The following is a 53,946-nucleotide window of genomic DNA, read 5'->3' on the forward strand; positions in this document are numbered from 1 at the left end:
GAGCGTCTCAGGTTTAAGCGATAATCCCATCATCACGTTGCCTGCCATGGCAGCATGATCAATCCGGCTTAGCCGGAGGTCGCTGTGGCTATCCCAGCGAACCTACACCACGCTGTGGGACACGATCCATCTGGAACGGCAAGGCCGCGAACACCCGTCTGTGGATCGTAGATGAGTGGATACCCCTTCGCCGCGCAACCTTGCTGACCGGAGAAGGCGGGTCAGGCAAATCTCTTGTGTCGCAGCAGCTCGCAACGTGCGTGGCGCTGGGCTTACCCTTCATGGGTATAGAAACGCGTCGGATGAAGGCGCTGTACATCACTTGCGAGGATGACCTCGGCGAGCTGCATCGTCGCCAGGAAGGGATTTGCAGCGCCGTTTGCGCAAGCATGTCGGAGCTGGACGGCAATCTATTCTTTTTGTCGCGATGCGGTGACCTCAATAATTCGCTGTTGCACTTCGCGAATGACGGAGTGGAGCAGTCGCAATTCTATCACGACATCGCGAACTTCGTATGGACCAATCAAATTGGCTTTCTGGTGCTAGATAACATCGCGCATCTGTTCGAAGGCAATGAGAACATTCGTAATCACGTCGCCATTTTCTGCAACGCGATGGAGGCACTAGCGAAAGAGGCCGGTGCGACTGTTCTGTTCCTTGGGCATCCTGCCAAGGCCGCTGGATCGCAATTCAGTGGCTCAACGGCCTGGGAAAATCAGGTGCGTTCCCGCCTCTACCTGTCCCGCCCTGATGGCGACGAAGGAGCATACGACGATGACGCGCGTGTCTTGACCAGAGCGAAGTCGAACTATGCGAAGACCGGCGATGCCATCAAATTCAGGTGGAAGGATTGGGCCTTTGTCGAAGCGATAGACTCAGGCGCAAGCTGGTATGAGCAAGTTGGCAACACCGGCAAGGCGACGGGCGAGAACAATCTCTTCCTCGCCTGCCTCGCCAAAGCCACCAAGGAGCGCCGCGCGCTAAGTCACAGCCCCCATGCGGGCAACTATGCTCCTAAGGTCATGGAAGGGATGCCCAGCGCCAAAGGGCTGAAAAAGGAAGCCCTGCGCATGGCAATGGAGCGACTGCTCCACCTGGGCGAGATCATGGCCGATCAGCCCCTTTGGGCGGGACAGGACCGCAAGTGGATGAAGGGGATCGCAGTGGCAAATCAGGACTGCGGGACGGTTGCGGGACGGTTCCCGAACCATCCCGCAAATCAGGGTCAAGTCATTGAAAACACTTGCGGGACGGTTGTGCGGGACGGTTTGCGGGACGGTTCAGACGATGTGCGGGACGGTTCCAGCCAAGTCTTTGATTTTGCTTGCGGGACGGTTGCGGGACGGTTGCGGGAAGGTTCCGGGGCTTCGGGTGTGCAGGGGAGCCCCCCTATAGGGGGGCTTCCCCTGCCCCCCAATCCCGAAGCGGATGACATCATCTGGGACAGTGCCGAGGAGGAGGACCAGTGATGGGCAACACCACTCCGGCACGGGTGCGGGCGCTGGCAAGGGAGGTGGGCAGGCTGCATCCCGACTGGCGCAACCCTGAACGCTACTTCGAGCGGCGGGACGAATTGAGGCGCGAGCTTCACCAACTGGCAAACGCGATGGAGCATCGTCATGGCTGATTGGCCCTACAACACCACAATGTGGAAGCGCCTGCGCGAGGCTCACCTGTCGCTGCACCCCATGTGTGAGGGATGCGAGGCAATGGGGCGCATGGCGATGGCGAACACGGTGGACCATCGGGTGCCGATCAAGGCGGGAGGCGATCCGTTCCCGTCCCATGATGGACTGGCAAGCTACTGCCCCGGATGCCACAGCGCCAAGACGGCGCGTGGTATCGAAGCGGGAGCGGTGCGGACGAAGAAGCCACGGCGCGGATGCAATCCCGATGGATCGCCGCTGGACACAGCTCATCCGTGGCATGAAAAATCTCTCAGGGCTGAAGAGTCCAGACCGATCTCGCTCCTCTCTTTAGAGTTAGTTTCCAAACAGTTAGACGAGGATTTCGGCTGATGGGACGGCGTGGACCCGGCGCATCGCGGATGAAGGCGGCCGCCGCGTCGGCGCCGGTGGACCAGTCGGGCAGCTATGGGCTGTTTGCCGAGTGGGAGCCGCCCAAGCCTGAACCGCACCCGTGGGAGGATCAAGGATATTCCCGCGCCGAGCGGGTGATTGCCTTTGTCGAGTCGCTGCCGATCACCAAAGGCTTTGGCGCTGGCGAGCGCGTCCAGCTCCTGCCTTTCCAGATCGAATGGATCATGGCGATCTACGGCACGGATGCGGACGATCGCCGCCGCGTTCGCACGGGGCTGTTGAGCGTGGCGCGTGGGCAGGGCAAGACGGTGCTGGCCGCGATGCTGTGCCTGGCGCACCTGGTCGGTCCGGAGGCCGAGCCGCGCGGCGAGTGCTACAGCGCCGCCGCTACGCGCGACCAGTCGGCGCTGATCTTCGCTGAGATGGAAGCCATCATTCTGCAAACCCCGTGGATCGCCGCCCGCGTCAACGTGCAGCGGTTCCATAAGCAGATCGAGGACATGGAGACTGGATCGAAGTTTCGTGCGCTGGCGAGCGACGGATCGTCGGTCCATGGCCTAGCATCGTCCTTCGTCGTCTGCGATGAGCTGGCGCAGTGGAAGAAGCGCGAGTTGTTCGACGTGCTGCGCACCTCCATGGGCAAGCGCCGCGAGCCGCTGATGCTGGTCATCGGCACGCAAAGCCCGCATCCTGAAAATCTCATGTCCGAGCTGGTCGACTATGCCGACCGAATCGCCAGCGGCGAAATTGACGATCCCAGCTTTCACGGTGTCGTGTATGCGGTGCCGGAGGACGCGGACCCCTACGATCCTGCCAACTGGCGGCTCGCCAATCCGGCCATGGGGATTTTCGTGTCCCAGGAGCAGCTTGCCGACGAAGCAGCGCGGGCGAAGCGGATGCCGACCTTCGAACCGGCGTTCCTCAACCTCCATTGCAATATGCGCGTGGACGCGGAGCCGAAGGCGATCAACCCGGCTGAATGGCAAGCCTGCGGCGGTGCCGTGGATCTCGATACCTTGCGCGGGCGGCCCTGTTTCGGCGGCCTCGACCTGTCCAGCGTTCGCGACCTGTCATCGCTGGTCCTGTATTTCCCAGAGGATGGCGGCGCGGTGCTGGCGTGGTTCTGGTGTCCCAAGGCAGGGCTGACGGCCAAAGAGGAACTGGACCGGGTGCCGTATCGCACTTGGGCCAATCAGGGCCATATCGAGGCGACGCCGGGCAGCGCGATCGACAAGGGTTTTATTGCCCAGCGGATGGCCCAGGTCGCCAGCATGTTCGACGTGAAGGGCATCGCCTTCGATCGCTACGGTTTTCAGGATTTGAAGAATATTCTGGATCGCGAAGGCGTCGATTTGCCGTTGACCGAATGGGGCCAAGGGTTCCTGTCGATGGGGCCAGCGGTCAATGCGTTCGAGGTGGCATTGTTGGCGGGCGAGCTGCGCCACGGGATGCACCCGGTGCTGCGATGGAATGCGGGCAATCTGATCTTTGACACTGATCCGGCAGGCAATCGCAAACCGAACAAGAGCCGCTCAATCGACCGTATCGACGGCATGGCGGCTCTCATTATGGCCTGCGGACTTGCTGCTAAGGACGGCGGGCCGGAAATCTATCGCGGAACCGGCCTCGCATGGATCTAGGAGGTGGGGATGGCGCCAGGCATAAAGATCGTGCCATCAAGGTCTCGTATCTTCGAAATGTCATATTCGCGAGCGCTGTCAAAAAGGACGTTGCATAGGTTTAATATTTCTTCGTGACCGTGTTCGTCTTTAATTCGTACCAAAGGGCCATCGGTATAAACTACAGTGCCCCGCTTTGAAGTGTAGCCATCGGGCCATGTATAATTGAAATCATATTCTTTCCCGACTTCAACGATCATCGTGCGCTCCTATTAGGTATATCCAAAACAGATCAACATTACGGTTTGTAAGCTGACTTTGGCAGTTGAATTTGGGAGAGCCCGACATGGCCGCGAACTTCATTCAGTGCGGCTTCAAGGGTGGAAATTTGTTTGCGCAGCACCTCAAGCTCGTATGGTTCGAGTTTGGACTCCGCCGCTTTGCGTTCGCGATAGCGCGCTTGGCGCTCAGAAGGTGTCATAGCCATATTTCGTGAGTAACGGTTTGACATACAAAAAGCAAGCCGTTACTCACGGAAGCGAGCCGACGCGAGGGGCCTAATCCTCGCGCCAGCTCTAACCGAAACCGTCGCTTGGAGACGATCATGGCTAACACCCCTCTACGGGCGGACTCCGCCCGTGCCAATCCCATTGCGCGCCGCGATATGCTGGCGGCCGCCTTGCTGGGCGGCGCTTCGCTTGCTGCGTCCAGCGTCGCCGTTGCTGCCGAGCCCGAACAGATCAACGCCCCGGAATGGGAAGATCCCGCTACTGCATCCCGGCGCATCGACGTCGATTTCTGGCGAGCATATGACCGGCAAAAGCGTATCTATTCCCGATGGATGCAGTCCTATGCTGCGCTGGAAGGCTCGCTAAACGGCGATAAAATAATCGACCGTTGGTGCAATCTTCACCATGAAGCTGAATGCAAGATGCTTCGCGCGCCGACAAAAACACTCCCCGCTCTTCACGCTAAGTTACACTCCGCCACGTCATCGGAGTTCGATTTTAACGCTAGTCCTTCCGATGACGGGTTCTCCCTTGCCGACATTGTGCTTTGGGACATCGAACGGATGATGAAAGCGGAGTATCGCGCATGAGCTTCAATTTCGTGCTGCCGCCGGTGCCGCGCTATCTGCGCCCGGAAGATCGCTTCGCGGTTGAATGCCAGATCGAAGCTCTAATAGCTCTGCTCGATCAAGAGGACGGTGATCCCGATCGTGAGGAAGATGATCCTCCGGGGGGCAACGTCGACGACGAACGGCAGTATTGCGGACATTATCTTTTGCTGCCGATCTACGGCGTCGACCAGACGGCAGGGCCGCTAAACGAGGTTGAGGCATACCGAGCGCATCGGCGCGCAATGGGATGTACGGATTGATTGTTTATCGGTGAGATACGCCAATGTTCTTGACAGGGAATTTCATTGGCGTATTTTGCCGATAAAGGGATACCACATGGCACTGCTCAGCGAACTCGTCTCCATCTGCGAAACTCACCGGCTCGACACCGGTGCGACACTCAACGTGTTCGCGCGTCGGCTGCGCGAGGCTGGGCGGGTTTCGAAGGCGGGGCGGGGGCGCGGCGCTGCACACATGACCTATCTGGACGCGGCCCGTTTCCTGATCGCTTGCGCTGCTACCGATCATCCAGAGCGCACCGCTGATGCCGAATATGCGTTCAGTAATATTACCCTTTCCGACGATAACCAGTGGTGCGAGGCATTTCACATCACGGCTGAAAACGCGCCCACGCTCGATCTTGCACTCGCGAAGCTGCTGGAGGGCATCGCGACGGGGGAAATCGATGCGATTCAGCAGGGGAAGAATGAGGAGCGCCGCCCCGGAAGCGCCTTACGTATCCCGCCCTTTTTCGGCCTTATCCTGCGGCGTAGCCATGTGTCGGCAAGCCTTCGTATCATGGAAGGCTATTATCATTTTCAGCATCCGACCCTCGCTGCGATCGTCGCCGCTCCCGACTATCTGGCGCAGAAGCCGCTGATGGAAGAGCTGGAAAGGGACACCTATCGGTTTCGCACCGGCAAGAATCTTGTTGCGGAACTGGAGGAGAAACTCCTCCGCGCGGTCGCACATCTGATTGCTGGCAAAGGAGCGGGTTCAATTATCGGGCCCGAAAACTGATGTTCGCAAGGCTCCCTTCCTTTGCGGCCGCTGCGGCGCGGCCAATAGCGAAAAGCCCAATGCCCGGGGAGCGGCGCGCCTGCGTGCTGGATGCAAGGGTTCAATTGGGCACCGCCGCAACGCTTTCCCATCGTCGCGAGACAGAAGGCAATCACAGCGCGGGGGGCTTCGGCCCTCCGCCAGCTTGAAGGATATAAAATGAAACTGAGTGAACTCCTCGAAAAGCGGGCGGCGGCGTTCGCTCGCATGAAAGCCGCGCAGGGCGAAGGCGGAGAAGCCTTCGACAATGCCGAAACGGAAGTCCGTGACCTTGACGGGCAGATCAAGCGCGTCCGGTCGATTGACGACATGGAGCGCCGCGAGGCAGGCACCCCGCTGCATGGCGATCGCCAGCTCGACACCGAGATCCGTTCGCGTTTCAGTCTTGCCCGCGCCGTCGCCGGTGCCGCTGGGCTGGCCGTCGATTGGGGTTTCGAGCGCGAAGTGCAGCAGGAGTTGCAGCAGCGTTCGGGCCGCCAGGCGAAGGGCGTATTGATCCCGACCGAAATTTTCGAGCGGCGGGTGCTGACATCGACCGGCGACGGCGCGGCGATCGTGCCAACCGACCATCGTCCCGAACTTTACATTTCCGCCCTGACCGCTGCCAGTGTCGTGCGCGGCCTTGGCGCGACCGTGCTGACTGGTCTTACTGGCAATCTCGACATTCCGCGTGAAGCTGCGTCGCCCGCCATTGGCTGGGTCGCGGAAAATTCACCGCTGCCGAAGGGCGATCCAGATTTCGATAGCGTTACGCTGTCGCCCAAGCACGCTGGGGCGATTTCCGAATGGTCGCGCAACATGGTTATGCAGTCGTCGCCCCAGGTCGAGCAGCTGTTGCGCAACATGCTGGCGCGCGACCTTGCGCTGGCGATCGACCGGGCGGCGATCAAAGGCGGCGGTGCGAATGAGCCTGATGGCATCCTCTCGACCGATGGCATCCAGACAGTGGCCTATGACGGCACAGTGTTCGCCCTAACGAACGCAACGGCGGAAATGGTCGCGGCGGCAGACATCGCTAATGTAGATGCGCGCCGATCGTTCCTTGCCACCAACGGCGTGAAAAAAATGGCTTTGAAAATGAGGGATGGGAACGGTCTGCCGATCCCCGCTTCGGCCCTTTTTCACAATGAGCCGGTGACGTTCAACAACCAGGTGCCGAGTAACCTTGGCACCGGAACTGATGAGCACGGTCTGATCTATGGCGACTGGTCCGAATTGCTGATCGGCATCTGGTCCGAGTTGGACATTCTGGTAAACCCCTATGAGGCCAGCGCCTATGCCAAGGGGAATATCAGCATCCGCGCCATGGCAACGGTCGATTGCGCCGTGCGCCACCCTGCCGCCTTCGTGTCGGCTACCGGCGTTGAGGTGGCATAATGACAGCGGCGGCAAGCATCGAGCGGCGGGCGTTCACCGAACTTCGCACAAGCGGGCGTCGGCTCGAAGGCTATGCCGCCACATTCGGCAGCGAAGCGCGCATCGGTTCGATCGTCGAGACGATCGAGCGGGGCGCGTTTCGCGCATCCTTGGGCGAAGATATTCTTGCCCTCATGGATCATGACCCGGCCCGTGTGCTGGGTCGCACCCGTTCCGGCACCCTGCGGCTGAGTGAGGACACACGCGGCCTGTCCTTCTCGCTCGACCTGCCCGATACGCAGCCGGGGCGCGATGTGATGGAGTTGGCGCAGCGCAACGACCTTGGCGGCATGTCATTCGGCTTCATCGTCCCCAAGGGCGGTGATAGCTGGAAGGGTGAGCGCCGATCGCTGCGCACGGTGATGCTGCGGGAAATATCGGTCGTGTCGTCTTTCCCGGCCTATCCCGACACCAGCCTTGCCCTGCGGTCCCGCCCGTTCCCCGCGGCCGACGATGCGCGTCGTCGCAGGCTCATCGTTGCGGAGTTGGGCATATGAGCATCATAAACCGCATGGCTTCCTTTCTAGGCTACGAAAAGCGGGCAGAGGATCCGTCGTGGGCGGCGCTTGCTCCCAATGTCGGCGCGTCGTCCGCCATGTCGGTGCGGGCAGCGGAAAACCTCTCCACGGTGCTGGCCTGCTCGACCGTCATCGCCAATTCGCTGGGTTGCATCCCAGCGCTTGTCTATCGGCGCGAGGGTGAAAACCGTGTCGAGGCGGCAAATCATCCGCTGTTGCGGCTGACGCGCCTTGGTGTGACCGACGAAATGACGTGGCCCGACTTCGTGGAGCATCTCGTCGCGTCGGCGCTGCTGACCGGCAACGGGCTTGCCGAGATCCTGCGCAACGCGAATGGCGGCCTGTCCGGGCTGCGCTTCATTCCATGGAGCTGGGTAACTGTGGCGCAGCTTGCATCGGGAAGGTTGGCCTATGACGTATCGGACGGTCGCGGAAAAAGCTGGCGGTTGCTCAGTGGCGAAGTGATCCATCTGCGCGATCGCACCGATGATGGCAGGATAGGGCGTTCCCGCCTGAGCCGCGCCGCTGACGCGGTGGCGGCGGTGTCGGTTAGCAACGCCTTTGCGCGTACCTTCCTCGATCGTGGAGCGTCTCCCAGCGGCGTGATCGAGGTGCCGGGTACGTTGACGCAACCTCTTCGCGACGCGATGCGCCAGCAAATGAAGGACCGGCATAGCGGAGCGGCTAACGCCGGTTCGACACTCATTCTTGATGGCGGGATGCAATGGAAGGCATCGCAGATCAGCCCGGAGGATGCGGAGCTGCTGGAAACGCGGAAATTTGGCGTCGAAGAAATCTGCCGCCTGTTTCAGGTGCCTCCGCCGCTGGTGCAGGACTACAGCCACAACACCTTTACCAATTCCGAAACTGCTGGCCGGTGGTTCGCCATGTTCACGCTGGCCCCTTGGGCGCGTAAGATCGAAGCGGAGTTTGCGCGTAGCGTGTTCCCCAGCGGCGGTCCGTTCGAGCTGGAGCTGGACCTGTCGGGCTTCCTGCGCGGCGATCCGGCCACGCGCTGGCAGGCCCATGCCGTCGCCCTCCAGCATAAGGTGCTGGACACGAACGAAGTGCGCCAGATCGAGGGATGGAACCCGCGCAAGGAAGAGCCAACGCCCGACCCCGTGCCGCCGATCGACCCGGCTGCGCCGCCCAGCCAGGAACAGACACAGGAGGCTGAGAATGCCTGACATTGTGACCTTGGCTGAAACCAAGCTGTTTTTGCGTCTCGATCATGATGATGAAGATACAATCATCGTCACCATGATTGGAGCGGCAACCGACGCCGTTCGCGACGTGGCCGAATCATGGAACGGCACAGGCGATGCGCCGGCGCGGCTAAAGATGGCTGTGCTGACGCGCGTAGCGATCATGTTCGATGACCGGGCGAGTGTTGCGCCAGGTGCGGGCGAGGATCGCCTGTTGCTTCCTCTGAGAACGCTGGAGCTGTGACGATGCGCCGCGCCCTAATTCGCGAGGCAGATCTGCGCAGGTGGGCGCGTGTTTCGCGTGAGGAAGGCGTGGCATTTCGCGGGCATGTTGATCCCAACGGGGGCTTTACGTTTGCCCTTGATCCGTTCCCCACGGCTAATCGAGACGCAGTCGACGATCTGGACGATCGCCTCGCAAAGTTTGGCGGAGCATGAAGAAGGCCTATCCGTTCGCATCAAGTTTTTTAGACCGCCACGGCAAGCGCCGTTGGCGGTTTCGTCGCAAGGGATATTCCACTCACTACTTTAAGGCTCCGCATGGCACTAAGGAGTTTGAGCGGGAATATGCAGCCTGTCTGGAAGCTGATCCGGTTAGGGCTGGCGTGGATCGAACGCGCCCCGGCAGTGTGTCAGATGTCATCGCTCGCTATTACAGCGACAACGCCTTTCAAGACCTTCGAGACAGTACAAAGATCGTCTATCGGGGTGTCCTAGAGCGGTTTAGGGCTGCGTTTGGCGACGATCCTATCAAGCGCTTCGACGCAGATCGCATCGCCCGCCTGATGAACGCGATGAGACACAAGCCACATGCGGCCGCTCGCCTCCGCAAGTTGCTTGCTCAGCTATTCATAATAGCCCGCCGTTCCAAGATCGTCCCGGCCGGTTTCGACCCTGTGAAAGACACCCGCGCTCCTAAGGTGGCAGAGAGCGAGGGATTTCACCCATGGAGCGAGAGCGAGCTAAAGGCGTTCGAAGAAAAGCATCCGTTGGGAACCAAGCCGCGCCTTGCTTTCGCGCTGTTGCTCTACGGCGCACAGCGTAGCGGTGACGTTCGCTTTTTGACGCATCGTAGCATCGAAGATGGGCGCATAAGGCTGCGGCAGAGCAAAACTAATACAGCGGTTGATGTGCCTGTTGTTGAACCTCTCGCTCGGGCGTTGGAGGCCGGACCGCTGGGCGCTGTGACGCTGATTGAAACTAAGCATCGTGACCCGTTCACTGAGAAGGGCTTCTACAACCTTATGAAGCGGGCCTGCATAGCGGCGGGACTTCCGCATTGCTCTCCGCATGGGTTGCGCAAGTCGGCCGCGCGCCGGTGTCGTGAAGCTGGTTGCAGCGATGAGCAGGGCATGGCGATCACCGGACACAAGACGGTGAAAGAGTATCGTCACTATGCCGGAAGCGCCGATACGGCTGCCCATGCCACCGTCGCGATGAACATGGTGATGGCTAACCAAGCTAAAAAGTTAGCCACGGAACAATCTCAAGCCCTTGAAAAGGAAGAGATATGATGAAAATGATGGTGACCCCGGCTGGATTCGAACCAGCGACCATTCGCTTAGAAGGCGAATGCTCTATCCAACTGAGCTACGGGGCCGTGCGCGTGTCGCGATAGCGGGCGATAGGGCCGGTTGCAATCGCCTGACTGCACCGGCCCTCACTTCGTCAGGCTGTTCCCGGCGCGAACTGCGTCGGTCCGGCCGGGCGGTCCGGCTGGGACAGGGTAGGCGGCGCAGGGTCCACCGTGACCGGCTGATCGCTGCGCACCAGGGCGACGGCTTCCGCCCGGCTTTCCACCGCTGGCGGCGATCCGCGCAGCGGCATGCCGGCGGTTTCGCGCACGTTCCACATCGTCACGATGCCGATCGCGGCCGCACCCATCAGATAATAGGCCGGGACCAGCGGGTCGCCGGTCTGGCTTACCAGCCAGGCGGTGACGAGCGGGGTCGTGCCCCCGAATAGCGAGACGGAGACGTTGAACGCAATCGATAGCCCGCTGTAGCGCACCGGCGTATAGAAGAGCGCAGGCAGGGTCGATGGCATGGAACTGGTAAAGCAGACCAACGTCACGCCCAGCAGCATCAGGCCGGCGAAGATTAGCCAGTCGTTGCCGGTTCCGATCAGCCACATGCACGGTATCGAGAGCAGGATCAGCGCCATGCAGGCGCCGATGATCATCGGCCGGCGGCCAAGGCGATCGCTGATCGCGCCGCCCACGACATTGAGCGGCATCATCACCAGCATCACCAGAATGATGAGCAACAGCCCCTTGCTTTCGGCATAACCCATGGTCACGCTCAGATAATTGGGCATATAGGTCAGCAGCATATAGTCGGTCACGTTGAAGACCAGCACCAGCCCCATGCACTTGACCAGCTGGCGCCAATGGGTGCGCAGCAGGGCGATGAGCGGCAGGCGATCCTGCTCGCGCTTGTCGGCTTCCTCCGTATAGGCGCGGAAGGCCGGGGTTTCCTCCAGCTTCAGCCGCATATAGAGGCCCAGCAGCCCCAGCGGCCCCGCGATCAGGAAGGGGATGCGCCAGCCCCAGGCCAGCATGTCGGCATCGCTCAGCGTCATTTGCAACGCGGTGACCGTGCCCGCGCCCATGATGTAGCCGCCCAGCGTGCCGAACTCCAGCCAACTGCCCATGAAGCCGCGCTTCTGATCGGTCGAATATTCCGCGATGAAGGTCGCTGCGCCGCCATATTCGCCGCCGGTCGAAAAGCCCTGGATCAATCGTGCGACCAGCAGCAATATGGGCGCGCCCATGCCGATTCGCTCATAGGATGGGATGAGGCCGATGGCGAAGGTGCCGATCGCCATCATGATCATGGTGAAGGCCAGCACCTTGTGCCGGCCATAGCGGTCGCCCAGCGGCCCGAACACCAGCCCGCCCAGCGGCCGGACCAGAAAAGCCGCGGTGAAGGTCGCCAAGGTTGCGATCAGCTGCGCGGTCGGATCGCCCGCGGGAAAGAAGACGCGGCCCAATGTGACGGCCAGATAGCCGTAGACGCCGAAATCGAACCATTCCATCGCATTGCCCAGCGCTGCCGCGCCCACGGCCCGGTTCAGCTGGGACTTGTCGACGATCGTGATGTCGTCAACCTTCAGGTCGCGACGACGTTTGAACCAGCCAAGATGCGCGCGATGGGCGCTGGAAGTGGACATATATGTCTCCGATTCCGCCACCGGGACGCGAAAATACGCGCCGCACACGATGGGCGGATGAAGGGTCGAACAGGCGACCGTGAAAGGTGCGACGCCGATGCGGCATCAAGCGAGGAAGGACCGACATAGGCAGCCCATGTGCAAAAGTGGGCAGTTAAGGGACGGGCCGTGGCTTCAAGGGGGTGAAGCGACCCGAAATGCTGCAATGCGATATCGCAACGCAGCAAAAATTACGAAACGTGCGATATGGGCGGGATTCGCAAGCACGCCCGCTTGCAATCGCTTGGCTGCGCGATAAGCATCGTCATCATGAGCGACGGGGCGGTGCACAGGATAGAGGCGGATGCGCTGGGTGGCCGGCCGCTGCGCTATTATGATTTCTTCATGGCCGCCTTCGTCGCCATATTGCTGCTGTCGAACCTGATCGGCGCGGCCAAGCTGTCTACTTTGGGGGGCTTCACCTTCGGAGCGGGCATCCTCTTCTTCCCGCTGGGCTATGTCATCGGCGACGTATTGACCGAAGTATATGGTTATTCCCGCGCGCGTCGCTGCGTGTGGGCGGGCTTTGCTGCGATGCTGTTCATGGCGCTGATGAGCTGGGTGGTCGTCGCCCTCCCGCCGGCGGACGGCTGGCCCGATCAGAAGGCCTATGAGACCGTCTTCGGCAGCACATGGCGCATCGTCTTCGCCTCGCTCTGCGCCTTCTGGGCGGGGGAACTCGCCAACAGTTTCGTGATGGCCAAGATGAAGCTGCTGACGCAGGGGCGGCATTTGTGGATGCGCACCATCGGATCGACCATCGTGGGGCAGGGGGTGGACAGTCTCCTCTTCTACCCGCTCGCCTTCCTCGGCAACTGGACCCACACGCAGGTGCTGACCGTCATGGTCACCAACTGGGCGATGAAGGTCGGTTGGGAAGCGGTGCTGACGCCCGTCACCTATCTGGTCGTCAATTTCCTGAAGCGACGGGAGGGGCTGGACGTTTACGATGCGGGTACGAATTTCACGCCTTTCCGCACCCAGCTCTGAAAAACTTCGCGTCCGCGTGACGCGGTAAAGCCTCTGTTTGCCGATCCTCATCATTAAGGGCGGATGAGCCGCCATCTACACGACGATTTTGCCCAATCTCTCGACCGCAAACCTTTGTCCACGATGGTGGAAGCCGATCTGTTCGGCCCATGCAGCAATATGATGTTGGAACTGGGCCGGGCGCAGCGCCGGTTCGAAGCGACATTCCTTCACGCCCCGATCGGCATCGCCCATGTCGGGCTGGACGGCCATTTTCTGACCGTCAATCCGCGCTTCTGCGAAATCAGCGGCTATGATGCCGACACGCTGATCCGCACCGGCTTTCAGCAGATCACCCACCCGGACGATCTCCATGCCGACGAAGCGCTGCTGGCGCGGCTCAATGCCGGCGAACTGCCGCGCTACTCGATGGAGAAGCGCTATATCCGGTCCGACGGCACGGTCATCTGGATCAACCTGACCGTGGCGATGGTGCGCGACGATGATGACCGGCCCGAATTTTACGTGGCCGTGATCGAGGATCTGTCGGAATTGCGCCAGGCCAGTTTCGAGGCGCTGCACGATCCGCTGACCAGCCTTTGCAACCGGCGCGGTTTTGCCTGCCGCGCCAAATATGTGCTGAGCCATGCCGCCCAGACGGGCCGCGCCGCCAGCCTGCTGTTCCTCGACCTCGACGGGTTCAAACGGCTGAACGACGATCATGGCCATGCTGCGGGCGATGCCTGTCTGGCCGATATCGGCGCGATCCTGCGCGCGCATACCCATGCCGGCGATGTCGTCGCGCGGCTGGGCGGGGACGAATTTCTGCTGCTGTTGGCGAACCGTGATGGAGCGGCCGTCGCCGCCGTTGCGGAGGATGTCCGGTTGGCGCTGGCCGCCTATGGCATGGGGATCAGCGGCAGCCTGGGCCTCGTCACCACCGACAGGCCCGATCCCGCCGATCTCGACCGGCTGATCGGCCGTGCCGACGATGCGATGCGCGATGCCAAACGTGCCGGCAAGAATCAGGTACGGGTCGCCGCCCTTAGCTGACGACTTCGTCCGAATAAGTGGCGCGCACGAAATACAGCCCGTCCGGCGGCGCGTTAAGGCCCAGCGCGGCCCGATCCTTCGCCTCCAGCGCGGCGCGCAGATCGTCGGCGCTCCATCGGCCCATCCCGACCATGGCCAGGCACCCGACCATCGATCGCACCTGATGATGCAGGAAGGATCGCGCCGCCGCATGGATGGCGATGCGATCGCCGTCCCGCTCCACCGCCAGCCGGTCCAGCGTCTTGACCGGACTATGCGCCTGACAATGGGCCGAGCGGAAGGTGGTGAAGTCGTGCAGACCCACCAATATCTGCGCCGCCGCATGCATCGCGTCGGCATCCAGCGGCTGGATCACCCGCCACATCAACCCCCGGTCGAAGGTCAGCGGCGCCCGGCGATTGGCGATGCGATAGATATAGGACCGCCCCAGGCAGGAAAAGCGCGCATGCCAGTCGTCCGGCATCACGTCGCACGTCAGGATGGCCACCGGATCGGGCCGCAGCCGCGCATTGATCGCCTCCATCAGGCGGAAGGGCGCGATATCCTTCCCGATCTCCGCATGGGCACGCATCGCCAGTCCGTGAACGCCCGCATCGGTGCGCCCGGCGGCGTGGATGATCGCCCGCTCGCCCGTGACCGCGAAAATCGCGTCCTCGATGGCCTGCTGCACGCTCGGCCCATGTGCCTGCCGCTGCCAGCCCATGAAGGGGCGGCCGTCAAATTCGACGGTAAAGGCGAAGCGAGTCACGAACCCGCCTTCATCGGGCCATCACCCATCCACCCGGCTCCCCGCCGGCATCTCGTAACCGCGCAGCAATTCGCCCGGCGACATCGCGCCCTTGCCCGCCCGCTGGATCAGGGTCGGGCGGATCGCGTCATGGCCGCACCCGATCAGCAGGCTGTCGTCCAGCAATTCGCCCGGCGTTCCGGCATGATGTTCGACATGCCCGGCCAGGATACGGAATCGCTCGCCGCGATATTCGAAAAAGGCGCCGGGGAAGGGATTGAAGGCGCGGACCTGCCGTTCGACCTGATGCGCGTCCTTGATAAAGTCGATCCGCGATTCCGCCTTGTCGATCTTGGCGGCATAGGTGACGCCGTCCTCGGGCTGCGCCATCGGCGGGTGCAGCGCGATATCGTCCAGCACTTCGATCATCAGCTCTGCGCCGGCCTGCGCCAGTTCGGCGGTCAGCGCGCCGGCGGTCTTGTCCTCGATCGGCGTGACATGCTTGGCGCGCATCGGCCCGGTGTCCAGGCCCGCTTCCATGTCCATGATCGTCACGCCGGTGACATTGTCGCCCGACAGGATCGCCCGCTGGATCGGCGCCGCTCCCCGCCATCGCGGCAGCAAGGACGCGTGGATGTTCATGCAGCCATGGCGCGGCGCGTCCAGCACCGCGCGCGGCAAGATCAGCCCATAGGCCGCGACCACGGCCACATCGGCCTCCAGCGCGGCGAAGTCTGCCTGCACCCCGGCATCCTTGAGCGACACCGGCGTGCGCACTTCTATGCCCAGTGCCTCGGCGCGGCCATGAACCGGGGAGGGGCGCAATGCCTTGCCGCGACCGGCGGGGCGGGGCGGCTGGCTGTAGACCGCGACGACGTCATGACCCGCCTTGACCAGCGCGTCGAGCGCGGGAACGGCGAAATCGGGGGTGCCCATATAGATGATACGCATGATGGGGCCTCAAAGCTCTTGTCGGGATGACATGCAACCCCTTATCTCACCTTATGGCCTCACCAGAAATAGAAGCACTCACGCAAGCCCTGTCCCGCCTGCCCGGGCTTGGTCCCCGTTCGGCGCGGCGCGCGGTGCTGCATCTGCTCAAACGGCGCGAAGGCGCGATGGAACCGCTGCTGCGCGCGCTGGAGGCCGTGAACGAACGGCTGGTTACCTGCCATCTTTGCGGCAATGTCGATACGGTCGATCCGTGCGGCATCTGTACCGATCACCGCCGCGATCCGCGCGCGTTGTGCGTGGTGGAGGATGTGTCGGACCTGTGGGCGCTGGACAAGTCACGCCTGTTCCCCGGCCGTTTCCATGTGCTGGGCGGGCGCCTGTCCGCATTGGAAGGGGTACGGCCTGAGGATCTGACCATCGACGCGCTGATCGCGCGGCTGGAGCCGGGCGGCATCGACGAAGTGGTGCTGGCCATGAACGCCACGCTGGAGGGGCAGACCACCGCCCATTATCTGGCCGAGCGACTGGAGCGCTTTCCCATCCGCCTGACTCAACTCGCCCATGGTGTGCCGGTCGGCGGCGAACTCGACTATCTGGATGAAGGCACGCTGGCGCAGGCCCTGCGCGCGCGGCGGCCGGTGGGGTAGGCGATAACGGGTCTGGGGCTGTCCTACAGCCGCAATTTCCGGTAGATGATGGTTTGTCCCAATAGATTGCTATTGTTATTTAATTTCCTATTCTTGGTCCGATATTTCAGAATATGCGGGAAATGTGCGAAGTTAAGCGCGTGCCGTCCTATTGCGACTTGCCAACTCCGCGATCGCGGCGCTGATCCCGCCGCCCGCTTGATATTTGCGCCTGTTCCGCCTATGTTCGGCCTATGGCCATCCGTCCCATCCTCGAAGCGCCCGATCCGCGGCTGCGCACCATCTCGACCCCGGTCGAGGCGATTGACGACGATCTGCAGACGCTGATCGACGATATGTTCGAAACCATGTACGACGCGCCGGGCATCGGCCTGGCCGCGATCCAGGTCGGCGTGCCCAAGCGGGTGCTGGTCATGGACCTTCAGGAGCCCGAATCGGACGAAGAAGACGCCAAGCCGGTCAAAAAGCCGATGGTCTTCATCAATCCCGAAATCCTCAAGGGTTCGGAAGAATTGTCGGTCTATCAGGAAGGCTGCCTGTCGGTCCCGGATCAATATGCCGAGGTTGAACGCCCCGCCACCGTCCGCGCGAGCTGGATGGACCGCGAGGGCCGCATCCATGAAGAGCAGCTGGAAGGGCTGCTGGCCACCTGTCTCCAGCATGAAATGGATCATCTGGAAGGCGTTCTTTTCATCGACCATCTGTCCCGCCTGAAGCGCGACATGCTGCTCAAAAAACTCAACAAGGCCCGCCGCGCCGCCTGATCGGCGCATAGCGTTGACCATGAAAAACGCCCCGGCTCTGCTTCCGGGGCGTTTTTCATGGTGAGAGAGATCGCTTAACGGCGATCAATCGATGATGTGATCCAGGCCCTGCGCCTTCAATTGGTCCAGATGCGCTTTCATCTGCTGGACCTGTTCAAGCGGATGCCCCTGCCAACCCACGATTTCGGCGACGACGCGCAGCGGGTCGCGGGAGCGGTAGGACAGGGTCGGGTTGCCGGGGAATTTCTTGTCGGTCACATTGGGATCGTCCAGGATCGCGCCGGTCGGCTCGACGACATAAATGCGGTCCGGGCCACTGCCGCCAGCCAGTTCGGCGCCCCAGATCGCCGCATCCAGCGTCGCGCTCAGATAGACCCAGGACAAAGGCTTGCCCGAACCGAAATTGGACGCGTGGCCAACGGCGATCAGGTCGCCGGGTTTCAGGTCGGCGCGCGTCCCGTGAAAATATTGGCGGACGAACATGGTGGGACAGGCGGACATGGATGACGGCTCCTTACCAACTTGCCTTGCATAGAAAAAAAGCCTCCCCGAATGGCAATTCGGAGAGGCTGTATATTAGGCGTCAGGAGTGGCGCGTGTCAGCCGACCCCTTCGGTATCCAGCGCATAGCCGGCCGACCGCACCGTGCGGATGATATCCTGATACTGGCCATCGCCATTGATCGCCTTGCGCAGGCGGCGGATATGGACGTCGACCGTGCGCAGTTCGATGTCGCTGTCCTGCCCCCATACGCTGTCGAGCAGCCGCTCGCGCGAAAAGACCCAGCCGGGATGCTCCAGAAAATGCTTGAGCAGGCGGAATTCGGTCGGACCCAACGGGATCACCTGACCGCTGCGGCGCACCTTGTGCCCCACCGTGTCCATCTCGACATCGGCAAAGGTCAGCGTCTCGCCGGCCAGTGCCGGGCGCACGCGGCGCAGCACCGCGCCGACGCGCGCCACCAGCTCGCGGGGGCTGAACGGCTTGGTCACATAATCGTCCGCGCCGGTTTCCAGCCCACGCACTCGATCTTCTTCTTCACCGCGCGCGGTCAGCATGATGATCGGGATGTTGGCCGTGCCGTTCATGCGGCGCAGACGACGGCACACTTCGATGCCGGACAGGCTTTCGACCATCCAGTCGAGCAACACGATGTCAGGCACATTTTCCTGCGCCATCAGCAGCGCTTCCTCGCCATCGACCGTATGGGCGACGTCGAAATCCTCACGCTTGAAATGCCAGATCAGCAGTTCCGCCAGCGCTGCGTCATCCTCGACCAGCAGCATCTTCGCTCTTGCCATGGATCAGTCCTCCGGCTGGATGTCGGCGCCGCGCTCGCGCTCGGGCAGGGTCTGGCCGGTGGCCGCATAATAGACCATTTCCGCGACATTGGTCGCATGGTCGCCGATGCGTTCGATATTCTTGGCCACGAACAGCAGATGGGCGCATTCGCTGATCGTCTTGGGATTTTCGACCATGAACGTCACCAGCGTGCGGAAGACGCTGTTGTAGAAATCGTCCACGACCGTGTCGCGTTCGATCACTGCCAGCGCCAGATCGGCGTCGCGCGCGGCGAAGGCGTTGAGCGCATCATGCACCATCTCGCCTGCGACCTGCCCCATGGACGGCAGCAGCGCGATGGGCTCCAGCGTCCGCTTGTTGGTCGCGATCAGCGGGACGCGCTTGGCGATATTCTTGGCATAGTCGCCGATGCGCTCCACCACGCTGACGATCTTGAGCGCCGCGATCACGTCGCGCAGGTCGTTGGCCATCGGCGCGCGCAGGGCGATCACCTGAATCACCAGCTTCTCGACTTCCGCCTCGATCGCGTCGATCCGCTTGTCGTCGGCGACGACTTCGGCCGCGAGCTTCTTGTCCTGCCGCTGGAGCGCCAGCATGGCATTTTCGATCGCCGCTTCCGCGCGACCGCCCATTTCGGCGATCAGCCCGCGCAACCGGTCGATTTCCTCGTCAAATGCCTTGATCGTATGTTCAGCCATGTCTGTCTCTCCCGCCCGATCAGCCGTAACGACCGGTGATATAGTCTTTGGTCCGCTCCTGGCGGGGATTGGTGAAGATGTCCGACGTCACGCCATATTCGACCAGATCGCCCAGATGGAAGAAGGCGGTCCGCTGCGACACGCGGGCGGCCTGCTGCATGTTATGCGTCACGATCACGATCGCATAGCGACCGCGCAGTTCGTGGATCAGCTCCTCGATCTTCGCCGTTGCGATCGGGTCCAGCGCCGAACAAGGCTCGTCCATCAGAATGACTTCGGGTTCGACCGCGATGGCGCGGCCGATGCACAGACGCTGCTGCTGACCACCCGACAGGGCGGTGCCGCTGTCATGCAGGCGATCCTTGACCTCGTCCCACAGGCCCGCGCGGCGCAGCGACTTTTCGACGATCACGTCCATGTCCGCTTTGCCCGCGGCCAGGCCGTGGATGCGCGGCCCATAGGCGATATTCTCGTAGATCGACTTGGGGAAGGGATTGGGCTTCTGGAACACCATGCCAACCCGCGCGCGCAGCTGCACCACGTCCATCGACGGGGCGTAGATATTCTCGCCGTCCAGCGTGATTTCACCCTCGACCCGCGCCGATGCGACCGTGTCGTTCATGCGATTGAGCGTCCGCAGGAAGGTCGACTTGCCGCAGCCCGACGGGCCGATGAAGGCGGTGACATGGTCCATGCCGACATCGATCGACACGCCCTTGATCGCCTGCTTCTCGCCATAGAAAACCTTGACGTCGCGGGCCGACATCTTGGGATTGTCGATGGTCAGGTTGGTTTGTTCTTGTGTCATGGGTGTGATTACCACCGTGTTTCAAACTTGTTGCGCAGGTAGATGGCGAGGCCGTTCATCGCGAGCAGGAAGGCCAGCAGGACGATGATGGCAGCAGAGGTCTTTTCGACGAAGCCCTTGGAGACTTCATCCGACCACAGGAAGATCTGCACCGGCAGTACGGTCGCAGGGTCGGTGATGCCGCCCGGCGGGGTCGCGATGAAGGCGCGCATGCCGATCATCAGCAACGGCGCGGTTTCACCCAGCGCGCGGGCCATGCCGATGATGGTGCCGGTCAGGATGCCGGGCAAGGCGAGCGGCAGCACATGCTGGAACACGACCTGCACCGGGCTGGCCCCGATGCCCAGTGCCGCGTCGCGGATGCTGGGCGGGACCGATTTGATCGCGTTGCGGCCCGCGATGACGATGACGGGCATCGTCATCAGCGCCAGCGTCATGCCGCCCACCAGCGCCGCCGATCGGGGCAGATGGGCCAGATTGAGGAAGATCGACAGGCCGAGCAGGCCGAAGATGATGGAGGGCACGGCCGCCAGATTGTTGATCGACACTTCGATAATGTCGGTCCACCAATTTTTGCGGGCATATTCCTCCAGATAGAGGGCCGTCGCCACGCCGACCGGGAAGCTGAGGATCAGCGTCACGAGCATCGTCAGCAGCGACCCCTTGAACGCGCCCCAGATGCCGACCTGCGTCGGATCGGTGCCGTCGCTGGCGGTCAGGAAGCCGAAATTGAAGCCGGTCGACAAGACGCCCTGCTGCTTCAGCCGTGCGACCTCCGCCTCCATCTCGGGCGATCCCTTGCTCTTTGCGGCCAGGTCCAGCCCGGTCGATGCGGGAACGCTGATCGTCGCGGTACGGCTCAGGATCGTCGGATCGGCCTTGATCGCGTCACGGATGTTGATCCAGGCAGTCGGCGACAGAAGCGCGTCGGCCTTGTCGCCCAGCGCGGTCTTGGCGACCGTGCCGGTCACCATCGGCAGATTGGCGTTGGCCAGAGCCTCGTCCGTGATCGCCTTGGGATCGAGCAGCAGCGGCGAGGCCGGGAAATCGACTTTCAGCGCGATTTCGGTCCGGGTAAAGCCGCGCAGGCCGTTGCCCATCATGGTGACGAGCAGGAAGGCCAGGAAGGATGCGGACAGGACGACGGCGAACAGGCCCGCGAACTTGAAGCGGCGTTCGGCGGCATAGCGCCCCGCAATCCGCTTGCGCATGGCCTCCGACTTCCAGTCGGTGGGGTTGCGTGTGCTCATTAGTCGTAAGCCTCGCGATATTTCTTTACGACCCGCAGGGCCACGATGTTGAGCAGCAGGGTGACGATGAACAGCACCAGGCCCAGCGCGAAGGCGGCGAGCGTCTTGGCACTGTCGAACTCCTGGTCGCCGGTCAGCAACTGGACGATCTGGGTCGTCACCGTGGTCACGCTGGCAAAGGGGTTGGCGGTGAGGTTTGCAGCAAGGCCGGCAGCCATCACCACGATCATTGTTTCACCAATGGCGCGGCTCACGGCCAGCAATACGCCGCCCACGACGCCGGGGAGGGCGGCGGGGATCAGCACGCGGGTGATCGTCTCGCTGGTGGTGGCGCCCATCGCCAGGCTGCCGTCGCGCATCGACTGCGGCACTGCGGCAATGCTGTCGTCGGCCATGGAGGACACGAACGGGATGATCATCACGCCCATGACGAGGCCGGCGGCCAGTGCGCTTTCCGAAGAGGCGCCATGGATGCCGATCATGACGGCGAAATCGCGCAGGGCAGGGGCGATGGTGAGCGCGGCAAAATAGCCGTAGACGACCGTGGGCACGCCCGCGAGCATCTCCAGCGTCGGCTTCATCCACTTGCGCACCGTCGGGCTTGCATATTGCGTCAGGTAAATGGCGCTCATCAGGCCCAGCGGGATCGCCACGATCATGGCAATGATCGCGCCGATGAAGATGGTACCCCAGAAGAGCGGCACCGCGCCGAACGCGTCGTCATTGCCATAGCCCATGGCGGCCGACTGCGGCGACCATTTGGTGCCGAACAGGAAGTCGATGGGATTGACCATGGAGAAGAAGCGAAAGCTTTCCCACAGCAGCGACGCGACGATGCCCAGCGTGGTGATGATCGCGATCAGCGATGCGATCAGCAGCGACGCCATGACCAGCCGCTCGACCCGCGTGCGCGCCCGGAAGTCGGGGCGGACGCGGGTGAAGGCGAAGGCGCCGCCGGCAAAGGCCAGCACCAGCGCCAGAACGGCGCCGGCGATGCCATATTTGTTGAGCGCTTGCGCATAGGGTTCGACCAGGCCCTGCGACAGGGGATTGAACGCCCCCGCCTGGCTGCCATTGGCGATCGCCCGTGCTTCGCCGAGGATGGCGGAGCGGGAGAAGGCGTCGACGGGCAGGCTCTGCGCCGCCGGATCGGCGAGCACGCTCTGCGTGACGAGGCCGGGCGCGACATTGGCCCAGATCGCCAGGAAGATCGCGGCGGGGACCAACGTCCACAGCGCAACATACCAGCCATGATAGCCGGGCAGCGAATGGACGGCGTCACGGCGCCCGGTGGCGCGTGCGGCGGTTTGCAGCCGCAGCGCGCGGGCGCGGGCGCTGACCCAGGCGATCGCGCCCAGGCCCGCCAGCAGCAGGAGGATTGCAGGACCGGTCATGTCAACCTTACTTCAGCTGCGAACCGTCAAGGACGGTCAGCGCCTTGACCGTTTCGGCGCTCTTCTTGCGCACATCTTCCGGCGCCGCGACCATGCCGCGCTTCGTCAGCGCGCCGTCGGGGTTCCAGTTGGCGGCGAAGGTGTTGAGGAAGCCCTGGAGGCCGGGGATGGCCGTCATATGCGCTTTCTTCACATAGATGTAGAGCGGACGGGCGCCTGGATACTGGCCGGTCGACACGGTTTCATAGGTCGCTTCGACGCCGTTGATCGGCACGTCCTTGAGCGTATCCTTGTTTTCCTCAAGGAAGCTGTAGCCGAACACGCCGACCGCATTGGGGTTCGCGCCCAGCTTCTGCACGATCAGATTGTCGTTCTCGCCGGAGTCGACATATTTGCCGTCTTCGCGAACGCGGGTGCAGGTCGCTTTATACTCGTCTTCGTTCTTTTCCTTGAGCGCCTTCATCGCTTCGTCCGACTGGCAACCCTTTTCCAGGATCAGTTCGGCGAGCGAGTCGCGCGTGCCGCTGGTCGACGGCGGGCCGAAGACGGAAATGGCGATGGCGGGCAGGCTGGGGTCCACATCCTTCCAGGTCTGCGCCTTGTTCGGCCCCTTGCCATATGGATTGGCGGCCAGCGCCTCATAGACGATCTTGGGGGTCAGCTTCAGGCCCGGACCCTGCTTCGATTCGGCAAAGGCGAGGCCATCGACGCCGATCTGGATTTCGATGATGTCCTTCACGCCGTTGGCGGCGCACTGCTCGAACTCCGCCTTCTTCATCCGGCGCGATGCGTCGGCGATGTCGGGATGCTGGGCGCCGACGCCGGCGCAGAACAGCTTCATGCCGCCGCCGGTGCCGGTGGATTCGATGATCGGCGACTTCATGCCGGCATTGCCCTGCACGAAGAGTTCGGCGACCGCCGTGGCGAAGGGATAGACGGTGGAAGAGCCGACCGCGCGAATCTGGTCGCGCGTGGCGCCGGCACCGCCGCCGGACTGGTCGCCGCAAGCGGCAAGGCTGAGAACGCTGACGGTCGTCGCGGCGAGCAGTGCGAATTTCTTCACGGAAACCTCCATAATCAAGGCCGCGATTCGCTTGTCGCTGCCCCCTTGTGGAAGCGCCTAGTCGCGGACCATCGCGCCTTTGTGACAGTCAGGTTTCGTTTTTATGACATGGTCCCTGAAAGGGCGGATGGGCGCCTTTTTTCGTCATTTTTATTCGGTGCTTCTTCGACCGGCGGGGGCAGCAGCACGGTGATGGCCGTGCCTTTGCCCAGCGTGCTGGCAATATCGAACCGGCCACGATGCCGCTCGACGATATGTTTGACGATGGCCAGGCCCAGGCCCGTGCCGCCCATCGCCCGGCTGCGGCCCGAATCGACGCGATAGAAGCGCTCGGTCAGGCGGGGCAGATGGTCCGGCCCGATGCCTTCGCCCTCATCAGCGACGGTCAGGCGGGTCATGCCGCTTGGCCCTTCGTTCAACGTCACGCGAATCGGCGTGCCGGGACGGCCATATTTGATAGAGTTGCCGATCAGATTATGGAGCAGCTGGGATAGTTGCGCCCGGTCGCCCTGCACGGTCGGCAGTTGCGGTGCGATGTCCATTTCGACCTCGCGCCCGCGATCACCATGGCTGGATCGGAAGACGCCGACCACCTCGGCCGCCAGTTCGGACATGTCGACCAGCGCGTCGGGCGCCCGATATTTCTCCGCCTCGATACGGCTGAGCGAAATGAGATCATCGATCAACCGCTGCATCCGCCGCGCTTCGCCATCCATGATCTTCAAGAAGCGTTGGCGCGTCTCGACATCCTTGCCCATTTCCGGGTCGGCCAATGTCTCGATGAAGCCCAATATGCCCGCCAGCGGCGTGCGCAGTTCGTGACTGGCATTGGCGACGAAATCGACGCGCATCCGCTCGGCCGCATGGGTGCCGCTATGATCGACCAGATGGACCAGCCGGCGCATGTCGGCTACCTGGCCGATCGGCGCGACGCGCATCTGCCAGCGCTGGTCGCGGCTGCCCAGGCCCACCAGTTCGACCATCACCGGCTCGGCCATCGGCGCGCTGCTGGCCAGCCGTTCGGCAGCGGCGGGATGGCGGATGGCGATGCGCGCATCCTCCCCCTCGATATGGTTACCCAGCAAGCGCTGCGCCGCGCGATTCGTCCGGACGATCCGGCCGCGCTCCACCAGCATCAGCGGATCGGAAATCCCCTCCAGCAGGCTGGCGAAGTCGCGATGGCCGATCAGGTCGGGCGCATCTAGCGCGGCACGGTCCGGGGCGGCGCGTGCGACAATACCCTCGGCGCAGATGAGCAGGACGATCAGGCCCGCCAATATGGGCAGCGCTATGGTAACGGGCGAAGCGCCCAGCAACAGGGCGCCTCCGGTGCCAAGCAACAGCATGGCGAGGGAGGCCGTAATCTGGGATATTGTCAGTCGATTCATGGTTACCGCGCTGGATTTGTCGCGCAATTGCTGCGATGGCTATAGCATTAGTCTGCAATCTTTACGCTTTGACAAGCGGGACGAACGGATCTTGACGCAATGAGCGACCCGAAGCCCGAACAGGATGAAACGCAAGCGCCTGATGCAGCGGTTGCGCCCGATGCGCAATCCTTGCCGGAATCGCTGGCGGTGCCGACCCGCCGTCAATTGCTGATGGGCGGCGCGGTGGCCGCCTCCGCCATCGTGTCGATTCGCCCGGCGCTCGCCAACACCGCAGCTTCGGTGCTGAACTGCACCATCCCGGTGCCCGATCAGGGTCGCGCCGGCAATTTCGTCGCGCCCAATGGCCAGCTGGTCCCGGCTGGCACCCCCGGCGCTTATCCGGGAACCGGCCGCAGCTTTACCGGCGAGCAGGTGAAGCAGGCGCTGCGCGGCGGCCGCCTGCCCGGCACCGGCTATGAGCAGAATCAGGCCTATCTGAACTATATCCGCCGGCTTCAGCGGGGGACGAGCGGCTTTACCTGCTACGCCTCGCTGCAGATGCCGCGCTGATCCGTTCCCGGATCGCCCCGAACTGATCTGAACGAATACGGTTTGTCCGCGTTGACGACGTCGAACCTTCAACGGTTCGATTTTTCGTCGAGGGCATATCGATGTTTCAGTCCCGCCGCCCTTCGGCGCGCAATTTTTCGGTGGCGGTCTATCTGTACCAGCCGGGCGATGGCGGGCTGGACCGCGTCGCCATACTGCTTGCCAATCATCTGCTGCGCCGGGGTGTGCCGGTCGAATTGTGGATGACCCGCACGGACGGTGCCTGCGCGCATCTGATCGATCCGGCGCTGGCCATCCGGCAGGTGCCGACGCTGGGCGGGACGCGCCGCCTGTCGATGATCGCGCAATTTCCGGCACTGGCCACCATGGTGCGGCGCCATCGCCCGGACATCCTCTATTCCGCCGGCAATCAGAGCAATATGCTGGTGGCGCTGGCGACGCTGGGCACCGCGACCCAGGCGGTCAGCCGCATTTCCAACCCGATCGTCCGTCCCGGCCAGCATGGACCAGCTGCCTGGATGCGGCTGAAGCGCTTTCGCGCCATCGCGCGCCTCAGCGACCTGACCATCGTGATGGGTGAGCATGACCGCGCCCTGCTGGCCCAGAGCGGCGATGCGCGGTTGTTGCCGCGCCCCACCGTGACCCGCGCCATGGAGCAGGCCTGTTCGGGGCGCGCGCCGCGCCGGCCCGGCGATCCATGGCGGCTGCTGATGGTGGGGCGGCTGGCCGGGCAGAAGGATCAGGCGATGGCGCTGACGGCATTGTCGCAATTGCGCCACCATGACTGGCGTCTTACCATCGCAGGTCAGGGGCCGTTGCGCGCCGATCTGGAGCGCCAATGCGCCGCACTGGGTATAGCCGATCGGGTCGATTTCGCCGGTTTCGTGTGCGATCCCGATCGTCTAGCCGCGCTGATGGGGCAAACGGACCTGCTGCTCCAGCCGTCCCGCTGGGAAGGGCTATGCGCCACGCTGATCGAAGCGATGGCTTGCGGCGCGGATGTCGTTGCGACCGACAGCACGCCCAATATCCGCCCCTTGCTGGCCGCCGGTGGCCAGCATCCTGTGACGCCGGTGGGCGATGCAGGGGCCTTTGCTCGCGCCATAGAACGTAGCATGACCCGACCGGCACCAGCCACGATGCGAGCCGTGGCGATCCGCGATCATGGTGTCGACCGGGCGCTCGATCGCTATCTGCGCGCCTTTGAAGGACTGGCCGGCAGCCGCGTTCGCCAACCGATCCCGTCGCCGGCGCTTTCCTGATGCAATAGGGGCCTGATGCGTTAGGCTCTTGGCTACGTCTTTCGCGCTACAGCGAGTTGGACAGTGGTTTGGGGTGCCGGATTTGAACGCGACGACAGCCTATCGCCGGGATGCATCGGATGCGGTGGCGACCTGCATCCTGAACGATCTCACGCTTTTCTACCATCATCGTTCCGGCCAGACCCATATGGTCATCAGCCCCGTGCCCGAAATCATGGAGCGCATGGACGATGGTGCGCCGGTGACGGCGCAGGCGATGCATGACCGGCTGGCGCGCGATTTTGACCTGGGACCGCAGGAGGAGGCGATAGCGGAAATCGCGGCGCATCTGGATGCGCTGGTCGTGCTGGGGCTGGTGCGCCCGGCATGAGGCATCATATCACCCTGCGCATCGGCCCGGCGACCTTCCGCATCGGGTCCGCATGGCGACAGCCGATCGAGCAATTGGCGCGGCTCTACGCCGCCTATCCCGATGTGCAGGGCGCGATTGCCGACTTCACCGTCCGTCTTCAACCGACCAGCCTGCTGCGTCGCTTCGTGCGCCCGTCCATTTTCATCACCGGCGACCATGGCCTGGCCGATGCCGCACCGATGAGCCTGGCCCATGGGTTGCTGGCCGCCGAGATGGGGATGAACCTGCAAATGGCGCTGGGTTGGCGCCGGCACCTCTTGCTTCATGCTTCCAGCGTAGAGAAAGATGGCCGCGTACTGGTGATGACCGGCGAGTCCGGGTCGGGCAAGTCGACCCTGTCGGCGCTGCTGGGCGAGCGTGGCTGGCGTTTCATGGGCGACGAGTTCGCGCTGCTCGATTGCGACACCGGCGCGATCCTGCCCTTTCCGCGCCTCGTCAGCCTGAAGAACCGCGCGATCGACGTCGTGACCGGCGCGGTGGGGGAGGCGCGGATGGGGCCGCTGCTGACCGCCACGGCCAAGGGGGATATCCGCCATATGGTGCCGCGCGCCGACGCCGTCGCGCGCATGGATGAAGGGGGTATGCCGGCCCTGCTGCTCTTCCCGCGCTTTGGGCACGCCGCCGATGTGCGGACTTTGGGGCAGGGTGAGATTTTCATGCGCCTGACGCAAGCCTCTACCAATTATGTCGCGATGGGCGAACCGGCCTTCACCGGCCTCACCCGTTTCGTGCGACAGGTGCCGGCACGGGCGATCGACTTCGCGTCGGGCGAGGAAGCCTTCGCCATGGTCGATCGACTGTGGGAGGAACTGGCATGAGCGCGGCCCTGCTGGTGCAGGTGCTGCGCGATCCGGCGCAGTCCGGGCGGCTGGACGCGGAGGGGTGGAACCGCCTGCTCGCCGCCGCGCGGGCCGAGCGGCTGATCGGGACGCTGGCCTATCGGCTGGACGATGTCGCCGTGCCCGACGCGGCGCGGCTGGTCCTGACGGATGCGAAGCGCGACACTGCACGGGAAGGGCAGCAGGCGCTGTGGGAAGCGGACCGCGCGGCTGATGCGATGCGCGGACTGGATGTGAAGCCCATATTGCTCAAGGGCACGGCCTATGTCGCGGCCGATCTGCGCGCGGGGCAGGGGCGCTTCATCGGCGATCTCGACATCCTCGTGCCGCGCAACGCCATGCCGGCGGTGGAGCGGGCGCTGATCGCGGCCGGGTGGGAATGGGTCAAGGAAGACCCCTATGACGAAGCCTATTATCGGCAGTGGATGCACGAACTGCCGCCGATGATCCATGTCGAGCGTGATCGGATGATCGATGTGCATCACACCGTCCTGCCGCTGACCGCGCGGCAGACGCCCGAGGCCGCCGCGATGATCGCGGATGCCATACCCATAGCCAATGGGTTATATATTTTGTCGGCCGAGGACCGGATCGTCCATTCGGCCGCCCATATGCTGGCCGATGGCGATATGCAGGGGGGCTTGCGCAATCTTTGGGATATACACTGCCTGCTGCCCGATGCCGATCCTGCCGCACTGGATGCGCGGGCCGCACGCCATGGTCTGGCCCGCCATGTGGGGCAGGCACGACGGCTGGCGGGCGCGCTCTATGGTGATGGCGCGCGGCTGACGCTGTGGGACCGGCTGGTCCGGGCGCGGCTGCTGGCGCGCAACGGCTGGGGACAGGAGAGCCGGAAGTTGCTGGTCTTCGCTTTCTATATCCGTTCGCATTGGTTGCGGATGCCGCCGGCCATGCTGATGCGCCACCTGTGGAACAAATGGCGCAAGGGGCACCGCCCGCAATAATGACAGCCGTGCGTCGGCGCGATGACGGGATCTGACTTGCAACTTTAACCGCGCTGCCATCGCGCGGACATGGGCATGACCCATGGGCGGGCTAGGCCCTGTTCAGGGGTCTTCATCATGTTCAAACCAGCGCGCGCTTTATTGTTTGCGAGCCTGACGGCCTTGCTGGCCGCCAGCTCGCCCAGTGCCAGTTCGCCTGGCGATCTGCGCAGGGCGTCGCTGCCCGCTGCATCGGCCGACCTGCCGCTGTCCATCATGACCTATAATGTCATGGGCCTGCCCTGGCCGGTCGCTTTCGGCCGGGACGAGGCATTGGGGCGGATCGCCGATCGGCTGGCGGGCCTGCGCGCCGAGGGGCATCAGCCCCATATCGTCCTGATCCAGGAAGGCTTCGTTGCCGATGCGGCGCAGTTCGCGCAGCGCGCCGGCTATGCCCATGTGGCGGCCGGGCCGGACAGGGCGATGCGCAGCGCGTTCCCGGCCACGGCGACCGATCAAGCCTATCTGCGCGCGGCGCGTTGGGACCGGGGCGAAACGCTGAGCAAGCAGTTGAACAGCGGCCTCATCATCCTGTCCGATTATCCGATCGTCGCGGTCGATCGGATCGCCTATCCCGCCTTCGCCTGCGCAGGGTTCGACTGCCTGGCCAACAAGGGCGCGATGATCGCCCATCTGCGCGTGCCGGGCATCGACCGACCGGTCGCGGTGGTGAATACGCACCTCAATGCGCGCAAGGCGGCGGGCGTGTCGATCGCCCGTTCGCTCAGGGCCTTCGATCGGCAGGCGGGACTGCTCGCCGGCTTTGTCGCGCGCCATGTGCCGCGCGACCGAACCCTTTTGCTGGGCGGTGACCTCAATATCGGCGGGGACGCGCACCGCATCCGCACCTTCTTCGCACACTGGAATCGCGCCGGCCTGAACTTCGTCGCAACCTCGCTCGGCGGCAGCCGTCAGGCGAAGGCGCAGGCGCTGCTGGCCGATCCGGCGGACCGGCGCGATCTGGACGAAACGGTGCTGCGGTCCAAGGACTGGACCTTCGCCCGCGCCGAAGATGGCGCGCCGATGACGGTGGCGGCCGCACAGATAGCGTTCGGCGGCCCGGCCAACCAGCGCCTGTCCGATCATGTGGGCTATGCGATCGGCTATGCGACGTCCCAGGCCCGGCCAGTGCGTTTTGCCGATGCGGGAGGGCGCTGATGCGCCGTCTTCTGCCCGCCCTGCTGACGACGGCCTTGTTGCCAGGGTCGGCCATGGCGGATTCCTTTTGGCCGGATCATGCCGGTTTCGCGCTGCGTCCGCGCATCAATTTCTCGGTCCGTCCCGCGCCGCAATTGCCCTTTGCCCAACGGCCCGCGCGCATCTACGCGATCGAGTGGACGCCGTTGTCGGCCCAGCCGGCCGACCTGCATCTGACTTTGCAACGCCGCCGTCAGCGCGTTGCTGCGCTGATTGCCGGGCGTACCGATTACCAGCCGCGCAGCAGTGTCCGGATGGTCGACGTGCGGATGGATATGCCGCAAGTCGACGATCGGCTGTCAGCGACCATCGGGTGGCAGGCGGCCAAGTTCAGCAACAAGGCGGTCAATGCCACATCGCCTTACAGCCGCGACGATCTGCGCGTGCGCGACGATTTCGTGCCGTCCGCGCATATGGCCTTTGCCGCTACGCCGCGTCTGGCGCTGACGGCCGATTATCGCGAAACGGTGCGCGCCTATGCCGATATCGGGACGATCGGTGCGCTGGGGCTGGACCAGCCTTCCTATCGGGCGTTGCGTAATGCGCTGCGGCCGGAGCGGGACAGCCGCACCCGCATCGGCCTGCGTTGGGCCGCGACGTCGGCGCTGCGGCTGGATGCCGGCGCCTATGGTGGGCATGTGCGCGACAGGCTGGCCTTTGTCGAACGGGGTTATTTTCCGGCTAATCTGGGGTCTGCGCAATTGACGGGCATGGCGCTGGAGGCGCGGCACAGCCTTACGCCGACACTGCATTGGGGGTTGCGCTATGACCGGGCGCGGATCGACCCGGATCAGGGCGTTGGACTGACGGAAGAGCGGCTGGCGGTACAGGGCGAATGGCGTCACGGCCCGTGGCGCTGCGCCATGCAGGCCGCGCGCACCAGCGGTTCGGCCTGGGGGCAGGGCGCGGAGCGGCTGCGAGTAGAAGGCGGTATCGACTATATGCCCGCCGGTCCGCGCGCGCCGCGCATCGGCCTGCATTTGAGCGATCCCGATCGGCTGATGACTGGCCGGCTGGCGGACCAGCCCTTGTCCGGCCCGGTGCGTGCCGTCGATCAGGCGCGGGCTTTGATGCTCAGCGCTGCCTTGCGCTGGTAATCGGCCGATAGCCGGGCCGTCCTTTTTCTGTAGCATTGCCTGCCTATCGGCATGGGCTTGCGACACGGGGATAACGCAATGCGGTATGGAATGAAGATGATGGCGCTGATGATTGGCGGGATCGCCGGCATGGCGCAGGCGCAGGATGCCGACGCGCCGTCGCCCGCTCCATCGCCCGTCTCGTTGCGCCTGCCTGCGCCTGAAGCGCATCAGGGCGTCGCGTCGGATGGCGTTCACGTCTATGCGATCGACAATGACCGGATCGGCAAATATGTCATCGCCACCGGGCAGCGCATCGCGCAATGGCAGGGTGAACGGCGCCTGTTCCCGCACATGAACAGTTGCACCGTGGCGGGCCGCGAACTTGTCTGCGCCGCGTCCAACTATCCCGCCGTGCCGCAAACCAGCGCGATCGAGATTTTCGACACCAAGACGCTGCGCCATGTACGCACCGTCAGCCTGGGCTTTGGTCCCGGTTCGTTGACCGTACTGGATCGTCATGCCGGCAAATGGTGGGCGGTCTACGCCAATTATGCCGGCAAGGGTGGTGAGCCGAACCGCGACTATCGCTACACATTGCTGGTGCGGATGGACGATGCGTTTCGGCAGGAGGCGGCCTGGACCTTCCCGCAACAGGTGCTGGCCCGCTTCGCGCCGTTCAGCTGTTCGGGCGCCAGCTGGAGCCAGGATGGTCGCCTCTATGTGACCGGCCATGACCGGCCCGAAATGTACGAGCTGGCCTTGCCGGACGCCGGGTCCGTGCTGGAATGGAAACGCACCATCGGCATCGCTTCGCCGGGGCAGGCGATTGATTGGGATCCGAAAGTGGCGGGCCGTATCTGGTCGGTCGATCGCAAGCAGACGACGCTGGTTGCCAGCGATATCGCGGACTAGTCTGCACGCAGCATCGCGGCGATCGCCAGTGCCGCGATATCGGCGACGGCGATCAGGCGCTCGGTCGAATGGCCAGCGCGGGCATCGGCGGACATGCCGGACATGATAGCCGCCACATAATCCGCCAGCGCATCCGCGCGGTCGGGATGGGTGCGCGCGATGACGGCGCGCAGTTGCTGCACGCTGGCCGCCTTGCAAGTGCGTGCGCGGCAGGCCGCGTCGGCGTCCGTGCTGCGTTCCCCCTCCAGCACCAAGCATCCCGCCGCTGCCGGATCGGCCGAATAGATGCGGGCCGCCCTGTGCAACAGATCGGCCAACGCCTCGGCCGGAGCGGTGGCGGGCACTGCAAGCGGTTCGGTCAGCGGCGACGTGCGCGAATAGCGGTCCAGCACCTCAGCATAAAGGGCCGCCTTGCTGCCAAATGCAGCATAGAGACTGGGCGGGTTGATGCCCATCATGTCGGCTAGCGCGGCCACGCCGACTCCTTCATACCCATGTGCGTGGAACAGTGTCTGCGCCTGATCGAGTGCGGTTTCCCGATCGAAAGCACGGGGGCGTCCACGGCCTCTGGTTTTTATTTTATCACTCACTACAAAAATCCTTGAAGCGACCTTTTGCTAATTTATATAGCGATCACTAATCATTTCTCAAGGAACTGGATCATGACAGACTTCACCGGAAAGAAAGCGCTCGTCATCGGCGGCAGCCGCGGCATCGGTGCCGCGATCGTTCGCCGCTTTGCCAAGGATGGTGCGAACGTCACCTTCACCTATGCCGGATCGCATGACGCGGCGCAGGCACTCGCCACCGAAACCGGATCGGCCGCCGTGCGGTCGGACGCGTCGGACCGGGATGTTACCGTGCAGACGGTCGCCGAGCAGGGGCCGCTCGACATATTGGTCGTCAACGCCGGTATCGGCATTCTCGGCAACGCGCTGGAACTGGATGCCGACGCGATCGACCGGATGATCGACATCAATGTTCGTGCGCCCTATCATGCGGCGGTCGAAGCGGCGCGGCAGATGCCCGAAGGCGGTCGGATCATCGTGATCGGGTCGGTCAATGGCGACCGCATGCCCTTTGCCGGCGGCGCGGCCTATGCGCTGACCAAATCCGCCCTGCAGGGGCTGGCCCGTGGTCTGGCGCGTGATTTCGGCCCGCGCGGCATCACCGTCAACATCGTGCAGCCCGGGCCGACCGATACCGATCTGAACCCGTCGGATGGGCCCATGGCCGGGATGATGCATGATTTCATGGCCATTCGCCGTCATGCCACCAGCGAAGAAATTGCCGGCCTGACCGCCTATCTGGCCGGACCGGAAGCCAGCATCATCACCGGGGCGATGCACACGATCGACGGCGGCTTCGGGGCGTAAACGGCGTCCGCCGGACGGTGATGGTCAGGCGGCGATGCCCGGCGGCTGAAGGTCGTCGGACATCAGCCACATTTCCGCCGGCAATTGCGAGGAGAACACGCCGACGATCGCCTTGCCCAGGCGCGCGCGGACATACATTTTGTCCGCGACGTCTGCGACCAATATGGCGACGCGGTCCGTCGGTTGATAGGTGCGCTCCATATGCTCCAATATGCGCGCTTCCGTCTCGCGCGCCTGGCGCTGGGCTTCCGTCACATCGGACAGGATGCGAATGGGCAGGTCATTGCGCCGTCTGTCCGCGATGATGAGGCTCAGATGCGTATAATGGCGATCGACATCGGCGATCGACCATAGGCCCGTCGCGTGGACAAAAATGATTCCGTCAGGATCGTCCAGTTCGCATGCGATCATAAGACACCTTGTGGTAACACAGCGAACATAACCCAAATCAAGTTAACACGGCAAACGCCTTTACCGAATCATGACAGAAAAATTGGCGCTCCACTCATGACAAATGCTGTTCTGGATTTCCAAAATCGCGGGGACGGCGCGCATTAAGGCTGCGTCGCCCCCGCATGTTTTTCAGTCCTTCTTCAAGATGTCGAGCGCCAGCACGGTCATCGCCTCGCTCGCCGTCGCGATCACCTTGTCCGCCTCGGGCGCCCAGAAGGGGCTGTGGAGCGAGGGCAGGCTGGCCTGACCTGCGGCTGCCGCCGCCATCTTGTCCGCCGGCACGCCGCCGACCCAGAAGATGAAGCTGTTGATACTCTTGTCAGCGCGGTAATAGCGGCTGAAATCCTCGCCACCCATTACCGCCGCCGTCTTGATGACGCGACCGTCGGGGAAATGGCCCTTCAGCACGCCGGCCATCTGCTCGGCAAATTCGGGCGGGTTGTAGGTTGAGGGGGTGAATTCATCCTGTACGCTGACCACCGGCATCCGGTCGTCGGGCACACCGGCCGCGATCGCCTCGCCCCGGCTGATCCGCTTGATCCCTTCGATCAGCTTCGCGCGGGTTTCGTCCGAATAGCTGCGGACGGTCAGCAGCAGCTTCGCCTCGTCCGGGATGATGTTGTGCTTGGCGCCGGCCTGGAAACTGCCGACGGTGACGACGGCGGGGTCCTGCGGATCCTGTTCCCGGCTGATGAGCGTCTGGAGCGAGGTGACGATGCGCGAGCCGAGCACGATCGGGTCGCGCGTGGTCTGCGGATAGGCACCATGGCCGCCCAGACCCTTCACCAATATATCGACGCTGTCGACATTGGCCAGCGCATAGCCGGGCGTATAGCCGATCTGGCCGGCCGCGATATTGGCCGCGTCGTGGAAGGCGATGGCATGGGTCGGCTTGGGGAAGCGGGTATAGAGCCCGTCCTCCAGCATGTCGCGCGCGCCCTTGCCCACTTCCTCGGCAGGCTGGAGGATCATGACCAGCGTGCCCTTCCACTTATCCTTCGCGCCGGCCAGCAGCTTGGCGGTTTCGATGAAGGCGGTCATGTGCGTGTCGTGGCCGCAGGCGTGCATCACGCCCGTTTCCACGCCCGCCGCCGTCTTGGTCCGCACCTTGGACGCAAATTCCAGGCCGGTCTGCTCGACCACGGGCAACCCGTCCATGTCGGCGCGGATCAGCAGCACCGGGCCGGACCCGTTCTTCATTACCGCGACGACGCCGGTGCCGCCGACCTTTTCGGTCACATCATACTTCAGCGCCTTCAGCCGCTTGGCGAGCTTGGCGGCGGTATTCACTTCCTGAAGCGACAATTCGGGATTGGCATGCAGGTCGCGATACAGCGTCATCAGCCCGTCCATATCCTTCGCCACGGCCGCGCCGATATCGCTCTGTGCGGGCGGGGCGATGGTGGGGGCGGGCGTCGCTGGCACCGAAGCGGCGGGCGTCTGGGCGATGGCGATGGACGAAAAGCTGACGGCGGCCAGAACGGCCGTAAGCGCATGGCGCATGTTGATAATCTCCCTTGTTGCCCCGAAGCATAAGGGGATTTTGTGAACGGGGAAGGGGAATTGTTGCGGGCGAAGCTTCAGCGGCGGAGTGGGTCGATTTGACAAGCTTTGCCAAAAATGCTGTTCTTTTCGGATGGCGACCATGAATATTTCCCTTCCCGATCCGATGAAAATTTGGGTCGAGGGCCAAGCCGACACTGGGCGTTATAGCAATGCCAGCGATTATGTTCGCGACCTGATCCGGCGCGATCAGGAGCGGCAGGCGAAGATCGCTCATATGCAGCGGTTGGTCGATGACGCGCGGTCGAGCGGCATGGCTGAGGAAAGCATGGCGGATATGCGCGTAAGGCTGGCAAAGCAGGCGGGCGTGCAAAGCTGACATGGCGCGTTATCGACTGAGCCAGGCGGCGTCGGACGATATCAGCCACATTTTTTTGGACGGCCTGACCCGCTTCGGCTTGGCCCAGGCGGATCGCTATCATGCGGGCATGGCGGCAGTCTTCGATTTTCTGGCCGATTATCCGCAGGCCGCACGGTTGCGGGAGGAGATCAGGCCGCCGGTTCGTGCCCATCCCTATCGCTCCCATTTGATCCTGTACGATATCATGGACGATGGTTGGATACTTGTCCTGCGCGTCCGCCACGGGCGGGAGGACTGGCAGGACGAGAATCCCTCCATCTGACCCGGCTTATCGCGCCGTGATGAACGCCCGGATATCCGCGCTCAGCTTGCGCAGGTCGTCGGGGCGGACGTACATCATGTGGCCGGCGTCATAATAATGATATTGGATGCGCGAGGCGTCGAAGCCCGTCCGGCTCATCGCATATTCCGCGCCGAAGAAGGGCGTGGCGAAATCATACCAGCCCTGGCCCACGAAGACTTTCAGACCGCTATTTTCGCGCAATGCCTTGCCCAGATAGGGCGCGACGCTGCCATAGACTTCGCTTGCCCGGCCGCTCTTGCCGTCCAGCTTCCAGTCCCATCCGCTGACCCCGCCGATCGTCACATAGGAGCGGTCGGTCTTGTAGCCCAGATCGTCGCGGGCATAGCTGTTCATGGCGGCGGTATAGGCGCCGTCGATGGCGTAGAAGCTGGGATCATTATCCGGCTCCTCGCCCGCCGCGTCATAATCCTTGCCGGTATAGCGGGTATCGAGGCGGCCGATGTTCATGCCCCGGTCGCGCAGCAATTCCTTGTAGAAGCGGCCGGGCGAAATGCGCAGTTCGGCATGATCCACGAACGCTTCGGACAGGCCGGTCAGCCGTGCCAGTTCCGCCCGCACGCTCGCCCGTTCCTCGGCGGAGAGCTGATTGCCCTTGAGCAGCGCTGCGGCATAGGGGCCGATGGCGAAGGCGCGGGCCTGCTGCGCGGCTTCCGCCACGGTCGCGGGCGGATTGCCCATGCGCTTGTGATACCAGGCGGTGGTCGCCATCGACGGCAGGTTGATGATATAGGGCATTTCATTGCCCTGCACCTCGGCCGTGGCGCCGAAGTCGAGGATGGTCGAAATGAGGATGATGCCGTTGACCGCGACATCGTTATAGCTGCCCTCCAGTTCGTTGATCAGCGCCACCGACCGGGTCGTACCATAGCTTTCGCCGCCGATATATTTGGGCGACGACCAGCGGCCATTATCGTTCAGCCACAGGCGGATAAATTCGGCGATCGATTTGGCATCCGAGGACACGCCCCAATAATCCTTGGGATCCTTCTTGCCGATCGCATGGGAAAAGCCGGTGCCGACCGGATCGATGAAGACGAGGTCGGTGACGTCCAGCAGCGATTCGGCATTGTCCACCACCGGATAGGGCGGCGCGCCGTCATCCTGCGCATCGGGCAGCACCACCCGCTTGGGACCGAAGGCGCCCATGTGCAGCCAGAGCGATCCCGAGCCGGGACCACCATTATAGAGGAAGGTGATGGGGCGCTTCTTGTCTCCGCCATCCTTGACATAGGAGGTGGCATAGATGGCCGCGAGCGGCTTGCCGTCCTTGTCCTTGAGATAGGTTTCGCCGGTCGTCGCAGTATAGCCGATCGGCTTGCCGCCGAACACGCCCTTATGCTTCGTCACGGAGACATTGGGTGCTGGGACGGGGCTTTCGGTGGCGTCGTCCTTCTTCTTGCCGTCGTCCTGGGCCATGGCGGCGGTTGCGGGCGCCATAGAAAACAGGGCCAGCGCCAGTGCGGCGAGGCTGGTGGTGAAGCGCATGGATAGTCCCCTTGTTTTACGCTCGTCTGGCTAGCGGACAGACAGCGCCGTGAAAAGAGGGTGTGCATCGCCGGGCGATAGCGACGCGACGAGCGAAGTTCATACCGTTGCAGGGGTTTTTCGGCCCGAAGCGTTCCCAAGGCGCTCGCGACGCGCCTGCGATGCGCCATAGGTGCGTCATCCGGGCCACGCCTGCGCCACGACCGCGCGCCTTCGACGCGACAGTCGCGCGACATCTTGGCGACCGGAACGCGGCCGGCATGCGAGGACTTCGGGGAGACGGCGGTATCATCCCCAAGGATAGATCAGGGATAATCCTATTAGGAAAGATGCTTTGGGTCGCAGGGCTGGGATGGGTGGATATGCGACGTTCAGCTTATCTTTAGCCCTCTCCCGTTTTCACGGGAGAGGGTTGGGTGAGGGCCTTGCTTCTTTCTGGCAGGACATGCTTGTCCAGAAAGCAGAAAGACCCTCACCGACGTCGACTAGGCAGCGAGCTGCCAAGTCTCCGTAGCCTCTCCCGTGAAAACGGGAGAGGGCAGGTGAAGCGTCTATTTCTGGTCGAAGCGCGCCATTTCCCTTTCCTGAAGAAGGGAATGGCGGGCGATGTTGGCAACGCTCCTTATTGCGCGGTCCAGCCCCCGTCGATCGACAGGTTGGCGCCCGTGACCTGCGCCGCCGCGTCGCTGCACAGATAGAGGGCGGTCGCGGCGACCTGTTCGGCGGTCACGAACTGCTTGGTCGGCTGGCCGGCGAGCAGCACGTCGTTCATCACCTGCTCGCGGGTCAGGCCGCGCGCCTTCATCGTGTCGGGGATCTGGTTTTCGACCAGCGGGGTCCAGACATAGCCGGGCGAGATGCAGTTGGCGGTGATGCCGAAGGTCGCGACTTCCAGCGCGACCGTCTTGGTGAAGCCATTAAGGCCATGTTTGGCCGTCACATAGGCGCTCTTGAAGGGCGAAGCGACGAGCGAATGGGCCGAGGCGGTCTGGATGATCCGGCCCCACTTCTGTTCCTTCATGTGCGGAATGGCGAGGCGGGTGGTGTGGAAGGCGGCGTTCAGATTCAGCGCGATGATCAGATCCCATTTATCGAGCGGGAATTCCTCCACCGGCGCGACATGCTGCATGCCTGCATTGTTGATGAGGATGTCGACGCCGCCGAAATTGTCGGCCGCTTCCTTCATCATCGCCTCGATCTGATCCACCTTGGTCAGGTCATGGCCCGAATAGAGCGCCTTCGCGCCACTCAGCGCTTCCAGCCCGACCCGTTCCTTTTCGATCGCGTCAGCGTCGCCGAAGCCGTTGATGACGATGTTCGCGCCTTCGCCGGCCAGCGCCTTGGCATAAGCGAGGCCAATGCCGGAGGTGGAGCCGGTGATCAGGGCGGTCTTGCCGGCCAGAGATTTGCTCATGCCTTTTTCTCCTTGAGATGATCGGGTTCGTCGAGGTCGAAGGTCGCGCTCTTCCCGTCCAGGATGTTGCGGGCGATGAGGTCGCCCTTGTGCATCACTTCCTCCACCGCCTCACGGCCCTGGCTCCAATGGTCCAGCATGGTGGCGCGGGAAAATTCGAAATCCTTGGCGCCGCTTTCCCAGGCGCGCGATCGGTAGATCAGGTGGACGATATTGACCGACCCCTGATCCAGGCACTGGCGCAATTCCTGCGCCTCCGCACTGTCCTGCAAGTCCGGCGGCAGCTTGTCGAGCAGCGCCTGGATCGCGCCATGTTCGCGGCGCAGCCGCAGATATTGGTCCGTCACCTGACGCGTGCGGCTGCTATATTGCACGTCTTTCATGCGCGAATAGACATCGGTCATCTGGCGCGGCATCGGCCCCTCGGCGGGGAAAAGATCGACCTGAAACACCAGCATATCTTCGGTCTGGTGATTGAGGACGTGGGACAGCGGCGTGTTGGAGACGAGGCCGCCATCCCAATACCAGCGGCCATCGATTTCCACCGGGGGCAGGCCGGGGGGCAGCGCGCCCGACGCCATGATGTGCCGCGCGTCGATCCACGTATTGCCGCCGGGGCCGCGCGTATCCCAATAGGCGAAATTGCCCGTTTCCACATCGACCGCGCCGACCGAGAGGCGGACCGGCCCGTCGTTCAGCAGATCCCAGTCGACGCAGGCGTCCAGCGTGTCCTTCAGCGGGGCGGTATCATAGAAGCTGATCGCGCCAGGCGTACCCTCTGGCATCAAGGTCGCGGGCCAGAGGCGCGGGCGGAACATGCCGGGCACGCCGAATGTGGCGACGGTGGCGGCTGCGCCCAGATGGGCGGCTTCGCGGATATGGTCGATTTCGGGCAGGATCATGTTGGGCATGCCGCCCGACAATGTGTACCAGAATTTCTTCAGCCGGCTGAGGCGGCGGTGCGGCAGGTTGCCTGCGATGATCGCCGCATTGACTGCGCCGATCGAAATGCCCGCGACCCAGCTGACATCCACGCCCAGTTCGTCCAGCCGTTCATAGACGCCCGACTGGAAGGAGCCGAGTGCGCCGCCGCCCTGCAACAGCAATGCGACTTCGCGAGGGAGGGGGAGGGGCGTGCGCGCGCGACGAGGCGGCTTCGCATCCTGGCGGGTGGATTCAATATCAGCCATGTCGCAGTGCAATATAGGCTTTGCCGGGCCACTTCCAACTTAATGTCTCGTAACAAATCATCCTTGTGCGCAACCTTCGCTTGCGCGGACGGTTCCCCGCCGGACATGAATCGGATAGGCCATGTCGTAAGAAAGGGAGGGCGCGATGCGGCTCGACGACGAACAGGAAAGCAGCCATTATGAAGTGCAGGACGGGCGCGGTGGCGGCGGACTAGGCGGCGGGGGCCTTGGCGGTGGCCTGGGCATGCTGTTGCCGTTGATCGGCAGTCGCTTCGGTTGCGGCGGGATCGCCGTCGTGCTGATCATCATGGTGGTGATGGGGGTCAATCCGCTGAGCCTGATCGGCGGCGGTGGCGGCGGGCAGCAGGTGCAGACCCAAAAGCCCGCCAGCGGCCAGCTGACCGACGTGCAGCGCGTCTCCTTGAAGGTGCTGGGATCCACCGAGCGGCGCTGGGCGGATATTTTCAAGGCGCAGGGGCAGCAATATCCGGCGCCCACTTTGGTCTTCTACAGCCAGAATGGCCAGTCGGGTTGCGGCGCGGCGCAATCGGCGATGGGGCCTTTCTATTGCCCGGCCGACCAGCGCATCTATCTCGACACGGATTTCTTCAAGGAAATGGAGACGCGCTTCAACGCGCCGGGCGATTTCCCGATCGGCTATATCATCGCGCATGAGGTCGGCCACCATATCCAGACCATCACCGGCGAGGCCGACAAGATCCGCAAGGCGCAGCAACGCGCCAGCGAAGCCGAGGGCAACGCCCTGCAGGTGAAGATGGAATTGCAGGCGGATTGCTATGCCGGCGTCTGGGCCGCGCGCGACACCAATTTGATGGAGCCGGGCGACCTGGAGGAAGGGATGCGCGCGGCCGAAGCGATCGGCGACGATACGTTGCAGCGGGAAGCGGGGCGGCGTCCCGTGCCCGACAGCTTCACTCATGGCAGCAGCGCGCAGCGGATGCAGTGGTTGCGCAAGGGGCTGGATACCGGTGATCCGGCCCAGTGCGATACGTTCAAAGGCGCGATCTGACCGCTTTTTTTCAGGGTTCCGCGTTGGGCGAGCCGGGGGGCGCGCCGAACGCGGTGCTGGGGCCGGCAGCCGGTGCGTCAGGCAGGCCGGCGCCCGGCGAGAGCGCGGGTTGCCCGGCATCCGACATGGGCTGATCGAAGGATGAAGGCGGCGCGACGTCAGCCGGAGCGATGGACGGCGCGGGAGGCGGCGCGACCGGCACCGGGACGGGCGGTGGTGGCGTTTCGGGCTGAGCGGCGGACGCGGCCTGTTCCGGGGGCTTGGGCGCCACGCTTTGGACCGCCATCACGATCAGCGGCGCGGCCAGCAGCGTGGCGAGGGCGAAATTGCGATACATCATGGGCGCATGCGACTTTATTTCTGACTGAAGATGAAATTTTCTAGCCGAAATGGGTAAATAAAGCCCTGCCAACACCCGATCCGGGGCCGGTCAGTGTCGATCCAGCTTCGCCAGCAATGCCATCATGTCGGACGGCGTGCCGTCATCGCCGGGGAGGAAGGTGGCCCGGAGCGCATTGCCGACGCCCTCGTAAGGCTTTGGCAAAGCTACAGTAACGACGCGGCCACCGCCGCCGTCGCGTCCTGTGGCCGATCGGCCGGTGGCTTTGCGCTGAAAATCCATATGTAGAGAACCACCATCTTGCTCAAAAGTTTCTGGCGTTCGTCGCACGGCCAAGCGATAGCGCCGACGAATAAGAGAGAGACGACAAGAGAGAGATGATGTGACCGACTGGCTGGACACCGAAAAGCGGATCAGGGGCCATTCGCCTTTTCTGTCGCGCGCGCTGGACCGTTATCCGGCCGTGACCGAGCGATTGGCCGCTGGCGACTTCGATGGCGCCTTTGCCGCGGCGCAGGCAGCCGGGGTGCCGGAAGATGGTGTCGCCCGATCGCTGCGGCGGCGGCGCGCGGCGATCGCGCTGGCGGTGGCGGCGGCCGATCTGGCGGGCGCATGGGATATGGACCGCGTCACGCGCACTTTGTCGGACTTTGCCGATCAGGCGTTGGAGGAAGCGCTCGCTGCCGCGATGCAGGAACGCTATCCCGATGCCGAGCATAGGGGCTTCGTCGTGCTGGCGCTGGGCAAGCATGGCAGCCGGGAACTGAATTACTCGTCGGATATCGATCCGATCCTGCTCTACGATCCCACCACCATGCCGCATAACGAGCGGGAGGATGTGGCCGACGCCGCCGTGCGCATCGGTCGGCGGGTCAGCGAATTGCTGAATGCCCGCGATGGCGACGGCTATGTGTTTCGCGTCGACCTGCGCCTGCGCCCTTCGCCCGAAGCCACGCCGATCGCGCTGCCGGTGGAGGCGGCGATCGGCTATTATGAATCGACCGCGCTCGGCTGGGAACAGGCGGCGTTCATCCGCGCGCGTCCGGCGGCGGGCGACTTGGGCCTGGGCGACTATTTCCTGCGCCAGATCCGCCCCTTCGTGTGGCGGCGGAGCCTGGATTTCGGCGCGATCGATGCGATCGTCGATATATCACGCCGCATCCGCGACCATTATGCGCAGGGGCAGGCGTTCGGGCCGGGCTATGACCTGAAGCGCGGACGCGGCGGCATTCGCGAGGTCGAATTTTTCGCGCAGGTGCATCAACTGATCCACGGCGGGCGCGATCCGTCGCTGCGGTCTGGCAATACGCGCGAGGCGCTGCGCGCGCTGGCCGCCGCCAATGTGATCGAGGCCGACGTCGCGGCGCGGCTGGACGAAGCCTATATCCTGTTCCGTACCATCGAGCATCGGTTGCAGATGGTGGAGGATCGCCAGACCCACGAGCTGCCCAAATCGCCCGACAGCCTGGACAATGTCGCGCGCCTGCATGGCCTGGCCGACAGCGCAGCGCTGCTCGACCTGTTGCGGCCCCATGTCGAATGGGTCGGGCGCAATTATGATCGGCTGAGCCCCGAAAAGCCGGACGCGTCCCTGTCGCATGACGAGGATCGGCTGAAGGAACAGCTGGTCGATCTGGGCTTCGCCGATCCCGAAACGCCGCTGGCCCGCATCGCCCGCTGGCGCGGTGGTACCGTCCGCGCGCTGCGCAGTGCGCCCTCGCGCGAGGCGCTGGAGGCGTTGCTGCCCGGCCTGATGCGCACGCTGGCCAAGGCGCCCGATCCCTCGCGCGCGCTCAATCGGCTGGACGACATGATCGGTCGGCTGCCCAGCGCCATCAACTTCTTCAAGCTGCTGGCCGCGCGCCCCGCGCTGGTCGAATTGCTGGCGGAGATATTGAGCCATGCCCCGACGCTGGCCGATGCGCTCGGCCGCCGGGCGGAGCTGATCGACGGATTGATCGACGCGTCCGCCTTCGATCCTGCGCCGTCGGTCGCAATATTGGCGGCGCAACTGGGGCGGCTGGAACCGGGCGAGGATTATCAGACGCTGCTCGACCGGGTGCGCCAGCGCGTGGGCGATCGCCGCTTTGCGCTGGGCGCGCAGATTATCCGGGGCGGCGATCCGCTGGAGGCCGGCCGGGGCTATGGCCGCGTCGCCGAGGCCGCGATCGAGGCGCTGGCCACCGCCACCGTCGCCGAGTTCGAGAGCGCCCATGGCAAGGTGCCGGGCGGCGAATTGCTGATCCTGGCGCTGGGGCGCATGGGCGGCGGCGTGCTGACCCATGCGTCGGATCTCGACCTCGTCTATCTCTTCACCGGCACCTTCTCGACAGAATCCGACGGCGCCAAGCCATTGGGCGCGACCCAATATTTCAACCGCCTGGCGCAGCGTATCACCAACGCCCTGTCGGTTCATACCGCGTCCGGCCCGCTCTATGAGGTCGATACGCGGCTGCGCCCGTCCGGCGCGCAGGGCTTGCTGGCGGTCAGCCTGGACAGCTTCGCGCGCTATCAGCGGGAGGAGGCCTGGACCTGGGAGCATCTGGCGCTCACCCGCGCGCGGCCGGTGTTCGGTTCGCCACAGGCGCGCGCCGCGCTCGACGCGATATTGTCCGAAACGCTCCAGCGGCCGCGCGATTTTGACGATCTGGCGCGGCAGGCGGTGAAGATGCGCGGCGATATCGCCAGGCATAAGCCGCCGGTCGGCGATCTGGACGTGAAGCTGGTGCCGGGTGGCCTCGTCGATCTGGAATTCCTGATCCACGTCAACCAGTTCCATTATCGCATCGCCTTCGACCCCGATCTGGGCAAGGCGCTGGGCGTGCTGGTGGCGGCCGGCCATCTGCCCGCCGACCTGCTCGCCGCGCATGACCTCATCACCCGCTATCTGGTCGTGTCCCGCCTCGTCTCGCCCAAATCGACCGAGCCGGCGGAGGCGACCCGGCCGCTGGTCGCGCGGGCGTGCGGTGCGGAAGATTGGGACGGCTTGCTTGCCAGCTATGCCAAGGCGCGGATATGCGTCAGCGAAGCCTGGGCTGCGCTGGCCGCGCCCTATCAGGAGGAATGAACATGCTCGAACAGGGTGACGCGATCCCCGACGTGACGCTCAAGGACGCCGAAGGCGTCGATTTCACGCTGCACGGCTATCAGGGCAAGCCGCTGGTCGTCTATTTCTACCCCAAGGCGGATACGCCCGGCTGCACCAACGAAGCCAAGGATTTCACCGCCCTGGCCGACGAATATGCCGCCGCCGGCGTGCCGGTGATCGGCATTTCCAAGGACAAGCCGGCCAAGCTGAAAAAGTTCGCCGAGAAATACGGCCTGACCGTCATCCTGGCCTCCGACGAGCCGGGCACGGTCTGCGAAGCCTTTGGCACCTGGGTCGAAAAGTCGCTCTATGGCCGCAAATATATGGGGATCGAGCGGGCGACCTTCCTGGTCGGCGCGGACGGCAAGATCCTGCGCGTCTGGCCCAAGGTGAAGGTGAAGGGTCATGCCGAAGAGGTGCTGGCGGCCGTGACCGCGCTTTGAGCCTGCCGCCTTCCGTGACGAGCGTGGGCGCGGCCTGCGCCCATATATTGCTGACCGCCGATCCGCAGGCCAAGCTGATGGCCGCGCGGGCGGTGGCGCGCGCGTGGCGACTGGGGCGGCTGGCGCATCGGTTCGACGCCGTGATGCCCGACCGGCCGGCACGACCGGACGCGCCGATCCTGCTGTCGCCGGCGCACATGCCAAGGCGGGGCAAGATCGGATCGGAGCGGGCGCGCATCGCCATGCTCCATGCGTTGGCCCATATCGAATTCGTCGCGATCGACCTGGCGTTCGACCTGATCGGTCGTTTCGGCGACCAGTTCCCGCCCGACTTCACCAGCGAATGGATGAAGGTCGGCGCGGACGAGGCGATGCATTTCGCGCTGCTCGACCGGCGGTTGCGGCAGTTGGGCAGCCATTATGGCGCGCTGCCCGCGCATGACGGATTGTGGCAGGCGGCGGAGGAGACGGCGGGCGATGCGCTCGCGCGTCTGGCCATCGTGCCCATGGTGCTGGAGGCCCGCGCGCTCGACATCACGCCGGCCACGGTGGAGCGGTTCGAGGGGGCCGGGGACATGGCCTCCGGCAAGATGCTGCGGCGCATTGTGGACGATGAGATTCGCCATGTTGCGGCGGGGACGAACTGGTTCGTCTGGGCGACGAAACGCATGGGTGTCGAATCCCCCAAATATTACCAAATGCTTGTGAAAAGGCATTTTCGTGGCAGCGTTAAGCCACCGTTCAACGACTCGGCGCGTCGACAGGCCGGTTTGACGGAAGAATTCTACGCCGCGCTTGCAACATGATCAGCAATTTGCAGTCTGCGCTCAGCGGGGGCGATCCAGGTCGCCAAAAAATTTAACACGGGAAGCGCCGAGGGGCATCAAGTCTCCGGTGACATAGTCGGGGTCTGCATGTCGGTTCTTCATTCGGTTAATGTTCGCCAGTCGCTTTGGTTCCAGGCGAACAAGGTTAAGACGGTTTTAGCAAGTATCGGGATCGTCGGCGCGCTGTGCGCAACCGCCCCGGCCCATGCCACCGAAACCGACGATCCCTATGGCGATGCGTCCGAAATCAACACCAGCGCACTTGGGCCTTCCGACGTCGGCTTCTCCAACCTCTTTTCCAGCCTTCAGCGGCTGGACGGCAATGCCAAGACCGCAGCCTATATCCCGTCGGGCCGCCCGGTCGAAAAGCTCTCGCTGACCTCCAACTTCGGCGTCCGTTCCGATCCGTTCAACCGCTCCGCCCGCATGCACAAGGGCATCGACATTCCCGGTCCCATCGGCACCCCGATCCACGCCACCGCAGACGGCATCATCAGCCGCGCCGGCTGGGCCAGCGGCTATGGCAATCTCGTCCAGATCTCGCATGGCAGCGGCATGGAAACGCGCTACGGCCATATGTCGAAGCTGCTGGTCGCCGAAAACAGCTATGTGAAGCGCGGCCAGGTGATCGGCCTGATGGGTTCGACCGGCCGCTCCACCGGCAGCCACCTTCATTATGAAGTCCGCGTCGACGGCGCCGCCATCAACCCGCTGCCCTTCGTCGCCGGCCCCGACTATCTGGTCGCGATGAACACCAAGCCGCCGCTCGCCATGGGCGGTCCGACCAAGGCGGAAGAAAAAGCCGCCGACTGATCGCGGTTTATAACGATATTCGCAAAAGGCCCGGCACCCGATGGGGTTGCCGGGCCTTTTGCTTGATCCTATCTAGGCACCATGTCCGACATTGATCTCACCCCGTCCGCTGCTGCCCGCGTCGCCGCCATCGCCGCCAAGCAGGGCAAGCCCGCCATCCTCCGCCTGTCGGTGGAAGGGGGCGGCTGTTCGGGCTTCCAATATCGTTTCGGCCTGGCAGACGTAGTCGAGGCGGAAGATCTGACGGTGGAGCGGGACGGCGTGACTTTGGTGGTGGACGATGTCAGCATCGATCTGGTGCGCGGATCGGCGGTCGATTTCGTGTCCGACCTGGGCGGGCAGGCGTTCAAGGTGACGAACCCCAACGCGACGGCCGGCTGCGGCTGCGGGACCAGCTTCTCGGTCTGACCAGAGGCCGTGCTCCTGCGGAAGCAGGAGCCCAGGATGCAGGCACCCAGGTCGACTCTAGGCTGCTGCTTTCGCACGAGCACATTCCCCTTTATGCGGGTGGCCGGAATCAACGAACCTAAAGGGATTGGGTCAGCCCATGCGCATCGCCACCTTCAACATCAACGGCATCAAGGCGCGCCTGCCGCGCCTGCTGGAATGGCTGGACGAAACGCGGCCCGACATCGCCTGCCTTCAGGAAATCAAGACCAGCGACGAAACCTTCCCGGTCAAGGATATCGAAGACGCCGGCTATGGCGTGATCTGGCACGGGCAGAAGGGATTCAACGGCGTCGCCATCCTTGCGCGCGGCGAAACCCCCGTCGAGATACGCCGGGGTCTGGAAGGCGAGCCGGAGGACGAGCATAGCCGCTATCTGGAGGCGGATGTGAAGGGCGTGCGCGTCGCCAGCATCTATTTGCCCAACGGCAATCCGCAGCCCGGCCCGAAATTCGATTATAAGCTGCGCTGGATGAAGCGCCTGCGGGACCGCGCCGCAGAAATCTGGGCGGAGGAAGTGCCCGCCATTCTGGCCGGCGACTATAATGTCATCCCGCGCGACATCGACACCTTCTCGGTCAAAGCGATGCAGGACGATGCGCTGATGCAGCCCGAAAGCCGGGAAGCCTATCGCCGCCTGCTGAATGATGGTTGGACCGATGCGATCCTCAGCCGGCACCCGAACGGCGGTGTGTGGACCTTCTGGGACTATCAGGCGAACAGCTGGCCGCGCGACGCGGGCTTCCGCATCGACCATCTGCTGCTCAGCCCCGCCGCCGCCGATCGCCTGATCGACGCGCAGGTCGACAAGGCATTTCGCGGCCGGGAAAAGGCCAGCGACCACGCGCCGACCTGGGTGGAATTGCGCGGCATTTAATTATTACCCGGATTATATTGACTCAATAATGCCCGGATAATAATATCCATGTCGAAGGGAGATTCGGCATGGATCGGACATTGACGGCCTTTGCGGGCGATTTGTGGATCGCGACCGGCGACGAAGGCGAAGTGCGCGCGGCGTTGCGCGCCATGGGCGACGACGCCCAGAATATCCTGCTGTTCGACGACGCGACCGGGCGACAGGTGGATATCGACCTGCGCGGCCCGGCGGTCGAAGAAGCGCGGGGCAGGGGACGGCCGAAGCTGGGCGTCCAGCCGCGCGAGGTGACGTTGCTGCCGCGCCATTGGGAATGGCTGGCTACCCAGCCGGGCGGCGCATCGGCCACCATCCGCCGTCTTGTAGAGGATGCGCGCAAGGCCAGCGCCACGACGCCCGACCCGCGCGCTGCGATGGACGCGGCCTATCATTTCATGACCGCCATGGCCGGCGATCGGCCTGGCTATGAAGCTGCCATCCGCGCGCTTTTTGCCAAGGAGGCTGCGCCATTCACCGCGCTGTCGGAGGGCTGGCCATCGGGCATTCGCGACCATGCGCGCGCGCTGGCGGCGCCGGCCTTTGGGGACGCGGCGCCATGACCGATGGTGCGACCGAAACGGTCAGGCGGCGGTGTCTCCTCGCAAATTGAGGTGACTCGCTCGCGCGAAAATGGCCAATATCAGGGGATCGGCTTCGGCAGCGCGAACGGCGGCGTGGAAATCCACCGGCGGCATGGCTGGCGCACCCGGCACCGGGATCAGCCGACCGTCGGCCACCTGATGCCGGACCATGGGCTCGGGGAAGATGCCGATACCGCCGCCCTCCAGCACGATGTCGATCATCGTGCGGACATTGTTGCAGAGGTTGAGCGGGCAGTCGGCCAGCGCCGAGGCGGCGATCGCTTCCTTCATGATGCGATAAAGGGGCGAGAGGTTGGAGAGCGACCAGATCGGCGTCTGGGTCGCGTCCATCGTGGCAACCGTCGAGGGGCGCGCCAGCCAGAGCAGGTCGATGCTGCCGATCGGGGCGGTGCGCAGCATGGGATGGGCGATCCGCCCGGCGGCAAAGGCGATGTCGGCATGGCCGGACGCAAGTTGCTGGATCAGATCGACCGTCAGCGCGATATCGACCTCCAGGCTGACCTGCGGCAGGTCGCGGCCCAATTGCGCGACGAAGCCGGGCAGGCAACTGGCCGCCGCAATTTCCCCCGCGCCGATGCGCACGATGCCGGTCGCGCCGGATATGTCGCTGCATCCCATCAACACGCCTTGGAACCGCGCCCAGAGCGGTTCGCTTTCGCGCACCAGTTCGCGACCGGCGGGGGTCAATGCCATGGCGCGCCCCTCTCGGCGGAACAGGGCGGTGCCCAGATGGCTTTCCAGTTCGCGCACGCGTGCCGATATGGCCGGTTGGGTCGTGTTCAGCCGCGTCGCCGCTGCCGCGAAGGTGCCAAGGCGCGCGATCCAGAGCAGCGTTTCGAGATGGTAGAAGGCGATGCGATTGATAGGCATTGATTATGCTTATCGGAAAAAACAAATCATTGGTATTGATTGGTTGCGCTGCCTAGAGTTGCGACGAAATTGCGAAAAGGACGGGTGTCGATGGTCAAGAAGCTCTATCCCGATGCGGCGGCTGCGCTGGAGGGACTTCTCTTCGACGGGATGCAGATTTGCGCGGGTGGCTTTGGCCTGTGCGGCATTCCCGAGCGGCTGATCGATGCGATCCGCGATTCGGGCGTCAAGGATCTGACCATCGCCAGCAACAATGCCGGCATCGATGGCGAGGGCCTGGGCAAGCTGCTGCGCACGCGGCAGGTGAAGAAGATGATCTCCTCCTATGTCGGTGAGAATAAGGAGTTCGAGCGGCAGTATCTGGCCGGCGAACTGGAAGTGGAATTTTGTCCGCAGGGCACGCTGGCCGAGCGCTGCCGTGCCGGTGGGGCCGGCATCCCCGGCTTCTATACCAAGACCGGCGTCGGCACGCAGGTGGCCGAGGGCAAGGAAGTGAAGACTTTCGACGGGCAGGATTATATCCTGGAACGCGGCATCTTCGCCGACATCGCGATCGTCAAGGGATGGAAGGCGGACGAGAGCGGCAACCTGATCTTCCGCAAGACCGCGCGCAATTTCAATGCACCGATGGCGACCGCCGCAAAGATCTGCATCGCGGAAGTCGAGGAAGTGGTGCCGACCGGTACGCTCGATCCCGACGCGATCCACCTGCCGGGCATCTATGTGAAGCGGATGATCGTGGGTGCGCCCTACGACAAGAAGATCGAGTTCCGGACCGTGCGGACGCGGGAAGCGGCGTGATGTCCATGAAGATGCGTGCGGCCGCTTCGCTGTTGCTGGCGCCGCTTGCGGCCTGTGCCACCACGGCCACCCCGCCGCTGGCCACCGCGCCAGCCACACCGCCCGCCGGGATGCAATATCTGTACGGATCGGGCGAGGGGGCTGCGATTTCGGTGCAGGCCTGGCATGCGCTGCTGGGCTATGTGGCAGGCAAGGTGAAGGCACGACCGACCGATAGCGTGGTGCTGGCGGAAGGGGCGACGCTGGATGCGCCCAAGTTCGCGCCGTGCGGGGACAAGCCCTTCGCCGCCGTGTTCGACGTGGACGAGACGGTGATGCTGAACACCGGCTATGAATATCATGGCGCCAAGGTCGGGCAGGGGTTCGACGCGGCCAGCTGGGACAAGTGGGAGAAGACAGGCGAAGGCGCAGTGGGGCCGGTGCCGGGCGCCGATCATGTGCTGGCGGCGCTGCGCAATCTGGGCGTGACGGTGATCTTCAACACCAACCGGTCGGCCGCCAATGCCGATGCGACCGCGCGCGCGATCAAGGCGGCGGGCTTGGGCGAGGCGGTGCATGGCAAGACGCTGTATCTGAGCGGTGACGATGCCATGGGATCGCGCAAGGATGGCCGCCGCTGGACGATCGCCAGCCAATATTGCGTCATCGCCTTGGGCGGCGATCAGCTGGGCGATTTTTCCGACCTGTTCAACGCCGGCCAGTCTGTGGCCGATCGCCGCGCCGCGACCATGCGGCTGCCGATCGCAGGCCTGTGGGGCGGCGGCTGGTTCGTGATGCCCAACCCCGTCTATGGCAGCGGCCTGAAAGGCGGGTTCGACGACGTGTTTCCGATGGACAAGAGGTGGGCGCCGCCCGCCGGTGGAGAGCAATAAGATGCCCTGGACTCGTGATGAGATGGCCGCGCGCGCGGCGAAGGAATTGCAGGACGGTTTCTATGTCAATCTGGGCATCGGTATCCCGACGCTGGTGGCGAACCACATCCCGGCCGGCGTGGAAGTGACGCTCCAGTCGGAAAACGGCATGCTGGGCATCGGGCCTTTTCCTTATGAGGGGGAGGAGGATGCGGACCTGATCAATGCCGGCAAGCAGACGATCAGCGAATTGCCGCAATCGGCCTATTTCAGTTCCGCCGACAGTTTTGCGATGATCCGGGGCGGGCATATCGACCTGACCGTGCTGGGCGCGATGGAGGTCGCGGAAAATGGGGACATCGCCAACTGGATGATCCCCGGCAAGATGATCAAGGGCATGGGCGGCGCGATGGATCTGGTCGCGGGCGTCAAGAAGATCATCGTGGTGATGGAACATACGTCGAAAAATGGCGACGCGAAGTTCATCCCGGAATGCACGCTGCCGCTGACCGGCAAGAATGTCGTCGACATGATCGTGACGGATTTGTGCGTTTTCCAACGTCCTGACCATGATAGCCCGTTCAAGCTGGTTGAACTGGCGCCGGGCGTGACGGCGGAGGAAGTCGCTGCTAAGACGACCGCCCATTATATCAGTTAAGGGCAATCCATGAGCCTCGACGGCACGTATGACGACGCAAATATCTTCGCCCTGATCCTTCAGGGCAAGATCCCGTCGACGAAGCTCTATGAGGACGACACGACCTTCGCCTTCCTCGACATCATGCCGCAGACGAAGGGGCATGCCCTGGTCATTTCCAAATGGTCCAAGGCGCGCAACCTGCTGGAGATCGAGGAGGATGCGCTGGCCCAGGTGATGGCGACCACGAAAAAGGTCGCCGCCGCCATTCGCAAGGCGGTGAACCCCGACGGTATCCAGATCGCGCAGTTTAACGGCGCGCCGGCGGGTCAGACGATCTTCCACCTGCATGTCCATATCCTGCCGCGCTGGGAGGGCGATCCGAAGGGGTTTGCCGCTCATGGTGCCGGCGGGCAGGCGGATCCGGCGCAATTGCAGGCGTTGGCCGACGAGATTCGCGCGCAACTCTGATGTCCATCCTTCCTGCCGGTAGGCTTTCATGCCCGCGAGGCGCACGCTGATGACGTTGCGCCCCTTCAACGCGCCCGGTGCGCGCTTGGCGCTGCGGTCCAAGCGTGCCAGCCAGCTATTCCAGGGAGTGCGTGGCGAAAGCGAGGTGATCCTCGACATTTCGCGGCTGCTGTCCCGTTCCTTCCACCCGTCGCCCACCGGCATCGATCGCGTCGAATATGTCTATGCGCGCGAATTGCTGGAGCGGATGCCGGACCGGCTGGCCTTTGCCGCCGTTCATCCCGCAGGCGGCTATTATGGGCGGTTGGACAAGTCGGCGGTGCGCCAGTTTCTGGCCTTCACCACGGCCAAATGGCGCAATGCCGGTGTGGTGCCGGCTGGCGAGGGCAAGGCGGCGGTCATCCGCCACATGTTCGCCACGCGCCCGCGGCCCGTACCGCGCGCGCGCGCGCCGCGCGTCTATCTTCAGGTGTCGCCGCACCATCTGGACGATCATGCGCAGGTCGGGGCGATATTGCGGGCGGAAGGTGCGAAGTTCATCACGTTGGTCCATGACGTGATCCCGCTCAGCCATCCCGAATTTGCCCGGCCGCAAGGGGCGGAGGAGCATCTGCGCCGGGTGCGCACGATCGACAGTTTCGCCAGCGGCATCATCGGCAACAGCCAGGCGACGATCGACGCGCTGGAACCGCATATGCGGCATGGTCTGGACGGGCGCGCGGTGCGGGTCGCGCATTTCGGTGCCGATGCGCCCGATATTTTCGGCGCCAAGGACGAGGATGTGCCGGATCGGCCCTATTTCGTCTATATTTCGACGATCGAGCCGCGCAAGAATCATCTGCTTCTGCTCAATATCTGGCGGCGGCTGGTCGAACGTCTGGGCGATGCGGCGCCGGTGCTGGTGCTGATCGGCCGGCGCGGCTGGGAAAATGAGAATGTGATCGACATATTGGAGCGGGCCGAAGCGCTGCGCGGCCATGTGATCGAGGCGGGCGAGGTGTCCGACAATCGCATGCATGCGCTGGTCGCCCATGCCCGTGCGATGTTGATGCCGTCCTTCGCGGAAGGATTCGGCATGCCGGTGGTCGAGGCGCTGGCGGCCGGCGTCCCGGTGATATGCAGCGATATCGTCGCCCATCGCGAGGTCGGCGGAGATGGGCCCGATTATCTCGATCCGCTGGACGGGCTGGGATGGATGCGCGCG

General features: G+C 63.7%; 62 protein-coding genes and 1 tRNA gene (1 of these 63 only partly in view). 40 read left to right on the plus strand and 23 right to left on the minus strand.

Annotation, left to right across the window (positions count from 1 at the left end):
• Positions 1-164: 164 nt before the first annotated feature.
• The 4 genes from F4U94_RS14655 to F4U94_RS14665 are packed head-to-tail and all read left to right on the plus strand — an operon-like array spanning position 165 to position 3,679.
• Entirely contained in the window at positions 165-1,469 is a 1,305-nt protein-coding gene (locus tag F4U94_RS14655; RefSeq protein ID WP_282957470.1) for an AAA family ATPase, read from the plus strand.
• The gene (locus F4U94_RS24375) at positions 1,469-1,627 is read left to right on the plus strand and encodes a hypothetical protein (RefSeq protein WP_170271942.1); all 159 of its coding nucleotides are present in this window, start codon (positions 1,469-1,471) and stop codon (positions 1,625-1,627) included. Before F4U94_RS14655 ends, F4U94_RS24375 begins: the two co-directional genes overlap by 1 nt.
• Positions 1,620-2,018, plus strand: coding sequence for an HNH endonuclease (locus tag F4U94_RS14660; RefSeq protein WP_150411945.1), 399 nt, complete (start codon positions 1,620-1,622; stop codon positions 2,016-2,018). The genes F4U94_RS24375 and F4U94_RS14660 overlap by 8 nt, the downstream gene beginning before the upstream one ends.
• Positions 2,018-3,679, plus strand: coding sequence for a terminase large subunit (locus tag F4U94_RS14665; RefSeq protein ID WP_249042053.1), 1,662 nt, complete (start codon positions 2,018-2,020; stop codon positions 3,677-3,679). The genes F4U94_RS14660 and F4U94_RS14665 overlap by 1 nt, the downstream gene beginning before the upstream one ends.
• Here the strand turns inward: F4U94_RS14665 and F4U94_RS14670 are convergent.
• On the minus strand, positions 3,676-3,918 hold the full coding sequence (locus F4U94_RS14670; protein WP_150411946.1) for a hypothetical protein: 243 nt from the start codon (positions 3,916-3,918) through the stop codon (positions 3,676-3,678). The genes F4U94_RS14665 and F4U94_RS14670 overlap by 4 nt on opposite strands.
• 38 nt (positions 3,919-3,956) lie before the next feature.
• Positions 3,957-4,145 (minus strand): hypothetical protein, encoded by a 189-nt coding sequence (locus F4U94_RS14675; protein WP_150411947.1) that lies wholly within the window; start codon positions 4,143-4,145, stop codon positions 3,957-3,959.
• 117 nt (positions 4,146-4,262) lie between these two features.
• Here F4U94_RS14675 and F4U94_RS14680 point away from each other — a divergent pair, with 117 nt between their 5' ends.
• From F4U94_RS14680 to F4U94_RS14715, 8 genes are all read left to right on the plus strand, one after another.
• Positions 4,263-4,757, plus strand: coding sequence for a hypothetical protein (locus F4U94_RS14680; RefSeq protein WP_150411948.1), 495 nt, complete (start codon positions 4,263-4,265; stop codon positions 4,755-4,757).
• Complete coding sequence (locus F4U94_RS14685) at positions 4,754-5,038, plus strand: hypothetical protein (protein WP_150411949.1); 285 nt, start codon at positions 4,754-4,756, stop codon at positions 5,036-5,038. The genes F4U94_RS14680 and F4U94_RS14685 overlap by 4 nt, the downstream gene beginning before the upstream one ends.
• A gap of 76 nt (positions 5,039-5,114) precedes the next feature.
• Positions 5,115-5,798: a hypothetical protein gene (locus tag F4U94_RS14690; protein ID WP_150411950.1), complete on the plus strand. Its 684-nt coding sequence runs from the start codon at positions 5,115-5,117 to the stop codon at positions 5,796-5,798.
• A gap of 198 nt (positions 5,799-5,996) precedes the next feature.
• Positions 5,997-7,214 (plus strand): phage major capsid protein, encoded by a 1,218-nt coding sequence (locus tag F4U94_RS14695; RefSeq protein ID WP_150411951.1) that lies wholly within the window; start codon positions 5,997-5,999, stop codon positions 7,212-7,214.
• On the plus strand, positions 7,214-7,750 hold the full coding sequence (locus tag F4U94_RS14700; protein ID WP_150411952.1) for an HK97 family phage prohead protease: 537 nt from the start codon (positions 7,214-7,216) through the stop codon (positions 7,748-7,750). The genes F4U94_RS14695 and F4U94_RS14700 overlap by 1 nt, the downstream gene beginning before the upstream one ends.
• The gene (locus tag F4U94_RS14705; protein WP_150411953.1) at positions 7,747-8,958 is read left to right on the plus strand and encodes a phage portal protein; all 1,212 of its coding nucleotides are present in this window, start codon (positions 7,747-7,749) and stop codon (positions 8,956-8,958) included. Before F4U94_RS14700 ends, F4U94_RS14705 begins: the two co-directional genes overlap by 4 nt.
• Positions 8,951-9,220 (plus strand): head-tail connector protein, encoded by a 270-nt coding sequence (locus F4U94_RS24380; RefSeq protein ID WP_170271943.1) that lies wholly within the window; start codon positions 8,951-8,953, stop codon positions 9,218-9,220. The genes F4U94_RS14705 and F4U94_RS24380 overlap by 8 nt, the downstream gene beginning before the upstream one ends.
• Before the next feature lie 190 nt (positions 9,221-9,410).
• A complete protein-coding gene (locus F4U94_RS14715) occupies positions 9,411-10,490 on the plus strand; it encodes a tyrosine-type recombinase/integrase (RefSeq protein WP_150411955.1) in 1,080 nt (359 codons plus the stop codon).
• A gap of 9 nt (positions 10,491-10,499) precedes the next feature.
• Here F4U94_RS14715 and F4U94_RS14720 read toward each other — a convergent pair.
• Together F4U94_RS14720 and proP are read right to left on the minus strand one after the other, a co-directional pair.
• Positions 10,500-10,576: transfer RNA gene (locus tag F4U94_RS14720), tRNA-Arg, on the minus strand.
• Positions 10,577-10,644: 68 nt separating this feature from the next.
• On the minus strand, positions 10,645-12,147 hold the full coding sequence (gene proP, locus F4U94_RS14725; protein WP_120251938.1) for a glycine betaine/L-proline transporter ProP: 1,503 nt from the start codon (positions 12,145-12,147) through the stop codon (positions 10,645-10,647).
• A 309-nt stretch (positions 12,148-12,456) separates the two neighbouring features.
• On the opposite strand from proP, the gene F4U94_RS14730 reads away from it, so the two are divergent.
• Entirely contained in the window at positions 12,457-13,176 is a 720-nt protein-coding gene (locus F4U94_RS14730; RefSeq protein ID WP_120251939.1) for a queuosine precursor transporter, read from the plus strand.
• A 63-nt stretch (positions 13,177-13,239) separates the two neighbouring features.
• Positions 13,240-14,208, plus strand: coding sequence for a GGDEF domain-containing protein (locus F4U94_RS14735; protein ID WP_232015819.1), 969 nt, complete (start codon positions 13,240-13,242; stop codon positions 14,206-14,208).
• On the opposite strand, the gene truA is transcribed toward F4U94_RS14735, so the two are convergent.
• Both truA and fmt read right to left on the minus strand, forming a co-directional pair.
• Complete coding sequence (gene truA / locus F4U94_RS14740; protein WP_120249370.1) at positions 14,201-14,956, minus strand: tRNA pseudouridine(38-40) synthase TruA; 756 nt, start codon at positions 14,954-14,956, stop codon at positions 14,201-14,203. The genes F4U94_RS14735 and truA overlap by 8 nt on opposite strands.
• Before the next feature lie 21 nt (positions 14,957-14,977).
• Complete coding sequence (gene fmt, locus F4U94_RS14745; protein ID WP_120249371.1) at positions 14,978-15,886, minus strand: methionyl-tRNA formyltransferase; 909 nt, start codon at positions 15,884-15,886, stop codon at positions 14,978-14,980.
• A gap of 53 nt (positions 15,887-15,939) precedes the next feature.
• On the opposite strand from fmt, the gene recR reads away from it, so the two are divergent.
• Both recR and def read left to right on the plus strand, forming a co-directional pair.
• Positions 15,940-16,536: a recombination mediator RecR gene (gene recR / locus F4U94_RS14750; protein ID WP_120249372.1), complete on the plus strand. Its 597-nt coding sequence runs from the start codon at positions 15,940-15,942 to the stop codon at positions 16,534-16,536.
• Between the two features lie 233 nt (positions 16,537-16,769).
• Positions 16,770-17,300 (plus strand): peptide deformylase, encoded by a 531-nt coding sequence (def, locus tag F4U94_RS14755; protein WP_120249373.1) that lies wholly within the window; start codon positions 16,770-16,772, stop codon positions 17,298-17,300.
• A gap of 84 nt (positions 17,301-17,384) precedes the next feature.
• On the opposite strand, the gene arr is transcribed toward def, so the two are convergent.
• The 8 genes from arr to F4U94_RS14795 all read right to left on the minus strand — a co-directional run bounded on the left by arr (position 17,385) and on the right by F4U94_RS14795 (position 25,203).
• Positions 17,385-17,801 (minus strand): NAD(+)--rifampin ADP-ribosyltransferase, encoded by a 417-nt coding sequence (gene arr, locus F4U94_RS14760; protein WP_120249374.1) that lies wholly within the window; start codon positions 17,799-17,801, stop codon positions 17,385-17,387.
• A gap of 98 nt (positions 17,802-17,899) precedes the next feature.
• Entirely contained in the window at positions 17,900-18,601 is a 702-nt protein-coding gene (gene phoB, locus F4U94_RS14765) for a phosphate regulon transcriptional regulator PhoB (protein WP_120249375.1), read from the minus strand.
• A gap of 3 nt (positions 18,602-18,604) precedes the next feature.
• Complete coding sequence (gene phoU / locus F4U94_RS14770) at positions 18,605-19,300, minus strand: phosphate signaling complex protein PhoU (RefSeq protein WP_120249376.1); 696 nt, start codon at positions 19,298-19,300, stop codon at positions 18,605-18,607.
• Positions 19,301-19,319: 19 nt separating this feature from the next.
• Positions 19,320-20,108 carry a phosphate ABC transporter ATP-binding protein PstB gene (gene pstB / locus F4U94_RS14775; RefSeq protein WP_120249377.1) on the minus strand — a complete coding sequence of 263 codons (789 nt, stop codon included), beginning with the start codon at positions 20,106-20,108 and terminating at the stop codon, positions 19,320-19,322.
• 8 nt (positions 20,109-20,116) lie between these two features.
• A complete protein-coding gene (pstA, locus tag F4U94_RS14780) occupies positions 20,117-21,358 on the minus strand; it encodes a phosphate ABC transporter permease PstA (protein WP_120249378.1) in 1,242 nt (413 codons plus the stop codon).
• On the minus strand, positions 21,358-22,752 hold the full coding sequence (gene pstC, locus F4U94_RS14785) for a phosphate ABC transporter permease subunit PstC (RefSeq protein WP_120249379.1): 1,395 nt from the start codon (positions 22,750-22,752) through the stop codon (positions 21,358-21,360). The genes pstA and pstC overlap by 1 nt, the downstream gene beginning before the upstream one ends.
• A gap of 7 nt (positions 22,753-22,759) precedes the next feature.
• Positions 22,760-23,827 carry a substrate-binding domain-containing protein gene (locus F4U94_RS14790; RefSeq protein WP_172598744.1) on the minus strand — a complete coding sequence of 356 codons (1,068 nt, stop codon included), beginning with the start codon at positions 23,825-23,827 and terminating at the stop codon, positions 22,760-22,762.
• A gap of 89 nt (positions 23,828-23,916) precedes the next feature.
• A complete protein-coding gene (locus F4U94_RS14795; protein ID WP_120249380.1) occupies positions 23,917-25,203 on the minus strand; it encodes an ATP-binding protein in 1,287 nt (428 codons plus the stop codon).
• Between the two features lie 99 nt (positions 25,204-25,302).
• Between F4U94_RS14795 and F4U94_RS14800 the strand changes: the two genes are divergently transcribed.
• The 8 genes from F4U94_RS14800 to F4U94_RS14835 all read left to right on the plus strand — a co-directional run bounded on the left by F4U94_RS14800 (position 25,303) and on the right by F4U94_RS14835 (position 32,460).
• Entirely contained in the window at positions 25,303-25,755 is a 453-nt protein-coding gene (locus tag F4U94_RS14800) for a hypothetical protein (RefSeq protein WP_120249381.1), read from the plus strand.
• A 101-nt stretch (positions 25,756-25,856) separates the two neighbouring features.
• A complete protein-coding gene (locus tag F4U94_RS14805; protein ID WP_120249382.1) occupies positions 25,857-27,017 on the plus strand; it encodes a glycosyltransferase in 1,161 nt (386 codons plus the stop codon).
• A 73-nt stretch (positions 27,018-27,090) separates the two neighbouring features.
• Entirely contained in the window at positions 27,091-27,387 is a 297-nt protein-coding gene (locus tag F4U94_RS14810) for an HPr-rel-A system PqqD family peptide chaperone (RefSeq protein WP_232015821.1), read from the plus strand.
• Positions 27,384-28,247, plus strand: a complete 864-nt coding sequence (locus F4U94_RS14815) for an HprK-related kinase A (protein ID WP_120249383.1) — start codon at positions 27,384-27,386, stop codon at positions 28,245-28,247. The genes F4U94_RS14810 and F4U94_RS14815 overlap by 4 nt, the downstream gene beginning before the upstream one ends.
• Positions 28,244-29,233, plus strand: coding sequence for a nucleotidyltransferase domain-containing protein (locus F4U94_RS14820; protein ID WP_120249384.1), 990 nt, complete (start codon positions 28,244-28,246; stop codon positions 29,231-29,233). The genes F4U94_RS14815 and F4U94_RS14820 overlap by 4 nt, the downstream gene beginning before the upstream one ends.
• A 117-nt stretch (positions 29,234-29,350) precedes the next feature.
• Entirely contained in the window at positions 29,351-30,430 is a 1,080-nt protein-coding gene (locus F4U94_RS14825; RefSeq protein ID WP_120249385.1) for an endonuclease/exonuclease/phosphatase family protein, read from the plus strand.
• Positions 30,430-31,566, plus strand: a complete 1,137-nt coding sequence (locus F4U94_RS14830; protein WP_120249386.1) for a TonB-dependent receptor domain-containing protein — start codon at positions 30,430-30,432, stop codon at positions 31,564-31,566. The genes F4U94_RS14825 and F4U94_RS14830 overlap by 1 nt, the downstream gene beginning before the upstream one ends.
• 90 nt (positions 31,567-31,656) lie before the next feature.
• A complete protein-coding gene (locus F4U94_RS14835; protein WP_427772660.1) occupies positions 31,657-32,460 on the plus strand; it encodes a YncE family protein in 804 nt (267 codons plus the stop codon).
• Here F4U94_RS14835 and F4U94_RS14840 read toward each other — a convergent pair.
• Positions 32,457-33,050: a TetR/AcrR family transcriptional regulator gene (locus F4U94_RS14840; RefSeq protein ID WP_120249387.1), complete on the minus strand. Its 594-nt coding sequence runs from the start codon at positions 33,048-33,050 to the stop codon at positions 32,457-32,459. The genes F4U94_RS14835 and F4U94_RS14840 overlap by 4 nt on opposite strands.
• Before the next feature lie 72 nt (positions 33,051-33,122).
• Between F4U94_RS14840 and bdcA the strand changes: the two genes are divergently transcribed.
• A complete protein-coding gene (gene bdcA, locus F4U94_RS14845) occupies positions 33,123-33,836 on the plus strand; it encodes an SDR family oxidoreductase (RefSeq protein ID WP_120249388.1) in 714 nt (237 codons plus the stop codon).
• Between the two features lie 24 nt (positions 33,837-33,860).
• Here bdcA and F4U94_RS14850 read toward each other — a convergent pair whose 3' ends face one another.
• The gene (locus tag F4U94_RS14850) at positions 33,861-34,247 is read right to left on the minus strand and encodes a hypothetical protein (protein ID WP_120249389.1); all 387 of its coding nucleotides are present in this window, start codon (positions 34,245-34,247) and stop codon (positions 33,861-33,863) included.
• Between the two features lie 171 nt (positions 34,248-34,418).
• The gene (locus tag F4U94_RS14855; RefSeq protein WP_120249390.1) at positions 34,419-35,792 is read right to left on the minus strand and encodes an amidohydrolase; all 1,374 of its coding nucleotides are present in this window, start codon (positions 35,790-35,792) and stop codon (positions 34,419-34,421) included.
• Between the two features lie 133 nt (positions 35,793-35,925).
• Here F4U94_RS14855 and F4U94_RS14860 point away from each other — a divergent pair, with 133 nt between their 5' ends.
• A complete protein-coding gene (locus tag F4U94_RS14860) occupies positions 35,926-36,171 on the plus strand; it encodes a type II toxin-antitoxin system ParD family antitoxin (RefSeq protein ID WP_120249391.1) in 246 nt (81 codons plus the stop codon).
• 1 nt (position 36,172) lies between these two features.
• The gene (locus F4U94_RS14865; protein WP_120249392.1) at positions 36,173-36,475 is read left to right on the plus strand and encodes a type II toxin-antitoxin system RelE/ParE family toxin; all 303 of its coding nucleotides are present in this window, start codon (positions 36,173-36,175) and stop codon (positions 36,473-36,475) included.
• A 6-nt stretch (positions 36,476-36,481) separates the two neighbouring features.
• Here F4U94_RS14865 and F4U94_RS14870 read toward each other — a convergent pair whose 3' ends face one another.
• The 3 genes from F4U94_RS14870 to F4U94_RS14880 form a co-directional block, all read right to left on the minus strand.
• Entirely contained in the window at positions 36,482-38,002 is a 1,521-nt protein-coding gene (locus F4U94_RS14870) for a S10 family peptidase (protein WP_120249393.1), read from the minus strand.
• A 622-nt stretch (positions 38,003-38,624) separates the two neighbouring features.
• Positions 38,625-39,416 carry a 3-hydroxybutyrate dehydrogenase gene (locus F4U94_RS14875; RefSeq protein ID WP_120249394.1) on the minus strand — a complete coding sequence of 264 codons (792 nt, stop codon included), beginning with the start codon at positions 39,414-39,416 and terminating at the stop codon, positions 38,625-38,627.
• Positions 39,413-40,606, minus strand: a complete 1,194-nt coding sequence (locus F4U94_RS14880) for a patatin-like phospholipase family protein (protein WP_120249395.1) — start codon at positions 40,604-40,606, stop codon at positions 39,413-39,415. The genes F4U94_RS14875 and F4U94_RS14880 overlap by 4 nt, the downstream gene beginning before the upstream one ends.
• A gap of 145 nt (positions 40,607-40,751) precedes the next feature.
• Between F4U94_RS14880 and ypfJ the strand changes: the two genes are divergently transcribed.
• Positions 40,752-41,636 carry a KPN_02809 family neutral zinc metallopeptidase gene (gene ypfJ, locus F4U94_RS14885; RefSeq protein ID WP_150411956.1) on the plus strand — a complete coding sequence of 295 codons (885 nt, stop codon included), beginning with the start codon at positions 40,752-40,754 and terminating at the stop codon, positions 41,634-41,636.
• Between the two features lie 10 nt (positions 41,637-41,646).
• Here ypfJ and F4U94_RS14890 read toward each other — a convergent pair whose 3' ends face one another.
• Both F4U94_RS14890 and F4U94_RS14895 read right to left on the minus strand, forming a co-directional pair.
• On the minus strand, positions 41,647-41,976 hold the full coding sequence (locus F4U94_RS14890) for a hypothetical protein (protein WP_120249396.1): 330 nt from the start codon (positions 41,974-41,976) through the stop codon (positions 41,647-41,649).
• Between the two features lie 90 nt (positions 41,977-42,066).
• On the minus strand, positions 42,067-42,258 hold the full coding sequence (locus F4U94_RS14895; protein WP_120249397.1) for a hypothetical protein: 192 nt from the start codon (positions 42,256-42,258) through the stop codon (positions 42,067-42,069).
• A 100-nt stretch (positions 42,259-42,358) separates the two neighbouring features.
• Between F4U94_RS14895 and F4U94_RS14900 the strand changes: the two genes are divergently transcribed.
• The 7 genes from F4U94_RS14900 to F4U94_RS14930 all read left to right on the plus strand — a co-directional run bounded on the left by F4U94_RS14900 (position 42,359) and on the right by F4U94_RS14930 (position 49,070).
• Positions 42,359-45,043 carry a bifunctional [glutamine synthetase] adenylyltransferase/[glutamine synthetase]-adenylyl-L-tyrosine phosphorylase gene (locus F4U94_RS14900; RefSeq protein WP_120249398.1) on the plus strand — a complete coding sequence of 895 codons (2,685 nt, stop codon included), beginning with the start codon at positions 42,359-42,361 and terminating at the stop codon, positions 45,041-45,043.
• Positions 45,044-45,045: 2 nt separating this feature from the next.
• On the plus strand, positions 45,046-45,507 hold the full coding sequence (gene bcp / locus F4U94_RS14905; protein WP_120251943.1) for a thioredoxin-dependent thiol peroxidase: 462 nt from the start codon (positions 45,046-45,048) through the stop codon (positions 45,505-45,507).
• On the plus strand, positions 45,504-46,313 hold the full coding sequence (locus tag F4U94_RS14910) for a ferritin-like domain-containing protein (protein ID WP_120249399.1): 810 nt from the start codon (positions 45,504-45,506) through the stop codon (positions 46,311-46,313). Before bcp ends, F4U94_RS14910 begins: the two co-directional genes overlap by 4 nt.
• A gap of 108 nt (positions 46,314-46,421) precedes the next feature.
• Complete coding sequence (locus tag F4U94_RS14915; RefSeq protein ID WP_172598745.1) at positions 46,422-47,147, plus strand: M23 family metallopeptidase; 726 nt, start codon at positions 46,422-46,424, stop codon at positions 47,145-47,147.
• An 81-nt stretch (positions 47,148-47,228) separates the two neighbouring features.
• A complete protein-coding gene (locus F4U94_RS14920; RefSeq protein ID WP_120249400.1) occupies positions 47,229-47,555 on the plus strand; it encodes a HesB/IscA family protein in 327 nt (108 codons plus the stop codon).
• Positions 47,556-47,694: 139 nt separating this feature from the next.
• Positions 47,695-48,471, plus strand: coding sequence for an exodeoxyribonuclease III (gene xth, locus F4U94_RS14925; protein ID WP_120249401.1), 777 nt, complete (start codon positions 47,695-47,697; stop codon positions 48,469-48,471).
• 68 nt (positions 48,472-48,539) lie between these two features.
• Positions 48,540-49,070 (plus strand): DUF2239 family protein, encoded by a 531-nt coding sequence (locus F4U94_RS14930; protein ID WP_120249402.1) that lies wholly within the window; start codon positions 48,540-48,542, stop codon positions 49,068-49,070.
• 21 nt (positions 49,071-49,091) lie between these two features.
• On the opposite strand, the gene F4U94_RS14935 is transcribed toward F4U94_RS14930, so the two are convergent.
• A complete protein-coding gene (locus tag F4U94_RS14935; RefSeq protein ID WP_120249403.1) occupies positions 49,092-49,982 on the minus strand; it encodes a LysR family transcriptional regulator in 891 nt (296 codons plus the stop codon).
• Positions 49,983-50,072: 90 nt separating this feature from the next.
• Between F4U94_RS14935 and F4U94_RS14940 the strand changes: the two genes are divergently transcribed.
• The 5 genes in view from F4U94_RS14940 to F4U94_RS14960 are tightly spaced (at most 49 nt apart) and all read left to right on the plus strand, a layout consistent with a single transcriptional unit that may run on beyond the window.
• Positions 50,073-50,783: a CoA transferase subunit A gene (locus tag F4U94_RS14940; RefSeq protein WP_120249404.1), complete on the plus strand. Its 711-nt coding sequence runs from the start codon at positions 50,073-50,075 to the stop codon at positions 50,781-50,783.
• Positions 50,783-51,655 (plus strand): HAD family acid phosphatase, encoded by an 873-nt coding sequence (locus F4U94_RS14945; RefSeq protein ID WP_120249405.1) that lies wholly within the window; start codon positions 50,783-50,785, stop codon positions 51,653-51,655. Before F4U94_RS14940 ends, F4U94_RS14945 begins: the two co-directional genes overlap by 1 nt.
• A gap of 1 nt (position 51,656) precedes the next feature.
• A complete protein-coding gene (locus tag F4U94_RS14950) occupies positions 51,657-52,292 on the plus strand; it encodes a CoA transferase subunit B (RefSeq protein ID WP_120249406.1) in 636 nt (211 codons plus the stop codon).
• 9 nt (positions 52,293-52,301) lie between these two features.
• The gene (locus F4U94_RS14955) at positions 52,302-52,742 is read left to right on the plus strand and encodes an HIT family protein (RefSeq protein WP_120249407.1); all 441 of its coding nucleotides are present in this window, start codon (positions 52,302-52,304) and stop codon (positions 52,740-52,742) included.
• Between the two features lie 49 nt (positions 52,743-52,791).
• Positions 52,792-53,946, plus strand: the 5' portion of a protein-coding gene (locus tag F4U94_RS14960) for a glycosyltransferase family 4 protein (RefSeq protein WP_120251945.1). Its footprint extends 141 nt past the window's final position; 1,155 of the gene's 1,296 nt are visible here — the first part of the coding sequence; its start codon is at positions 52,792-52,794; its stop codon lies off the right edge, out of view.

It is taken from the genome of Sphingobium limneticum, assembly GCF_008710155.1.
In the GTDB taxonomy this organism is placed as follows: Bacteria; Pseudomonadota; Alphaproteobacteria; order Sphingomonadales; family Sphingomonadaceae; genus Sphingobium; species Sphingobium limneticum.

What these genes read in the sequence shown, in the direction of transcription:
- phoB (WP_120249375.1), bottom strand. Translation starts at nt 18,601, where the DNA reads ATGGCAAGAGCGAAGATGCTGCTGGTCGAGGATGACGCAGCGCTGGCG.
- F4U94_RS14805 (WP_120249382.1), top strand. Translation starts at nt 25,857, where the DNA reads ATGTTTCAGTCCCGCCGCCCTTCGGCGCGCAATTTTTCGGTGGCGGTC.
- F4U94_RS14680 (WP_150411948.1), top strand. Translation starts at nt 4,263, where the DNA reads ATGGCTAACACCCCTCTACGGGCGGACTCCGCCCGTGCCAATCCCATT.
- F4U94_RS14690 (WP_150411950.1), top strand. Translation starts at nt 5,115, where the DNA reads ATGGCACTGCTCAGCGAACTCGTCTCCATCTGCGAAACTCACCGGCTC.
- F4U94_RS14950 (WP_120249406.1), top strand. Translation starts at nt 51,657, where the DNA reads ATGCCCTGGACTCGTGATGAGATGGCCGCGCGCGCGGCGAAGGAATTG.
- pstB (WP_120249377.1), bottom strand. Translation starts at nt 20,108, where the DNA reads ATGACACAAGAACAAACCAACCTGACCATCGACAATCCCAAGATGTCG.
- F4U94_RS24380 (WP_170271943.1), top strand. Translation starts at nt 8,951, where the DNA reads ATGCCTGACATTGTGACCTTGGCTGAAACCAAGCTGTTTTTGCGTCTC.
- arr (WP_120249374.1), bottom strand. Translation starts at nt 17,801, where the DNA reads ATGTCCGCCTGTCCCACCATGTTCGTCCGCCAATATTTTCACGGGACG.
- F4U94_RS14940 (WP_120249404.1), top strand. Translation starts at nt 50,073, where the DNA reads ATGGTCAAGAAGCTCTATCCCGATGCGGCGGCTGCGCTGGAGGGACTT.
- F4U94_RS14685 (WP_150411949.1), top strand. Translation starts at nt 4,754, where the DNA reads ATGAGCTTCAATTTCGTGCTGCCGCCGGTGCCGCGCTATCTGCGCCCG.
- F4U94_RS14800 (WP_120249381.1), top strand. Translation starts at nt 25,303, where the DNA reads ATGAGCGACCCGAAGCCCGAACAGGATGAAACGCAAGCGCCTGATGCA.
- F4U94_RS24375 (WP_170271942.1), top strand. Translation starts at nt 1,469, where the DNA reads ATGGGCAACACCACTCCGGCACGGGTGCGGGCGCTGGCAAGGGAGGTG.
- F4U94_RS14665 (WP_249042053.1), top strand. Translation starts at nt 2,018, where the DNA reads ATGGGACGGCGTGGACCCGGCGCATCGCGGATGAAGGCGGCCGCCGCG.
- F4U94_RS14920 (WP_120249400.1), top strand. Translation starts at nt 47,229, where the DNA reads ATGTCCGACATTGATCTCACCCCGTCCGCTGCTGCCCGCGTCGCCGCC.
- F4U94_RS14865 (WP_120249392.1), top strand. Translation starts at nt 36,173, where the DNA reads ATGGCGCGTTATCGACTGAGCCAGGCGGCGTCGGACGATATCAGCCAC.
- F4U94_RS14915 (WP_172598745.1), top strand. Translation starts at nt 46,422, where the DNA reads ATGTCGGTTCTTCATTCGGTTAATGTTCGCCAGTCGCTTTGGTTCCAG.
- F4U94_RS14700 (WP_150411952.1), top strand. Translation starts at nt 7,214, where the DNA reads ATGACAGCGGCGGCAAGCATCGAGCGGCGGGCGTTCACCGAACTTCGC.
- F4U94_RS14860 (WP_120249391.1), top strand. Translation starts at nt 35,926, where the DNA reads ATGGCGACCATGAATATTTCCCTTCCCGATCCGATGAAAATTTGGGTC.
- F4U94_RS14715 (WP_150411955.1), top strand. Translation starts at nt 9,411, where the DNA reads ATGAAGAAGGCCTATCCGTTCGCATCAAGTTTTTTAGACCGCCACGGC.
- F4U94_RS14795 (WP_120249380.1), bottom strand. Translation starts at nt 25,203, where the DNA reads ATGAATCGACTGACAATATCCCAGATTACGGCCTCCCTCGCCATGCTG.
- recR (WP_120249372.1), top strand. Translation starts at nt 15,940, where the DNA reads ATGGCCTCACCAGAAATAGAAGCACTCACGCAAGCCCTGTCCCGCCTG.
- F4U94_RS14875 (WP_120249394.1), bottom strand. Translation starts at nt 39,416, where the DNA reads ATGAGCAAATCTCTGGCCGGCAAGACCGCCCTGATCACCGGCTCCACC.
- F4U94_RS14820 (WP_120249384.1), top strand. Translation starts at nt 28,244, where the DNA reads ATGAGCGCGGCCCTGCTGGTGCAGGTGCTGCGCGATCCGGCGCAGTCC.
- F4U94_RS14890 (WP_120249396.1), bottom strand. Translation starts at nt 41,976, where the DNA reads ATGATGTATCGCAATTTCGCCCTCGCCACGCTGCTGGCCGCGCCGCTG.
- F4U94_RS14730 (WP_120251939.1), top strand. Translation starts at nt 12,457, where the DNA reads ATGAGCGACGGGGCGGTGCACAGGATAGAGGCGGATGCGCTGGGTGGC.
- F4U94_RS14830 (WP_120249386.1), top strand. Translation starts at nt 30,430, where the DNA reads ATGCGCCGTCTTCTGCCCGCCCTGCTGACGACGGCCTTGTTGCCAGGG.
- F4U94_RS14670 (WP_150411946.1), bottom strand. Translation starts at nt 3,918, where the DNA reads ATGATCGTTGAAGTCGGGAAAGAATATGATTTCAATTATACATGGCCC.
- F4U94_RS14735 (WP_232015819.1), top strand. Translation starts at nt 13,240, where the DNA reads ATGAGCCGCCATCTACACGACGATTTTGCCCAATCTCTCGACCGCAAA.
- F4U94_RS14935 (WP_120249403.1), bottom strand. Translation starts at nt 49,982, where the DNA reads ATGCCTATCAATCGCATCGCCTTCTACCATCTCGAAACGCTGCTCTGG.
- ypfJ (WP_150411956.1), top strand. Translation starts at nt 40,752, where the DNA reads ATGCGGCTCGACGACGAACAGGAAAGCAGCCATTATGAAGTGCAGGAC.
- pstA (WP_120249378.1), bottom strand. Translation starts at nt 21,358, where the DNA reads ATGAGCACACGCAACCCCACCGACTGGAAGTCGGAGGCCATGCGCAAG.
- F4U94_RS14835 (WP_427772660.1), top strand. Translation starts at nt 31,657, where the DNA reads ATGAAGATGATGGCGCTGATGATTGGCGGGATCGCCGGCATGGCGCAG.
- F4U94_RS14695 (WP_150411951.1), top strand. Translation starts at nt 5,997, where the DNA reads ATGAAACTGAGTGAACTCCTCGAAAAGCGGGCGGCGGCGTTCGCTCGC.
- F4U94_RS14705 (WP_150411953.1), top strand. Translation starts at nt 7,747, where the DNA reads ATGAGCATCATAAACCGCATGGCTTCCTTTCTAGGCTACGAAAAGCGG.
- F4U94_RS14870 (WP_120249393.1), bottom strand. Translation starts at nt 38,002, where the DNA reads ATGCGCTTCACCACCAGCCTCGCCGCACTGGCGCTGGCCCTGTTTTCT.
- F4U94_RS14930 (WP_120249402.1), top strand. Translation starts at nt 48,540, where the DNA reads ATGGATCGGACATTGACGGCCTTTGCGGGCGATTTGTGGATCGCGACC.
- F4U94_RS14855 (WP_120249390.1), bottom strand. Translation starts at nt 35,792, where the DNA reads ATGCGCCATGCGCTTACGGCCGTTCTGGCCGCCGTCAGCTTTTCGTCC.
- F4U94_RS14825 (WP_120249385.1), top strand. Translation starts at nt 29,351, where the DNA reads ATGTTCAAACCAGCGCGCGCTTTATTGTTTGCGAGCCTGACGGCCTTG.
- bdcA (WP_120249388.1), top strand. Translation starts at nt 33,123, where the DNA reads ATGACAGACTTCACCGGAAAGAAAGCGCTCGTCATCGGCGGCAGCCGC.
- F4U94_RS14850 (WP_120249389.1), bottom strand. Translation starts at nt 34,247, where the DNA reads ATGATCGCATGCGAACTGGACGATCCTGACGGAATCATTTTTGTCCAC.
- F4U94_RS14880 (WP_120249395.1), bottom strand. Translation starts at nt 40,606, where the DNA reads ATGGCTGATATTGAATCCACCCGCCAGGATGCGAAGCCGCCTCGTCGC.
- xth (WP_120249401.1), top strand. Translation starts at nt 47,695, where the DNA reads ATGCGCATCGCCACCTTCAACATCAACGGCATCAAGGCGCGCCTGCCG.
- def (WP_120249373.1), top strand. Translation starts at nt 16,770, where the DNA reads ATGGCCATCCGTCCCATCCTCGAAGCGCCCGATCCGCGGCTGCGCACC.
- F4U94_RS14895 (WP_120249397.1), bottom strand. Translation starts at nt 42,258, where the DNA reads ATGGATTTTCAGCGCAAAGCCACCGGCCGATCGGCCACAGGACGCGAC.
- F4U94_RS14955 (WP_120249407.1), top strand. Translation starts at nt 52,302, where the DNA reads ATGAGCCTCGACGGCACGTATGACGACGCAAATATCTTCGCCCTGATC.
- proP (WP_120251938.1), bottom strand. Translation starts at nt 12,147, where the DNA reads ATGTCCACTTCCAGCGCCCATCGCGCGCATCTTGGCTGGTTCAAACGT.
- phoU (WP_120249376.1), bottom strand. Translation starts at nt 19,300, where the DNA reads ATGGCTGAACATACGATCAAGGCATTTGACGAGGAAATCGACCGGTTG.
- F4U94_RS14660 (WP_150411945.1), top strand. Translation starts at nt 1,620, where the DNA reads ATGGCTGATTGGCCCTACAACACCACAATGTGGAAGCGCCTGCGCGAG.
- fmt (WP_120249371.1), bottom strand. Translation starts at nt 15,886, where the DNA reads ATGCGTATCATCTATATGGGCACCCCCGATTTCGCCGTTCCCGCGCTC.
- pstC (WP_120249379.1), bottom strand. Translation starts at nt 22,752, where the DNA reads ATGACCGGTCCTGCAATCCTCCTGCTGCTGGCGGGCCTGGGCGCGATC.
- F4U94_RS14945 (WP_120249405.1), top strand. Translation starts at nt 50,783, where the DNA reads ATGTCCATGAAGATGCGTGCGGCCGCTTCGCTGTTGCTGGCGCCGCTT.
- F4U94_RS14790 (WP_172598744.1), bottom strand. Translation starts at nt 23,827, where the DNA reads ATGGAGGTTTCCGTGAAGAAATTCGCACTGCTCGCCGCGACGACCGTC.
- bcp (WP_120251943.1), top strand. Translation starts at nt 45,046, where the DNA reads ATGCTCGAACAGGGTGACGCGATCCCCGACGTGACGCTCAAGGACGCC.
- F4U94_RS14815 (WP_120249383.1), top strand. Translation starts at nt 27,384, where the DNA reads ATGAGGCATCATATCACCCTGCGCATCGGCCCGGCGACCTTCCGCATC.
- F4U94_RS14675 (WP_150411947.1), bottom strand. Translation starts at nt 4,145, where the DNA reads ATGGCTATGACACCTTCTGAGCGCCAAGCGCGCTATCGCGAACGCAAA.